Genomic DNA, 49,088 nt, shown 5'->3' with positions numbered 1-49,088 from the left:
ATTTATCTACATAGACTTTACCACATCTGGAGCAGAATCTACTTTTGCAGCTGAAGCTGACGATATGCTCTTGACCACAGTCCAAGCATTTATATTTAGCATAACCATTTTCTGGATTACCACATTTCATTGACTTTTCTACCTGATCAATTACATGGTTTAACATATCAGCAGGCACTCTACCTGGAAGATGTTTAATCTTAAACTCTTCCCAGTGATCATTCAATATTGTTTTAACTTTAATACGTTTTCCTCTTTGTTTTGGGCTCATAATATTTTTATCCTTCTATAAAGTTATCCACATTCCTGCAAAAGCATAATTTCCTATATAATAAAAAAATGCCCGCCAAAAAGACGGACATAAGTTATTCATTATTTAAGTTTTTAATAACTCAATTTTGCAAAAGTCTCCTTCAATATTAAAAGTAACACTTTGACTTCCTTTTTCAAAATTAATTTTTTGTTCATCAACTTTTATCTCAGTAATTTCAGTATTAAAAAACTCAACTTCAAAGCTGTTGTAAAATTCATTATATCCTTTATTTTCAAATTCCAGAGTTACTTTATAATTTTGATCATATACATTTTGAGTAAATTTATATAAATTATACTTACCTTTCTGATATTCAAAGCTTTCTCCATCATCCTGATAATGAAGATAACTACCATCACCAGGATATATTTTAAGTTTAAGTTCATCCATTTCCTTTTCTCCAATATAATTTTGAGCTTCATAGTTTGGAATAATACTGCCCTTTTTAATGTACATCGGCAGAGTATCAAGATTAGATTCTTTTAGAATATAATTATTACCCTGATGTTCTTTTCCAGTCCAGTAATCAATCCATTTACCTTCTGGCAGATAAACTTTTCTATACTTCTGCCCCTGCTGAACTACTGGAGCGACCATGATATTTTCACCAGCTAAAAACTGATCATTTAAATTATAGGTGTTATTGTCACTCTGATTATGGAGAAATAAAGGTCTCATAACAGGTAATCCCGTTTTTTCTCCCTGCCAGAGCAAATCATAAATATATGGAATAAATTTATATCTTAACTTAATATATTTTTTAGAAATTTCTTCAACCTCCTGATCAAAAGCCCATGGCTCCTGATCTCTACTACCAGTACTGCTGTGGTTCCGAAACAGTGGAGTAAAAATACTTGCCTGATACCAGCGAGTCAGTAATTCGGCAGAAGAATCAAAACCGAAACCACCAATATCTGTTCCAGAAAAGCTGAGTCCGCTGAGTCCCATATTCATCAGCATCGGAAGGGCCATCCGCAGATGTTCCCAGAGGCTCTGGTTATCACCTGTCCAGAATGTAGAATATTTTTGAGTTCCTGCATAACTTGCTCTTGTAATTACAAAAGGTCTTTTATCAGTTAAATTATTTAAACCCTCATAAGTTGATTTAGACATTAAATGGCCATAAATATTGTGGGCCTCTTTGTGCTCTATTTTCTTTCCATCATTATCAAAGAGTACATTTTCCGGTAGAGGACCATTAAAACTTGCAGGTTCATTCATATCATTCCAGATACCGTCAATACCAATTTCTAATAATCTTTTGTGATTATCCGCCCACCAATTCCTGCAGTCTGAATTAGTAAAATCAGGGAAAACACATTCACCCGGCCAGACTTCATTTACATATGGAATCCCATCTGGATCTGTTAGATAAAATTCGTTTTCAAGACACTGGTCAAATACCTGATATCCTTTTTCTTTTTTGATACCGGGATCTATTATTGTTACAACCTTAAAACCTTTTTCATGCAGATTTTCAATCATTTCCTGCATGTTATTAAATTTATCTTCATCCCAGGTAAAAACCTTATAATCATCCATATAATCAATATCTAAATGAATTACATCACAGGGTATGTCTTTTTTTCTAAAGTTATCAGCAATTTCTTCAACTCACTCTCGACTGTCATAACTCCAACGACTCTGTTGATTACCAAGTGTCCATTTTTGCGGCAGAGGAGTTCTTCCTGTTAGTTTGGTATAGGACTCTATTACTTTTTTAGCTGAAGGGCCATTAATAAAATAGTAGTTTAAACTACCTCCCTCAGCTGCATAATAAAAGTAGTCATTATTTTCTTTGCCAAAATCAAAATAGGATCTAAAGCTATTATCAAAAAACAAACCATAAGCATAATCATCTTTTAAACCAAGCACAAATGGAATCGATTTGTATAAGACCTCAAAACTTTCTACATGAGGAGAAGGGTCATCAGTATTCCAGAGTTGGTATCTGTAGCCTCTATTGTTTAAATGACCGGTTCTATCTCCCAGAGCATAAAATTTTTCTGCAGCAGTAATTTCTTTTAAAACTTCAACAGGCTTGTCCTTTAATTCTTCCTGCAGTTTATGACCTTCTTCTTCAGCAAGGTTACTGTTATTTCTTCTAATAAAGGGGTCCCTTTCTCCTGAATAGTCTCTAGAAATAGGGTTATGATTTAGATCATAAAAATCTACTTTAAAATTATCTTCTATCTCTATAATGAGTTCTGCTGTAGTTATCAGCAATCTACCCCTTTTATTATTAATTTCAAAGTCAGTATCTGCAGTAGTTAATTCATAATCTTCAACAGCATAAGAATTATAATCCTTATAATCTGAATCAAAAAGATGAATTATTCCTGCTTCAATTATTTCAACAATATAGATTTTAGATTCATATATTAGTTCAATCTGATTATTTTTAAGCCGATAGTCTTTTAATTTCCCCGCCAAATTTATCACTCCTAAATTCATTTTTTAATGTAATTATTCAATATTTTAATAGTTTTTTGCTCTGACAAATCAAGAACTTCTCTCAGCTGAGCCTGCAGAAATTCTAGTATATTTTCAGCAGCAGAAATTATTTCAGCATCAATAATTTGATTAATCATTAAAGCTAAGTCAGGATAATTATATTCAAATCTTCGGAAAGGATCAAGGTTATCTAAATTATCTATTTCATTATTATCGATATTCTTTTCGATTAATAATAATAATTGCTTTAATCCTTTTTCTTTAATAAAGTAGTGAGCACTTATCTTTTCTCCCCTTTTATATCTACCAATCCCAATGAAGAGATCTGTCAATAGATTTCCAAGCAAAACTTTATTCTCTGTTAGTAATTTAGAAGTCCTGGAAGTCTCATTTTTTATTTCTTCAATATAATCGCTAATTCCATTTTTATCAATTAAAAGCCGATAACTATTAATTTTAAGTTTTTTGAGGTCTTCTAATGTAAAAACAGCATATTCAATTAAATGCATATTTTTTAATATTATCTTTCTACTGTTTGCCGCTTCTTTATAAGTGAAAACAGCTTCATACTCTTCTGGAAGCCAGAAAAGTTTGTCTATATATTTATCCTGATTTCCTGCCTTTACTATTATGGAAAAATCATGATCAGACCAGAGATCTGGATCATGATCTTTCTCAGCCATAGAACCTAGTGCCAGTAATCCTATAACATCAGCTTCAGATTTTAGATTCTGAGATAATTCTTTTGTAAATCTATGATAATCTCTTAATTTCATATTAATCACTCATTAGTAATTTGATAAACAAAAAAATCACTATCATTTTTCATTGCAGATACTAAATTATTATCAAAGCTATCTTCTTTGGTAAGTATATATACTTCCTTTAAATCAGCATCATTAAAGTTCACTTTTATTTTATTAGCTGTTTGAGTTAATACTAGCTTATTATTCAAGTCATCTTCAAATGTATATTCTTCTATATTTCCATTTACCCAGAATGCAAGTTTATTATATTCATCTAATTCATTACCTATATATTTACCCAGCTCAAAGTCCTCATTCAAGTTGAGTGGAACAACGGAATTATTTTTTATAAATACCGGAATTTTTTCTAAATCAGCTAAATATTTAAGATATTTATTACCCTGATACTCTTGGCCATTCCAGAAATCAATCCATTTACCTGCTGGTAAATAGATTTCACGCTGTCGGGAATCTTTCTCTATAATCGGAGCAACCAGAAGTGATCTGCCAAATAAGTACTGATCTTCAATATTAATTAAATTTTGATCTTGAGGGTAATCATAAACAAGGGGTCTCATCATTGGCTCATAATTATTTGCTGAATTAGATGCTTCCTGATAAATATATGGTATTAAATTCATTCTCAAATTTGCATAATCTCTATAAATATTTAGGACTTCTTCACTTTCTGTTCTCTCTGCTATATTCCAGGGACTGCGATCCCAGTTATCTGTTTCAAGATAATTTTCAGAATGGAACTGCATTACCGGACAGAAGACTGCCATTTGAGTTGAACGGATAAATAATTCAGCTGTTGGAATTTCGCCAGAAAAGCCTCCAATATCCCAGCCCCAGAAAGGGTTACCAGAGATATTCATTGAGAGCCCGGCAACAATCATATTCTTCAGTGTTTTAAAATCTGAAATTTGATCTCCACCCCAGTAAATGGGATACTTTTGTGCTCCGCTAAAACCAGCTCGACTAAAGGTTATTCTTTCCTCGCCTATAAAGTCATTATAGGCTTTAATATAGCTGATCGGATATTCATTTCTCATTTCCATTCCAGTTTTACCATCAGCAAATTCAATATTCTCATCAAAAACAAATTCTCCGCCATCGGTTTTAAATCCATCTACATTAAGCTCTTCAGTTAAATATTTTCTTTTTTCAAACCACCATTTAACTGCCTCCTGATTATTAAAATCTAAAAGCAGACTCCCTTTAAACCAGCCATCCGGTATTCTATAGGGACTACCATCTTCATTTAAAACACAGTAATTATTTTCTATAACAAATTTTTCATCATTTAAATGCTGTCTGTTATTATTTTCTGGTTTTCTGATAATTGGAATCTGCCATAAAATAAATTTAAGATTATTGTTATGAATATTCTCTACCATAGATTTTGGATCAGGCCATTTACCATCCTTACTAAATTTGAAATCATCATAAGTAAAACTCTCTTTTCCCTCTTTTAAATCATATTCAGCTTCATTGAAAATATAGAATGTTGATTCATCACTCCAGGCTTCTGCCACAATTACAGTTGCGGGAATCTCAAAATCATTCATTAGCTGTATCTGTTTGGAAATAATATCCTGACTGTTCCAGCTATTACCTGACATCCAGGGCCCAAAAACCCATTTAGGTGGTAATTTTGCTTGTCCCACTTTTTTTAAATATTTCTTTAAAATTGATCTGGGTTTGCCGGTGAATATATCAAAATTCAAATTTGTTTTATTATTGTTTAGTTTAGTTTTGATTTGCAAAATTTTGTTTTCCTGATTTAAAGAGAATTTGATATAATTTGGAGTGTTAATATTTAGCCCAAAACCACTTAAAGTAAAGAAAAACGGTACTGGAATATATGTTTTATCCTTTTGATATAAATATTCGTTATAAACACAGATATCCGGTTCTAATCCTTTTTGGTTTAGACTATTGTATCTTTCTCCAAAACCAAAAAAATCTTCTGCCTTATTTTCAAAATTAATATTGAGCTCAAATTTCCCATTAAAGTAATTAGTTAATTCAAAGGCTGGCAAAATATTTTCAGCTGTCTTTAATAAGATATCTTCTTTTTGCCTAATAATTATATTCATTGGTTCTTTACTGACCTGAATTTCTATTCCAGTCTCGTCATCTTTTAAAAAATACTGCCCATTTCTTTTATCAAGTTCAACTCTTTCTTCACCTTCTATTACTATTTCCTCTAAAGATAAAGAAATTCGTAAATTCCCCTGATCAAAATAAAAATAAATTCTGGGGACCATATTTGATGTTTCTGAAAAGATGACTTCTAAAAAATTATTTTTTTGATTATAATTAACTTTTTCAATTGAATCTAATTTATATTTTTTGGCAGTAATAAATTCAAATTTATTAGATTTAATATTAGACTTTTGATTCTTAACACTAATATAATATTCAATTTTATCTTCAGCCGAAAATCTACCCAGCTCAAATTTGTAATATTTTTTATCATTTACGTGATCAATTACTATTTCAGATTTTATATTTTTCTGTTCTTTCCCATTTAACTTCCAGTTTAAAAAAACATCTTTTTCAGTCAGATTATCTGGTTCAATTATTGCTTTAATAATTACAAAATCATCTTCAACAGGTTTTCTTGGTATTCTTTCAAAATCAAAATTCCTATAAGGATCATTAAATCCTTCCGGTATATGTTTAATATTATATTTCTGCATAATTAATCTCTCCTAAATTTCTTGAATTATTAAGAGGTAGTATAAAAGTTTATAAATCTATGTAACCAATATACTACCTCAACTATAATATATCTTTTAAATTATCATTAATTAATTTCTATAGTTGATTCTAATTGTGTCTGAGCTTCATTTAAAGCTTCTGCGGGAGTTTTCAATCCATCTCTAGCTGCCTGTATTTGCTGATTAATAATATCAGACATCTCAGCAAATTGTTCAATCACAGGTGGAGTTACTAAATAATTAAGTGATTCAAATACTGCTTTTCTATTTTCAGGGGGGGTTATTTCTGTATAATCACTCAATATCTCCTGATCTGTAATTGCAGGAAGTTCCCAACCACTTTCAACTCTGATTTCTGCTGCCTCTTTGCTTGCTGATAAAAAACTCATCCATTTAAAAGCCTCAGAAGATTTATCAGTTTTTTTATTCATTACCAGACCATTAGCAAAAAAGTGAGTAGCTTTTTGAGTATTTCCAGGTTCTACTGCAATATCCCATTCAAAATCAATATTTTTGGCAAAATCAGGAAAGGCCCAGATGCCGGTCACAATCATACCTACTCTACCGGATTTAAATAAATCCCAATCCTGCATACCAGAAAGTTGAGCTTCGGTTGGCATAACATTACTCTCCTGAACTCTGTCTATCATATACTCCAGAGTCTTAATATTTTGCGGGGAGTTAATTACAAATTCTTTTTTCTGCTCATCAATAATTGAGCCTCCGTTTTGCTCAACCATCTTATAGAATTCCCAAAAAGTTACCGGCTGATAAATTCCATAAATATGCTGTCCTAAATCCCTGATCTGTTTAGCTGCCGCCAGCGAATCATCCCACTTCCAGTCACTGTCTGGATAATCAACACCAGCCTGATCAAATAATTCTTCATTATAAAACATAACTACATTTGAAAAACTAAATGGCAGACCATATTGGTTATCATTTATTTGAAATGCATTTAGAGCTTTTTCATTTAGTTGAGATTTATCAAATTCATTTTGATCAATCACAGTATCCAGTTCTTTTAATACATTCTTTTTTGCATAAGTAACAAAGTTTTCATAATTTAATTCATAAACATCAGGAGCCATTCCACCGGCAATTTTAGTCTGTAAATTTACAAAGTAATCTTCATAACCTACAGTCATAATATTAATCTTAATTTCCGGATTTTCTTTTTCAAATTCCTCTTTCATCTGATTTAAGTATTCCAGGTTTGATCCACTACCAGAAAAAGTCATAAAGTCGACTTCTGTAGCATCCTGTGCTAACACTCCTGAAGTAAAACCTAGTAAAGAAATAAGTATACTCACCATTAATAATATAGATACTCTTTTTAGCATTCTTTTTCCTCCTTTGATTATTCAGTTGATTTTTAAAAGACCAGTATTAAAATTTTAAAATAGAATAATTTTCTCTTTACTCACCTCCACCAAATTAACCTTTTATTCCACCTACACTTAAACCCTTCTCAAAATATTTCTGCGCAAAAATATATACCAGTAACATCGGAATTATCGAAATTAAACTTCCTGCCATCAAAAGATTGTACTGTTCTCCATACTGACCATTTAATAGGCTCAGACCAACCGGAAGTGTCATTTTACTTCGATCTGTCAGAACAATTAGAGGCCAGAGATATCTATTCCAGGCTTCCATAAATGTAATTACTGTTAGGGTAGCCAGAGTCGGCTTTACAAGTGGTAAAATTATGTCCTTAAAAATTCTAAATTGTGATGATCCTTCCATTACTGCAGCTTCTATATAAGAATCAGGAACTGTCTTTATATTCTGCCGCAGCATAAATGTGGCAAAAGCATTAAATAAGGATGGAAGCATTAAACCAGTAAAAGTATTTAATAAACCAATTTCTCTTATAATTAAAAAATTGGGAATCATCGTTACCTGTTTGGGAATCATGAGAGTTGCCAGATAAAGCGAAAATAAAATTTCTCTTCCCTTAAATTCAAATTTAGCAAAAACATAAGCTGCCATTGCAGATGACAAAACCGTAATTAATGTTGTAGCTACTGCCACAAAAACACTGTTAAAAATGGATCTGGCAAAAGGAAAAATTTCAAAAACTTTTCTATAAGAATTAAAACCAGGATTTTCTGGAATCCACTGTATAGGTATTGTCATTACAGAACCACTACTTTTTAAAGAAGTACTGATCATCCAGAAAAAAGGTAAAAGCATGAAAATTGCTATTAAAGTTGCTGAAAAATAAAAGAATATACTGCCTTTTAATTTATTATGACTCATAATGGACCCACCTTTTTTGCAGTTTCATCTGAACAAGTGTTACAACAAAAACAATAATAAATAATAACCATGAAAAAGCTGAAGCATAACCCATCTTATAATATTGAAAAGCATATTTATAAATTCTTTCGACCATTACCTGAGTTGCTCCATTTGGACCACCCTGAGTCATAATCATTACCTGGGGAAAAAGCTGAAAAGAATTAATCAGAGAAATAATAATGACAAATAATAAAGTAGGAGATATCAGTGGTAAAGTTATGTTTTTAAATCTCTGCCAGCTATTTGCTCCATCAATTTTTGCTGCTTCATAGTAAGTTGGAGAAATCCCTCTTAAACCAGAAAATAAAATCAGACCAAAAAAGCCAACATCTTTCCAGATACTAGCAAGTACTATCCCTGGCATGGCCCAGCTTTGGTCATATAACCAGCCTGGTCCCTGGAGACCTATAAAATTTAAAATATTATTTAGAACTCCAAACTGCGGATTTAAAACAATTTTCCAGATTAGTGAACCGGCTACCCAGGAAGTTATAACCGGTATATAATAAAGAGTCCTATAGATCTTAATACCTTTAAAATTATTATTTAATAAAAGAGCAAGTGAAAGCGAAGAAATTAAAATTAGTGGGATATAAAGGATAATATAATAAAGGGTATTATTTAAGACTCGCCAAAACTCTTCACTTTTTAAGATGTTAACAAAATTATCTAATCCTATCAGTTTAGGTGGACCACTTATGATATCCCATTCTGAAAAACTTAGCGATAAAGAACCCAACATTGGCAATATTCCGAATACTATTAATCCCAGAACACTGGGAAGCAAAAATATAAATATGCTCAGATATTTATTCTTCTTCTTATAAAAGATCATTTAGACTACTCCTTCTACTAATTATTTTGCTCTAAAAAATCTTCCTGCTGAAAAATTATTTCTTCGACAGTTTTTTCATCACTAACTAAAACATCAAGAAAACCATTCCGTAATCCTCCTAAAATAGCTTCTGTAGTATCCAATGATGTTGCAATTCCAATCACTGTTTCGATATCTTTAAGCTCAGCTAAAGATATACTTAAAACCCGCTCGTCAATAGATTTACTACAGATATTTCCATTAATATCATAAAATCTAAAACAGCTTTGACCAACTGCACCTTTTTCTTCTAATAAATCCAAATCATTTTCTGTTAAGTTATCTACCTGAACCAGAGATCTGTGTTTCCATAAAGCATCAAGTCCCATTAGAGCTATATCAACGTTTCTGCCCTTTTCTAAAATTGCCCCAATTTCTTTATCTTTCTTTAAATTATCCACTAAATTTGAGTTGCTGACAAAACCAGGAGCATGCATTAAATGCGATTGTCCATCTAAAATATTAGAGAGTTCATTTGCAAGACTAAAAGATTGTAAAGTTGTTGAGGTTTGACCAAGTCCTCCTATTAATTGAACAACTTCAATACCTGTAGTTTCTGCCAGATTTAATGATTTCATAGACTTAATCATCTCATAAACTGAAATTCCCCAGGAAACCCCTATTTTTTGATTGCTCTTAATTATACTGTTTAAATAATTTGCTGCCGCCTGACCAACCACCTGTCTGATCATATCTGGAATATAGCTGGTTGTTGGAACAACAATTGCATCTTTTAAACCAAAATATTTTTTTAAAGATTCTTCCAGGTGTTCACAGGAGTCAACTGTGTCTAAAATAGTAATTTTAACTATCCCCTCATTTTTTGCTTCAGTTAACATTCGTGAAATTTGTGATCTTGAGACATCTACTATTTTTGCAATTTCCTTTTGATTCATATTCTTTTCATAGTACAAATGTGCAACCTTTTTTAAAGTTCTCATTCTTTCTCTGTTAATTTTAATCACCTCTGTTCATTTTTTTAACATATGTGATAGTTTTTGTTTGATTTATTTTACTATATTTAAATTATAATACTAAAATATGGGATATGTCAAGAATAAATTATATTATTTTATGATTGTTTTTGCACATATGTGAATTTAAATAAAAATAATAAGTGTTTAAGTGATTTTTTTGCTAAATAATATTATATAAAAAATAACCTGCCCCAGATACTGGAAACAGGCTAATAATAAGAAATATAATTATTTGTTTTTGTGAAATAACGCACTTTAACCAGGTTCAAAACGGTCGTTTTGAACCTGGTACCATAAAATATTATTTTTCCATCGAATCATCAAAGGCCAGTTCTGAGGGCTTAAAATCTATATCCCGGACAAAGTTAAGTGCTTCCCGAGCACCATAAATTCTATCCATTCCACTATCTTCCCATTCTACAGATAGGGGTCCAGTATAATTCATCAGATTTAATTCTCTAATTATTTCATCAAAATCTATATCTCCATGTCCAAGAGAACGAAAATCCCATCCTCTTCTGCGGTCACCAAAGGGGAGATGCGAGCCTAAAATTCCCTCCCGTCCATTTAAAGTCACTGCTGCATCTTTCATATGCACATGATAAATTCTCTCACTAAAATCTCTCAAAAACAAATGAGGAGTCAGTCCCTGCCAGATTAAGTGACTTGGATCAAAATTAATTCCGAATTCAGGCCGCCAGTCAAATTTATCTAAAAGTTTTTGAGCTGTATAAAAATCAAATGCAATTTCTGTCGGATGCACCTCCAGAGCAAATTTAACCCCATTTTCTTTAAATACATCTAAAATTGGATTCCACAGCTCAACTATCCGATCAAATCCTTCTTCGATCATTGATTCTGTGGTCTGAGGGAAAGAATAAAAAAACTTCCAGATAGGAGAACCTGTAAAACCTGTAACTAGATTAACACCAAGATTACCTGCTGCTACTGCTGTAAGCTGCATTTCTTCTATTGCCCATTTTTGTATTTCATCCGGTTTGCCTGCATATTTTTCCGGAGCAAAATTATCAAGACGAGGATCATAACGATCTCCAACACACTGACCGGCAAGATGGTTGCCAATAGCCCAGACTCCCAAATTATATTTATCCAAAATTGCTAACTTCTTTTCTACATAAGAACTTTCTCTGGCTGCTTTTTGGACATCCAGATGATCTCCCCAGCAGGCGATTTCCAGGCCATCATAACCAATCTCACTTACAGTCTGTGCCAGATTTTCAAATTTCATGTCTGCCCACTGCCCGGTAAATAAAGTTACTTTTCTTCCCATATTCAACACTCCATTTCAAAAGTATTTTAAAGTTATTTATAAAATAGATTTTAATTAATAATTAAAACCATATCATAGCCAAATAATTAATTTACTCAATTTCTATCCATTTTTCCTCCCGGCTGCTTTTTAAAATTGCCTCGGTAATTTTAACTTCCTGCTGACCATCAGCAAAAGTGGCAAAATCATAATCAGCTGGATCACCATTTTCCCGGATACAGTCATAAAAATCCTTAATCGAGTTTTTTAAACCTTCTGACCAACCTTCAATATGACCTCCTGGATAATAACAGCGCTCAGCAGCTTTTCCAGCCAGGAGGGAAGGATCGCGAACTAAATCCTGATTGGCCTGCTCCCGATGCCCAATAAATAAATGATTGGCCTTTTCCTGAGACCAGTTTATACTCTTTTTACTACCACTAATTTCGATAAAAAGATCATTTTTATGACCGGCATTAACCTGAGAAACTATAAAACTGCCTGCTGTACCATCTTCAAGTTCAAAAAGTATCGAAGCATAATCTTCTGTTTCCACCTGATATTCTTCATATTCCGCCGACTCTGCATCAGCTTTAGCAAAACTTTTCACCTCAGAAAGCGGCTTTTTACGTTCAGAATACACAATTTTTGTATTAGCAATTAAACGACTAATTTTTTTACCAGTCAGATACTGCAGCAGATCACAAAAATGAGATCCAATGTCCGCTACAACTCTAGATTTACCTCCTTTTTCAGGATCAACACGCCAGCTATAATCGGTTTTAAAAAGCATCCAATCCTGCAAATAATGACCTTGAACATGAAGAATTTTTCCCAGCTCTTTCTGCACCTGATTCTGCATTTCTTTAACCAGTGGATAATGCCGATAGTTATAATTTACTCCTGTATACAGTTCTTTTTTTTCGATAATTTCCAGCAATTCTCTTCCCTCTTTTGTATTCATCACCAGTGGTTTTTCTGCAAAAACATGGACTCCTGCTTCCAGAAAATCTCGATTGATAGGAAAATGCAGATAATTAGGGGTACAGTTATGAACTATATCTAAATCCTCCTCTTCCAGCATTTTAAGATAATCAGCATAATAACCAGGAACATTTAATTCTGCCGCTGCTTTTTTAGAAGATTCTAAAGAACTAGCCACAACTGCCTTAACCTCAACATTCCCGATTCTTCTTAATGCTTCAACATGGGCTCGACCAACAAAACCTGTTCCAATAATTCCCACTTTTAATTTAGCCATTTTCTCACTTCCCCAGTTTAAATTATTTGCCTTCTCAATAGTATTCTATATTCCGCAAAATATAAATAAATTTAATCAAACTGATTTCTGCTTTTTCTGCATTAAAACAGCTCCAATTAAAATTAATCCTTTAAATGCCTCTCGCAGAAAAGGAGGAACACCAAGTAAATTAAGCAGATTATTCATTACAGCAATAATTAAAACCCCAAGAATTGTTCCAATTACTGTTCCGCGGCCTCCACTCATGCTGGTTCCACCAACAACAGCTGCCGCAATTGCTTCCATCTCGTAACCACTACCAGCATTCGCATAATCCATTGATCCAATCCGGGAAACCTGAATAATAGCTGCAAAAGATACTAATAATCCGGTAATTGCATAAACTCTCCTCTTTACTTTTTTAACATTAACCCCTGATAAGTTAGCGGAACGCTCGTTGGAACCAACCGCAATAATTTGACGTCCAAATGTTGTCCGTTTAGAGACAAAATATAAAACTCCTGCAATCAGCAGCCAGTAAATTACCGGCATCACTCTAAAGCTGCCAATCTGAAAATTAGAAATCCCCAGAAACTGCATTGGTACCCTTGGGTTATAGCCCTGCATAAAGTGCTGGGTTACACTGCGGTAGAATTTCATTGTTGCCAGAGTCACCACAAAAGGTGGAATACCCCCCCGGGTAATTAAAAGCCCATTCAAATTACCTAAAAAATAACCAATTGCCAGTGATAAAATTACTGCAATAAAAATAGCTGGTATTCCTTCAATTCCCAGATTAATTAGAATTCCATTGGGACCTCTATCAATTAACATCATCAAAGAAGCACCAACAGCTACCAGAGTTGATCCCACAGAAAGATCAATTCCGGCTGACATAATTACAAAAGACATTCCCAAAGCAATAAGACCAACTCCAGCATTATTTCTTAAAATATTTATCCAGTTATTGATCCAGGTAAGAAACCAACTGCCTAAAGAGTCATAATCGAACCCCAGACTCCAGGTCTGTAAAATTATCATCACAACAAGGGCAATACCGGTGCTAAATATCGGTTTATTTGTCCAATTATCTAAAAACCAATCTTTAAATCCTTTTTCTCTATCTTTATCCTGCATCTTAGGATCCCTCCTGCCTAGAATTAGTCTGAGCACCAGTTGCCAGCCGCATAATCTCATGTTCTGTCATCGAATCTCCCTTAAGTTCCCCCTGGATTATTCCATGATACATCACCAGACTGCGGTCACAGATTCGAATAATTTCTTTGGCCTCACTGGATAAAATAATTACTGCAATATCTTCAGCTGCAAGTTCTAAAATAATATCGTAAATATCTTCTTTAGCTCCTACATCAACTCCCTGAGTGGGATTATCCAGGATAAAGAGCTCCGGACTTGCAATTAACCATTTTGCAAGTACAATTTTTTGTTGATTCCCACCCGAAAGACTATTTATCGGATCATTTTTTTGATCCATTTTAATCTGTAGATCTTTCACCTGCTGTTCAAATTCTTTTTCCTGCCTTTCCAGATCAATAACTCCCCAGTTATCAAATATGGGCCAGGTAACAATTGAAGCATTCTCAAAAATATTCATATCTTTTATTATGCCATTTTCTTTACGATCACGGGGCAGATATCCTATTCCCTTCTGCAGAGCATCAGTAGTATTTCTGACTCTAATTTTCTCACCTTTTAAATAAATCTCTCCTGATTCAATCTGGCCGCTGCCAAAAATAGCTTCGAAAAGTTCACGGCGTCCATCTCCCAAAAGTCCTGTAACACCCAGAATCTCTCCTTTATGAGCGGAAAATGAAATATCCTTAAAATTATTTTCAAAAGTTAAATTTTCTACTCTCAGAACTTCCTCACCAAATTCTGTTTCTCGCTGCAGTGACTCTGTTCTTACTTCATGACCAACCATCGAATAAGCCAGCTGATCTACAGTAACTTCTTCCACTAAACCTTCTGCAACTGTTTCTCCATTTCTAAGAACAGTATAACGATCACAAAATTCCATAACTTCACTCAATTTGTGAGAAATAAAAACTATTCCAACATCATGTTTTTTTAAAGTTTCCATCATTGAAAATACCCGCTCTATTTCCTGGTCTGTGAGCGAAGTTGTCGGCTCATCCATTATGATAATTGATGCATCCATCATAATTGCCCTTGAAATTTCAACTATCTGTTTATAGGATGTATCAAGATCTCTAACCATTGTTTTCGGATCAAGCTTAATCTGCATTTTTTCAAACACTTCTCTCGTCTTACTCTCCATTTTTTCTAAATCTAAAAAACCCCGCTTATTTTTCAACTCCCGACCAATAAACATATTCTCATAAATGGGAAGATCATTGATCAAATTTAATTCCTGATGAATAAATGCTATCCCGGAATTCAATGACTCAGCTGGCGAATTAAATTCTACTTTTTCTCCGTCAATTAAAATTTCTCCCTGATCAGCAGGCAGTACCCCTCCTAAAATATTCATTAGAGTTGATTTTCCGGCTCCGTTTTCTCCTATCAATGCACAGACTTCTCCTCCCTGAACAGAAAAATCAACATCTTTTAGGGCTTGAATTGCTCCAAATGCTCTGGAAATATTTTTCATTTCTATCTTCATTAAATCACATCCCATCAATTCAAATCAGAGGCTATGAAATCCCTGCTTTCCTGGTACAATAATTCAGGTAAATTTCTTAACCTCTGATTATCTGGTATATTTGATATCTCAATTATAATTGTTTATGAAATTCAAAATGCTGACTGAACCATTTGTTTAATATTAATAAGGAGAATCTGGATCCAGGAACTTTTCATAATTTGTACGGTCAACTATGGTAGTAGGAATTATTTTTTCCTGAGGCACATCTTTGCCCTTTAAGATATCTAATGCCATATCAACAGCATCTTTTACCATTGCTGGCGAATAAAGTGCGGACTCCAGCCAGATATTTTGATATTCCGGCATCATTTCAAAGTACTCCTGCATTCCTCCACCACCAGTAACTACTTTGATATCTTCCCGACCTGCTTCTTCAATTGCTTTAACTACCCCAATAGAGGTTTCATCATCCATTGAATAAACAGCATCAATCTGATCATGTCTGATTAAAATATCTGACATGTCACTTAGACCTGCCTCACGGGTAAACTTAGTTGCATAAGTATGCAGATCAAAATCAGCTCCTATTTCTTCTAGAGTATCTAAAAATCCTGCTTTGCGGAGCTCAGATACTGAACCAGCTGTTGGAACTTCTAAAATCACTACTGTTCCCTCTTTACCAATCTTATCTGTAATATAGTGTGCACCTTCAACTCCCATATCATAGTTATCTCCAGCTACTCTATAAACACCATCAACATCAATTTTAATATCAAAGTTTACTACTTCAATTCCATCTTCAATTGCCATTCTAATTGGGACTTCCATACCTGTCCACTGTGGGAAGGCAACTATTGCTTCTGCTCCCCAGGTTTTTAAATCATCAAGCTGCGAAGTCATTTCAGCAGCATTACTGCTGGTCTGAATTCGATATTCAATCTGATCAGAAAGTTCCTCACAGCGTGCCTCAGCATGATAGGCAACTGCTGCTACCCAACCATGAGTAACTGCCGGGGCCAGAACACCAATCTTATACTTATCCTGAGCACTTACACTGCCAGCAAAAACAAGAGTCACTAAGAGAGAAAAAGTAACCAGAAACACTAAAGCTTTTTTCATAATAAATTTCCTCCTTTTTTTATTGAAAATCTCTATAAGACTCAGCAGCTAAAACTGCTGTTAAAACCCCTGTCCAAATTAATCGATTCTCTGTTCAAAATATTATTGTAAACCAGCAATCTCTTCTAAAATTTCAACTGTTGTAATTAATTCTTTCTTTGTCATTCGATCCGTTGTTACTCCTTTCTCCGCACAATCAATAAAATGAGAAAGTTCATGATAAAACATTGCGGTCGGTGGTAAATTAATACCTGTTTCAATTTTAGGTTCTGATTCTATATCAAATTCTACTGGATCTCCCTCAGGTGGATAAAAAATAAGACCCTCTTCTTTGACTAAGAGACCCTGTTCAAAATAGACACGCCAGCAGGCAGTAAAAGGATAGTTTGCATTAAACCAGGCTGCCTCAGCTCCAACATTTAAATCTCCAAAATTATAATTAAAACGATAGTGCTCTTTAAACTCACTTTCTTTTCTGCCGGCAGCATTAAAACTGTAGCTTTCAGGCCTACCAAACAAGCTGATAATTAAATCAAGATCATGAATGTGCAAATCAAATGGCAAAAGTCCGCTCTTTTCTTTATCAAACATCCATCCCCCCTGAACCCAGTTGGGTGCTGCTGTTAAACGAGTAAAATAAGCATCCAGCACCTTACCGTATTTTTCACTTCTTACTGCTTCTTTTAAAATCTCAACTTCCCTGGTAAAATGAAGCACCTGACCAACAAATACCTGAGCATCCATCTCTGAAGCCAGCGCAAATATTCTTTCCGCATCCTCTTCATGTAGAGCAACTGGTTTTTCAATTATTATATTTTTGCCAGCATTCAAAGCTTTAAGAGCATGCTCAACATGCAAAAATGTAGGGGTGCAGATATCCACAATATCAACTTCTTCAGCCACCAGTAATTCTTCTACTGTCGGATAAATTTTCACTCCCCAGTTAGCTGCTTTCTGCCGATCATCCTCTGAAGGACCAACAACTGCTTTCACCTCAGCTTCGTTAATTTGAGCATAGTTATTAAAATGCACTGTACCCATCCCTCCAACACCAACAATAGCAATTTTTTGCATTTGCCCCCCCTTTCTCATATTTTCTATCAAATATATTATCCAGAAACACCTTAAAACTTTTGGTCAATCAAAGTTAAATATCAAAACCGGCTATTTTAAGAAACTGATAGGATTCTCTTACTGCTTCATTTACCTCAGCCAGATCTGTCGGCCCTTCTTCAGTAAATTCTATTTCTATACTGAAAGGAGAATTATTATTATTTTCTTTTAAAATTTTAAATAAAGACTCAAAATCAATTTTACCCTTACCTAAAGCAGGAAAATTCCATTCTTTTTGAGAGCCCGCTTTATCTTTTAAATGCAGATGTCCGACTTTTTCTACTGCAGACTTTAAATCGGTTTCTAAATCAAGGTTTTCTTCTCCATAAAAAATAGCATTGGCTGTATCATAATTAATTACAACTCGCTCAGAATCAACCAGCTCAACAATTTTTTTTAAATGCTTACCTGTTCCATGTTTACCATGGTTTTCAAGTCCTAAAATCAGCTTATATTCTTCCAGATAAGGAATTAAATCTTTAATGTTTTCGGCTGTTTTCTGATCAGAAAGTTCTGCTTTATCTTCCAGGTGAGCTTCCCCAATCGAAGAAATAATATATTTGCAGCCAAAAAAATGAGCAAGACGAATATTAGCAATAAAATCATCGACCCGATTATTATCCATCAAATTTGTGTGACCGCTTAAAGAAATCGGAGTTAATCCAGCCTCAATCAGCTGATCTTCGATCTCATATAATTTCTTTAAAGACATAGTCGGAAAAACATGCTCTGTCCAGCCTTTGGTAGCAGTAAGTTCAATGTATTTAAAACCTGCTGCTTTGATCCCTGTAATTGCCTGTTTGAGAGAAAATCCGTGGTAGGTATTTGAGTTAACAGCAATTATTCTTTTCAAATTATCTCCTCCCTCTTTAAATTCCTTCTTTTAATTCTTTTTCTCTTTCTCCAAAGTACTCTTTAGTTTGTTTAACCAAAAATAATGCTTTTCCATATTTTCACCCCAACAACTCTTGGAACAAGAATCAGATTAATCCCCTCCAACTTTTTCCAGAAATTCAACCTCATACTTCTAAGATGAGATAATATAATAAAAAAATTACCAACTCTAATTGCTATCCAGATAGACCATCTCTGTAACATTATCATGTGAATAAATTTCATTTACTGCCATCGCTGCAGCTCCAATTATCCCAACCTCTTCATTCTTTTTAGATAATTCAATTTCTAAATCCTGAACTGCAAGCGAGGTAGAATGTCTAAATACCTCCTCTTTTATTGCTGAAATTAAATAATTTCCAATATTAGCAACTCCACCTCCAATAATTATCAAAGAAGGATTATAAAAATTTACCAGTCGGGAGGTCACCTGACCAATTTTTTGGCCACTATTTTTTACAATTTCAATTGCAGAACTATCATTTTTTTTAATTGCTTCTCCGACATCCTTTGCTGTAATATCTCCTTTTTTATTTAAAACTGAGAGCAGAAAATCGCTTTCTCTTTTTTTTGCTGCTTCTTTAGCCTTTTTAGCAATTGCTGGACCTGCCGCTACAATTTCAAGACAGCCTCTATTACCACAGGGACATAATTCTTCCTCCCCATTTATTGAAATATGTCCAATATCACCAGCACATCCTTTAGAACCTCTGTATAATTTATCTTCACAAATAATACCTGCTCCAATACCAGTTCCGATCTTAATAAAAATAAAATTAGAAAAATTTTGAGCAACACCTGCATGCTTTTCCCCAACAGCCATAACATTTACATCATTATCAATAAAAGAAGGACAATTATATTTATCCTGCAATATTTCTTTTAACGGCACATGATGCCACCCAGGCATAATTGGAGGCGATACTGGCAGACCTTTGGAAAATTCAACAGGTCCGGGAACTCCCATACCAATACCAAAAATTTTATTTCTAGAAACATTGTTATTCACTATCAATTCTTCGATAAAATTATCTATTTCAACCATAATTTTTTTAGGACCACTGTTCACCAGAACACTTTTTCCTTTTAAATCAATAATTTCGGCATCTAAATTACAAAGCCCCACATTTAAACTGGTTGCTCCCAGATCAATAGCAATAATATAGCCATTATTTTTTGCAAATTTAAGTAATTTACGATTCCTTCCCACACTACCCACAGATTTGTTTTTACTTTTAGATTCTTTGATTAAACCCATTTCCAACAATTTTTTTGTATGAACACTTACTGTTGATTTAGACAGACCTGTTTTTTTAACAATATCTGTTCTCGATATTGGACCAATATTCTTGATTATTCTAAAAATAGCTGCACCTGCAGCAGGACCAGACCAGCCAAAAATTTTTTTACTATCATTATCTAACATAATTATTCCCTCTTTTTTAACAAGTTATTTTATAATATTTTTTATTTTCTGAATTTTTGTTTTAAAAATAATATTTTGACTTTAATTAAATTATAATTTATATTTGTTCGAATGTCAAACAAATTAATTTTATTTCTGATTAAATCTAAGTTTTTAAAGGGAAATTTGATCTAATGGTTAAATATTAAAATATGAGTCTTTTCAACTTAAAAAGGAGTGATCTGATGAAGCATTCTATGATTATGGCAATTTTGATTGACAAAAGAACTGATGCTGCTCCAACTGTCCAGAAAATATTAACTGAACACGGCTGTATAATTAAAACCCGCCTGGGGATGCACGAAAGTAGAGACTGTGCTGATGAGGGTATGATAATTTTAGATCTTACTGCAAGCAATACTGAAGTAGAGGCATTAGAAGAAGAATTAAAGTCTGTTGAAGGTGTAAATGTTAAGAGTATGGTACTTGATTTTGAATAGATAAATAACATAAGTATTAATGCTCGGCTGCTCTCTTAATAAGTAATTTAATTTTGATTTAAAAGAGCAGCCTTTAGTTTTGATTTTTATTAATTGATTCTTCAATTAATTAAAAAAGATTGGCTCTAATAATAAAATGCTCTCTTTAGATGAAGTAATAAATCACTATTCTTCACCATCAGAGAGCATCTTCCAAGGAATAAATATATTAATGTTTAACATCAATATCTAATTATTTAACTGTATTAATTAAATGGATTAAAATCAGTATAGTTCTCTACATTTATCCACTCTGTTTTAACTGCCCAATCTACTTTACCCAGATCAGATATTAATTTTCTTTCTGCAAAAGCCTGATCAATCAAATCATCAATACCTGGCAGTACTGTCTGATATTCTCCCTCATCATTGGTAAATTCTTCTACTAATTCCTGAGGAACGGCTTTAATTTTTTTAGCAGATTCATAGGCTCCATTGATTGCCACAGTAAAACTTCTAGTATTTTCAGGAGTACAGTATAACTCTTCAATTAATCCAAGTTTTTTATCGGCTGCAATTCTAAATACTTCTTTGTGAGGATCCAGACCTTCATTATCAAATTCAATTGTTTCCCCATTATTTAATTCAATCTTTGTTTCCTCATTCATCTTCCAGCTGATTTTACCCTCAGTTCCTACAATCTCCATTACAGGATCTCTTTTTTCTTCCGGTACATGAGTCACATAAAAATAAATCTTTGTCCCTTTAGTAGTCTCCGCTTCCAGACAGGAATTATCATCTGATTCAATATAGCTGTGAGCTCTGTAAAGTTCTGCTCTAACTCTTTTCAATTCAGCTGAACTCTGCATATCCGAACCAGCAAGAAAAATCATATTATTTAAATAGTGAGCAAAGGCATTATGTATTGGCCCATCCAGAACAAGTTTCCCCATTTCTATACTTGTTCCAGCCCAGTTATTACGATCATAATATGACTTAAAGCGCGACCAAAATCCTTTAGCAGCTATTTCTTTAATTTCACCTAACTTGCCTTCTAAAATAAACTGCTTAATTTTTCTGATTGTATTGGAATGAATAAACTGAAAACCAATAGAGGTAAACCTACCTGTTTCTTTTTCAGTTCTCATTATTGCATCCATTTCCTGAACAGTTGGGGCAGGAGGCTTTTCTAATAAAATATCATAACCGGCCTTCATTCCCTTAATTGCCATTTCTGCATGAGTTGGAATAGAAACTGGAAGTCCAATTAAATCTACGCTATTTTTTGATTCCTTAAGTAAACTTTCATATGAACTATAGATTGCTATTCCTCTATGTCTCAGTTCCCTCACTTTTTCAGCATTTTTAACCTGATCCTTAACAACTACAGCAGTAAGTTTAATTTTTCCCTCAGCTTCCAGTTCTTCAATATTACGAAGATAACTGCCGGCAAAATTACGGACACCTACAACCGCAAATCCTACTTCTTGCATTTAAAATCCCCTCCAATTTTTTAATAAGAGATTATAATAAAATTAACTTTACTAACTCTCAGGTTGATTATATCATTTTATAAAATATTATTTAATATTTTTTAAAAAATCATTTTTCATTTTTCTGGAGTATTGAATTATAGAAATCTCAGATTCTTCAATTTCCGGGTGCCACATTTTTTCCCATTCTAAAGAAAGATAACCTTTATAATTAATATCTTGTAAACAGTTTAATAACTTATTTACCTTCAGTTCACCGGCACCCAGCAATACATAATAATCTTCACCGTCAGCTAATTTAATCCAGTCTTTTAAATGAACATGATAAATATAATCTTTAAGATAGCTGACCGTTTCAGCTATCTTTTCTCCAGCTCTCACTGAATGAGCAGCATCCCATAAAACACCACAGCTTTTTAGACCTGCTCCTTCAAAAATTTTAATTAAGTCTTTACCAAGACAGAGATCATCATGACTTTCCAGCAGAACTTTAACACCTTTTTCTGCTGCATAATCGTCAATTTCTAAAAAAGATTCTCTAATCCAGCCAATTACTTTTTGCAGGCTAAAAGTGTTATCAGGAGCCGGACCAAATGTTCTAATATATTCAGCCCCAACATCAGCTGCGAGATCGATCATCTTTTTTAACTGTCTTATATTATTCTGGCGCAGTTCATCATCCTGATAACCAAACCTGGTATAGGCAGTAATACAGGGAATCTCTAAATTATTTTTTCGAAATAAATTTTTTATTCTTTTGCGCTCCTGCTGATTAAAATCTGTACTTAAATGGGGTTCTCTGGCTCTTAATTCAACTCCATCATAATTATTAGCAGCTGCAAAGTTAACTACTTTTTCTATTTCCCAGTCTGTACAGGCTAAAGTACTAAAAGAAAGTTTCATTATCTATTAATAGAACAAACTTTAAGCTCTATTAAATCTTCACCTCCTGAGTTATTCTATTTCAGAATAAAATCTCTGCATCTCGTAAAAAGCCATTTTTTTATGGTTCTTATCAGCAGAAAGCAATCCTTTACGGTTATAACCCTTCTGATATTTATTAGTTCTTCTGGGACAGCGGAAATCAAATAAAATCCAGGGACTTAAACCTTTAATATATTCAATATTTCCCAGAACCTCAGTCTGCTTTTGATAAACCTGAAGCTGATAATCTTCTGTAAAAAGATCATCTTTTGTTCCCCGTTCTCCACTTAAAGCACCTGCCCCAAATTCGGTTATCACTACCGGTTTATCCGGCTTAGAATTTTCCATACAGTCAATTAATTTTGAAATATCTGGGATATACCAGCCGTAATATTCGTTCTGACCTATTATATCAAGATAATCTGTTAATCTATCGGAAATTCTGTTATTCTTTTCATCAACCAGGCAGGCTGCAGATACCAGTCTTGTTGGATCGATCTCTTTTGCTTTTTTAGCGAGTCCGCTCATAAAATTAAGTCGAGCGTCAGTATCTTCATTTTCGTTTCCAACTGACCAGATTATAACACTGGCTCTGTTAATATCCCTTTTAATTAATTCTAAAAGCTGATTTTCTGCATCATTATAGGTTCTTTGATTTTTAAAATCAATTGCCCAGTAAACGGGAATCTCTTCCCAGAGCATAACTCCCATCTCATCAGCAATCTGAGCTACCTTATAGCTGTGAGGATAATGGGCCAGCCTAATATAATTGCAGTTCATCTCTTTTGCCAGTTTAATATTTTCAATTACTTCCGCTTCAGTTACTGCCTTTCCATTGGCAACACTTTCTTCGTGAGCAGCTATCCCCTTAAGGAATATTTTTTCTCCATTTAAATAAATATCTCTACCCTCAACTTTTATCTGTCTGAAGCCAATTTTTTCTTCAATTTGATCACCAGCATAAGTTAAAATAACCTGATATAATTTAGGATTATCAGGACTCCAGAGTTCTGGCTCAGCAGCAAAACTGAGTTCTGCCATTCCATTTTCCAGTTTTGTTTTTACTTCAAGATCTAATTCTGGAATTTTAAGTATTGCTTCTCCATTAAGCTCTTTTCCGGCCACTTCTAAGTTAAGATCCATTTTCTGATAGGAAGCTTCTGCAAGTGCCAGAGAAAAGTCCTTAATATATGTTTCAGGTAATCTTAAAAGTTCTACATCTCTATAAATTCCACCATAATTAAACCAATCAGTATTTTTTGTAGGTACTGCCTCTCTACGTCTTGTATTGTCAGCAACAATCTGCAGGCTGTTTTCTTTTGCAAGATTTTCTGTAATATCAAGCATAAAAGGAGTAGAGCCACCCTGATGGTGTCCAACAAATTTTTGATTTAAAAAGATATAGCTGTCATAATTTGCTGCTCCCAGTTTCAGAAAGACTTTATCTTCTCCATAGTTTGAGTATTTAAATGATTTATGGTAGACCGCAGGTCCTTCATAATAAAGATATTTATCAGACTCTGTATTCCAGCAGGCAGGAACATTAATTTCTTCCCACTGCTCAAAATCATGATCCAGAGGCAATTCAAGACCTGTTTCATCTTCTTTTTTGTTTGAATACCAGTCTGCTCTTAAAAATGTATCATATTGATCAATCTGAAAATTCCAGCGGCCATTGAGTGATTCTTTTTCTCTGCTCACATCATAAACCATTGAATTATGATCAATTAAAGGCTCAAAATATTTTTCTTTATAATCTTCATCATGAAGTGCTCCAATATGATTTTCTCCCTTATTTTCTGCCATTTATTTCATCTTCCTTTCTTATATTTTAGTTAAACAATTTTAAATCAAACCAAAATAACTCTGCTCTGATTATATAATCTATTAAGTTTTTTTAAAAAAGCAGGACATCTTAAAACTATTTATAGATCAGGAAAAATCTCGAATTTAAATTTCTCTTCCTTAATCCTCTTTTTTAGTTCAAAATCAAGTAAATATAATTTTTTTCTTTCCCCACTGTGAGCTGTAAATTCCTCAGAATTCAGTTTAAAATTAAATAGTTCTGCCTCAAATTTAATAAAGACTGAATTATTCGCTCCCTGCAGTTTAATTAAGTCATCTGCAGTCTGTTCTGGTTCAAAAAAACTGACAAATCTTTCAGTTAAGCTTTCAGCCTGACTAAATTTAAAACTATCTTCTACAAAGAACTGTCCTTTTTTTCTATTAATTTTAAACTGCCGCTGATAATAATTTAGACTTTCTAAACTGTAGGCATTATCCAGTCGGAAAGAAAATTTTAGCCGATCATCTGCTGCTATAAAGTCATTCTCTGTAATAAAAGCAGCTTCCCCAGCAAACTGCACTTCCCCGCCAATCAAAGCTGTTGAATGTCCCCGAGAACTATTAACCAGATAATCATAGCGGTGGCTGCCAAAATAATCTCTACTGTATTCACCACTTCCTGGATCTACCAGAAAACTCTCGCCAGCAAAATGATAAATAAATGATCCCAGATCATTGTGATTGTGGGGCTCATTATTATTGCCTGCTTTAGCTGCTATAGCAAGTTTTTTACCCTTAAATTTATTTTTATAAATTAACCATTCAGCATCTGCTTCATAGCTGTAGCTATCACTCTGATCAAGCTTATCTAAGCCTTGATCACCTTCATTTTCTTCAGCAAAAAACTCCGGCTGCAGCCAGAACAAATCTCTAATTATATGGGGCCAGCGGTAACAGCTGTCACTGTGAAAATCAGCCCTGTACTCCAGCTCCGGAAGTTTTAATTCCGAAAAGTTTTCTTTTAACTTTGAACTCAGTCCGGCTCTAAAATTAAAAGTAAGTGGGGTATCAGAAAAAGAAATCACCTGATCACCACTCAGATAAAATTTCTGCTGAAAAAAAGCAATTTTTTTTACTTTTGCATCAGAGAGTAAATCAATTTGATTATCTGTTCTTTTTTTCAATAACTCGGCAAAATATGTATAAAATGAAAAACCGTAATTCCAGTAGGAAGGCCCTTCCTGAGAAATTCCATCTCCTGCAAAAGAAGAAAGATAAACTTCCAGACTTTTAATAACTCTATCCAAAATCCGGCTCAATTCTGCAGTATCTTCCAGCAGATAAATAGCTGTACTGCCAATAGAAGCAGCACAAACTGCTGACCAGTTCATTTTTAGACTTTCCCAGTGATATGAATTTTTCAAATCACTGAAAGGGAGTAATATTCTCTTTCTTATTTCACTTTTTATTCTGCTGATAATTAACGAATCCAGTTCAGTTTCCAGCAAATGGCCAATTTCAGCCAGAGCAAAAGCAGTTTCTGCAGCAAAAAGGTCAATAACCTCTCTGGAATCTTCAATAAAATTATCAGCAGACTGCCATTTTTTTAAAGATAAGAGTTTAGATTCAGACTCCTGATCAGGATTATAACTATCCCAGTCCAAATGTGCAGGCAGAGCCCAGGTGAATTCAGCACATACTTCCCAGATAACCTCTTCCAGTGCATCTAGATATTTTCCTTTCTCATCTTCTGTGCTTAACAAAGCCATTACTGCCAGAGAGACAAGTGCTTCTCTCCTTTGAAAGTATTTATTTTCATATTCTTTACGGGAACCATTTTCAAAATAAATCTTAAAATCTCTAAAAGTAAGTTCTGCCAGACTTTTTTCAATAAATTTCTCAGCACTTTTTTCAATCTGAATTAGTTCTTTCTGCATCAGTTTAGACATTTTTAATTGATTAATCTTTGATTTTATGTCTGCAGAAAAAAGATTATTCCGGCTGCTGTTTGACTCTAAAGCTTTTTCCAGATCATAAAAATTCATCATTCCACCCCATTAACCTTAAAATATAATGATTTTAAAAACTAAACAGCTAAATATTTTAAAGTGCATGATCTGCAGCTATATTTTTTCCACTCCAGATTTTTTTAGCTGACCAGGCTTCGGACGGAGCTGACCAAAACTCTGAATTCTCAGCAAGACCCAGGGCTAAAAACACTTCACTGGCCAGATAAAGGCTGCCTGTATTAATGTAATGTTCCCCCAGATCAGGTTGATTACCGTAAAGTCCTATATTTAACCAGCCATTTTGATCAAATACATTATCGGCTTCCATTACCTTTTTGATTACAGCAGTTAAAGCAGATCTCACCTGAGCCGGATTTAAAGATTCAGGCAGCTTTTCATTTAATGAAAGCTGTGATAACAGCTGAAAAACTCCAAACCTGTAGGTAATTGAACGTCCAATTGGTGGATAGCTTCCATCAGCAGCAATCATTTTTTCTAATATTTCTCCATAACGCTGAGCTCTGCTTAAAACCTCTGCTTCCATCTCCGCAATTTCTGGATCCTTATCTTTCATAACCTTAATAATATCGAGCATCATCGGTTGAATCACAAAACTATTATAATAATCAAAGTGAAATTCAGGGCCATCACCATAAACTCCATCTCCAAGATACCAGCCCATATGTTCTCTTATAGCATAATCAATTCTGACTGAATCATAATCTTTTCCCATAAAAGCAAGAGCTGCCTCGACCATTGCCGAAAAGAGAAGCCAGTTACAGTAATATGGTTTGATCTGCCTGCTGCTTTTTAAAGCTTCAACCAGTTTTGTTTTAGTCTGAGAGTCAAGCTTCTGCCAGAGTTCTTCAGGTGCCCTGATAACTGCCTGAGCTAAAAAAGCAGTATCCACTAAGGGCTGCCTGATCTGATCAGCAAAAACCATATAATCTGCTGAATCAGGATCAACTGCATTTTTAATTGATTTTCTGGCTAACTTAGTATATTTAGTCAGTCTTTTCTTCTCCTCTGGAGACAAATCTACTTCCTTAGAATTAAGCTCAAGCCAGGGAGCAATTCCGCTCAAAGTTCGCCCAAAAGCTTCCAGATAGCTAAATTTAACCCGCTCATCTTCTCCAGCAACCGGCATCTTAAGCTTTAATTTTTCCTGACTTAAATTTTCTAAAACCGGATCAATAATCTCAAACATTGTTTCTAACCAAAATTTTCTTTCTGTCATAACAAAACTCCTCAATTAAAATATTACTCTTGTAAAAATTTTGTTTATTATTATGAGCTAATTAAACTTAACTTTTAATACCAGACATTGCAATTCCTTCTACAAAATACTTCTGTAAGAAAAGGAACATAATAATTACTGGAACCACAGCCACTACTGAAGCCGCCATTATCAGAGCATAATCAGAGGAATACTGAGTCATAAACTTCATTATCCCCAGCTGAATAGTTTTATTGCTGTCAGACGAAAGATAAATTAGCGGACCCAGATAATCATTCCAGACAAATACAAACTGGAAAATAGCCAGGGTTGCCAGGGCTGGTTTAGCCAGAGGTAGTACAATCTGAGTAAAAATACCAAAGTCATTTAAACCATCAATTCTGGCTGCTTCGCTTAACTCATTGGGGATACTCATAAAGAACTGCCTCAGTAAAAACACTCCAAAAGGAGTAAATGCCTGAATCAGAACCAGAGCCCAGAGTGAATCACTAAGACCAATATTTCTGATGATCATAAACTGCGGGATCATAATAACCTGAAACGGAACCGCAATTGTACCTATATATAATAAGAATAGTAAATTTCGCTCCGGAAATTCGATTTTAGAAAAAGCATATGCTGCCAGACTACTGGTAAAAAGACTTAGACCAGTAACCACTAAAGTTAAAAAGATAGTGTTTTTATAATAAGTTAAAAAGTCAATCTGTTTCCAGATTTCAATATAATTCTGCCACTGAGGATTATCTGGAATCCATTGAATTGGATATTCAAACACCTGAATATTAGTTTTGATAGATGCTGAAAGCATCCAGACAAACGGAAAGACCATTACTGCAGCACCAAGTAATAATAATATATAAACTGTTATTTTTTTAGTTGTTGACATAATAACTCCTTCACCTCCAAATTATCAAGTATAATTAACCCATTTTTCTTCTTTTTTAAACTGGAAAATAGTTATCGCTAAAACAATAAAGAATAAAACAAAGGCAATCGCAGAAGCATAGCCAAATCTATTATAGACAAATGCCTGATTGTAAATATAATAAACTAAAACATTACTGGAACGACCCGGCCCCCCACTCGTCATAACCATAACCTGAGTAAAGACCTTAAATGATCCGATTAAAAGCATAATACTGACAAAAAATGTAGTAGGTGTTAACATCGGCAGGGTAACATATCTAAATTTCTGCCAGGAGTTTGCTCCATCAATTGTAGCCGCTTCATAAAGATGAGATGGTATTCCCTGCAGACCTGCTAGATAAATAACCATATAGTATCCTATCTGTTTCCAGACACTCATAATAATAATTGCGATCATCGACCAGTCAGTTGAAGCAGTCCAGCCTGGTGGATTATTAACTCCCATATTTCTTAAAAAGTTGTTGATAGGACCCATAGATGGACTATAAAGCATGTTCCAGACTATAGCCACTGCCACCATCGAAGTAATATAGGGAATAAAATACATTGTTCTTAAAAATTTAACACCTTTTATAATTTTATTTAATAAAATTGCCAGTCCCAGGGAAATAATCATAGTTGAAGGTACTGAGACAAGAGTAAAGAAAAATGTATTTTTAAGCGCAATCAAAAAGGTCTGATCTGTAAACATATAAGTGAAATTTTTGAGACCAACAAATCTCATTGGATTTGAAAAATCCCAGCGCACAAAACAAAGAAAAAAAGCAATTGCTACAGGTATCAAAGTGAAAATAAAAAAACCGATAAAATTAGGTAGCAGAAAAAAATAAGCAGTTTTTCTATTTTTACTTACCATTGCTCCAGAATCACTGCTTTTAAAAATATTATTAAAGAAATTTTTGATTGATTTCATAATTTCCGGTTTCCCGGTCACCTCCTGTTGCTATTTAATAAACTGGACGAGCTAATAATTAACTCGTCCAGTTGACTTACTATTTATCAGTTTACCAGTTTAATTCCATATCTATTCTTCTTTCAATATTATCAATACCCTCATCTATTGAGACTTCATCTAACATAATTAATTCATGTTCTTCCTGAATGATGGAACTAATTACACCAGCATTAGGTGCAGGAGGAAATTCTAAGAGTAATTTTTTAGCTTCAAGTGCTGCAGCAGAATTTTCTGGGAATCCATCTGCAGAGGTATATACATCAAGAACATCTTTAGTTTTTACTGCAGGTAGTACACCGTGTTTAGCAAAAATCTTGGCACCTTCTTCACTTCCTGCAAACTTAATGAACTTCCAGGCCTCCTCTTTTTTATCACTATTAGAATTGATAGCCATTGGAGTTACGATAGAAATTGCTGTATCAGGTTCTTCCATATCAGCCCAGTGAGGAGACTTGGCAATTCCCCAGTTAACATCATGTCTTCCCGCTTTTTTATCAGAAATAAGTGCTCCAATATTCCAGGTTCCTATATAAACCATTCCAACTTTTCCAGACTCAAATTGGGTTCTGTAATGAGCACTAGATGTTGTTGCTTCACCATAAGGCATTACAGATTCATCTTCATACTGCATTTTTAAGTAAAGTTCATAACCAGGTTTTAAGAAATCATAATCTTCTCCATTTGCAAGAGTAGTTGCCCCTTCTTCTTTTAGTACTCCTAAGTTTGTTGCTAAAGACATCCATGGTTGAATAAAAGCACCATATGTTTTATCACTACCTGAACCACTGGTTACAGCAGCAGCCTTTTCTCTAAATTCTGGCCAGGTCATATCGTTTGTTGGGTATTCGACACCGGCTGCATCAAAGATATCTTTATTATAGAATAAAATCCAGTTATCAGTTCTGAATGGAATAGCATAGTACTCACCATCAATTTTAATTTCTTCCATCAGACCACTGTAAATTGAAGTATCCAGATTATCTCTTTCAATATAATCATTTAGAGGTTCCAGGTGATTCATACTGATAAAATTAGAGTATCCAGGCATATCTTTAACAGCAAAAACATCAAGATCTTCTCCACCTGAAAGCATTACTGTAAGCTTATCACCATAATCCTGAGATGTAACATCTACAACCTCAACATCAATATCCGGATTTTTCTCTTCAAAAGTATTAATTAACTCATGGTACTCCGGAGACATCTCATAATCCCATAAAACCACTCGAATGGTTGTCTGAGCGGCTACAGATAAAGTTGCCAGCAATAAAATTGAAACTAAAAAAATTGAACTAAAAACAAAAGTCTTTTTCATTAATTTTTCTCCCCCTTAATATTTTTTATTCTAAATTTATTATATATTTTTAAAGCTCGGGGATAAATGCAGTATCTTAATAATTAATATACAAATCTAATTAATTTTAAGATATTAAATTTTCTAAAAATAAAAAGTTGACTTTTTTGTACTTTTTTTAGATTTCATACAAAAATTTAATATTTATTTGCTTTTTCTATATTCAGTGGGACTTATACCAGTAACTTTTTTGAAAACACGGCTAAAATAATATGGATTATTATAACCTGTTTGATCTGCTATCTGATAAATTTTTAATCCCTTATTTCTCAACAATTTTTTTGCTTCAGAAATTCTTAGTTGATTTAAATATTCAGTAAAACTAATCCCGCTCTTTTCTTTAAATAGATGGCTCAAATAACCTGAACTAACATTTATTTCTTTAGCTGTATGTTCCAGGCTGATTTCCTGATTAAAATTGTGCTTAAGATATTTTTTTGCCTTTAAGATAAGATGATTATCCTTCTTTTTATCTATATACTGCTTAAGATTTTCGGTTAGAATCTGAAGCCAGCTGATTAAATCCCTATTATTGGTTATCGAATCTATATTCTGATATAAATTATTACTTTCAAAGAACTGGCCTATTATTTCTTGCTCCAGATTTTTTTCTAAAGAAGCTGCAATTTTAAAATAAAGGTTAAATGCATTATTTCTACTTAAATAATTCTGCTTAATTTTAGCAATTATTTTTTTCAGCAACATTACAGCCTTTTCTATTTCTCTATACTCCAGACTTTCATCAAATTCTATCACAAAATTTTTAATATACTCTGAAGTTTGCAGATTAGTCTTTTGGGGCAAGTTTTGATAATAAATTGCATTCCCTTCTACACATCTAAAGCTGTAATTTAAACATTCCGAGCATTCAACAAAAGCCTCACTTAATTGAAGATAATTATTTTTTAAGCTGCTGGCAGCAGTGGTAACTGAAAGAGAAAAGTAATTTTTAATCATTTTGTGCAGACGTAAATTCAACCTAGAGATTTTCTCTTTTTCAGTTTCCAAATCATTCTCTAAATTTAAAAAAACTACAATCTCACCCCAGTTATTCATAAAAACTGTTGAATTATAAAAATCACCAACAATTTCTTCAACTATATTAATAATTGAGTCTTCATAAAGATTTATATCTCCCTGACTAAATTTTTTTAATACATCCTTATCCTTTATTTTAATTGTCAAACATAATATTTTTTCTTCTTTTAGATTAATTTTTAAATTTTCAAAAAGTTTTTTAATTTGATTTTGATCTGAAATTATTCCTGCCAGTATTTTATGTAATGTTTTTTTCTTTACTTCTTCTAATTTGCTTTTATTTTTTTTATTACTCTCCAAATCAGATTTGTTTTCTTTTGCCTTCTCAACAGCACTATTCAGAGCATTCACAAGTTCTTTTTCCTCTAATTCAAGCTTAAGCAGATAATCAACTGCTCCCAGTTTCATAGCTTTTTTAACCAGTTCAAAATCATCAAAACTACTTAACACAATAAATTCCGTATTTAAATTTAGGTCTTTAACTTCTTTGATTAAAGTTATTCCATCCTTAATCGGCATCTTAATATCGACAATTACTATTTCTGGCTGCTTTTCTTTAATCAATTTTAAGCCTTCTTTTCCATTAGAAGCTTCAGCAATAATTTGATATCCATATTCATCCCAGTTAATTAAAGATTTAAGTCCAACTCTAACTAATACTTCATCATCAATCAACATTACCTTAATCATCCTGGCTTCCTCCCGGGTATCTTTTCTAATTCTATAAATTTAATAAAATATTTTGTTATCTTTATTAAAAATTTATTGGTAATATAGCAATTACTTCTGTAAACTCTTCCTCTTTACTATTAATTTTTAATCCAAATTCATTTCCATAATTCATTTTTATTCTCTCTTGAACATTTTGAATACCAATACCATTTAAACCATGTTTATGTTCCACTTCTTCATTCTTATTCAAAATTTTAGCAATCTCTTCCTTGCTCATACCAATTCCATTATCAAAAACAGTAATCTTCATTCTGGGCTTATCTTCAAGATTAAATATTTTTTCAGCTCTAATTTTTATTAAATCTGCCTCTTCTTTAGGTTCTATTCCGTGAAAAATAGCATTCTCAACTAAGGGCTGTAAAATAAACTTGATAATTTTAGCCTTTAATAAGTCAGAATCCTTAATTTCTTTTTTGAATTTTATTTTACCACTGTAGCGGATGTCCTGGATATAAATATAATCATCAAGAATATCCAACTCTTCCTGCAGAGTAATCTCCTTATTTGTATCTGCAGAAAGATTGCGCAGCAGTCTTCCTAAGGCAACTACCATTTTTTTTATGCCCTCTGCACCATGTACAGCAGCCATCCACTTAATAGAATTAAGCGTATTATATAAAAAATGAGGGTTTATTTGATTCTGTAGTGCTTTTAATTCAAATTTTCTTTTTTCCTCTTCTTCCTCCACCATTTTATCCATTAAAATTTTTATACTTTCTGTCATAGTATTAATCTTTGAACCCAGAATTCCTAATTCATCCTGGCCTTCAATATGTTTATTTTTATCAAATACTCCCAGAGAAATTTGATTTACCTGTCGGATAATTTTTTTGAGAGGTTCGGTTAAATTTGAAGAAAGATAAACTGTTAAAATAGAAGTTAATATCAAACTAATCAGAAAAATAATTAGCGAAGTATGCAGTAAAACTTTATTTTGTTCTGCCAGAACATTCATTGGCAGAACTTCAACTACAGACCAATCATTCTGATCCAATTTATGATGAATATAAAGGGTATCAATTCCTTCATTTTCAATTTTAAAATAACCATATTTCTGGTTTAGAATGTTTTTAACCTCTGTTTGAGATTGATGACTCTCTATAATTTCATTTTTATGCTCTGAAGCTAGAATATTATTATGATGATCAATAGTATAATATTTTTTTACCTCATAATTATTACTGCTGTTATAAATATCAGTAATTAAGCTTTCTTTAAAAGCAACAAAAACCCAGCCAATTTTTTTATATAAAGTAGTATCGAAAATAGGTCGGATAACAGGTATTACATTATCATAATTACTAATTAGGGCAGGATTTTCAATCAAACCCGGCCAGTAAACAGAATTATCAGCTTTAGTACCTTTTTCAAACCAGCTCTGTGATTTAATATCTTCAATTTCAATCATTGATCCATCCGTAGCTAGTTTAAAAGATTTTCCGTTATCTCCAACAATAATTAAAGAAGCAACATAATTTTCCAGGGGTGAATTATTAAGATGAAGGTTTATTTGTTTATAAATTTCGAGATCTTCTTTGGAAGTTTTTAAATAATTATTACTCAACAAATCATTAAAATTGGAATTTAAATAAAACCAGTCGGTAAACTGATTAGCCATTGTAATTCTTTCTTCCACATTATTCTTTATATAATTAAGATCAGTGACAGCTGTTTCAAGAATGTTTTCTTCATAAAGATTGCTGGTATTGTAATAATAAAAAAATGTTATAAGCATTGAGGGAATAATTGTAACAAAAATAAAATATAAAATTATGCGATTTTTTAGTTTTTTGATTTTCATTTTGGATTCTCCAGACTTAACTTTGGTTTAATTAAAAAAATAATTTTTTATAGGCTACTTAAATATAATTCTATAATCTGGTTAAGAATCCTCTTATATATAATAGATTAAACAAATTAATGGATAACCTTTAGTTCTCCTTCTAATAAACCACCAGGAATTTTTATAATTAACAGACCAGGTTTCAAATTCTGATATTCAATAGTCTTTCCATTCCAGGTGACTCTATACGAATTACCTGAATTAAGGGAAACAATAATACTTACTCCGTCATTATTATCAAATATTCTAAGTCGGGCTGTCAGTGAGCTGTTCTTGTCATTAAATTCCTGGCTGATAACCCAAACATTAAAACCTGTAGTTAATTTCCCAGGGGTAAAATAAGCCGCAAACCAGCTTAATACAGGTGTCGAAAGTCCACCAAAATGATGCCAGCCCGCTCCTCGTTCTGACTGCAGGAGAAAATGTTCAAAACAAGAATATGATTTATCTACCTCTTTCTTCCAGAGTTCTAGACCTGTAACTGCAATTTTATAGGCCAAATCAGCTCTATTTAAATCCAGCATTGTTTTCCAGATAAACCATTGATGAGGCATCCAGACTGAACCGTTCCAGTAGCCATCATTTTTATAATAAGGAGCGCTCTTATCTACTGTAGAGATTCCAATTTCTGTCCACATTCTTTCTCTAGAAAACAATTTATTAATTAACTTTTTTTCCTGCTCTTGATTACAAATTCCTGCTACAAGTGGATAAACTCCATCCAGTCCCATATTATAATTTTTACCTGATTTATCTTTTAAAATCTTCTTAGCTTTTCCATCTTGATCATGAATAACATAGGAAAAATAACCAGATTCTTCATCCCAGGAATGTTTTTGAAGAGACTTAGTAAAGATATCTATATCTTGATTAAATTCTTCTATATCTGCTTTCAGACCAAGCTCATAGGCAGCCATTTTTAATATTTTAGCAGTTCGTATTGCCTGGGCGGTATTTATTACAGGAGCCACTCTATCTTCCAGGTTCTGTTCATGGACATAGACCTGAGCTGGATAATCATCCCAGCCACCAGAATTATAGAAATAGTCCCATGTTTTTAAAAGATTTGATTTTAATTTCCTGGTGGTTGAACTGCCCCATCTACCAGCTAAAAACTGGTGATACTGTTTTAAACGTGGATAAAAATACTGTAAAAATTTTTTTGAACGTAATCTATTCCATAATTCTAAGAATAAATAAAACTGAACTGGCACTGGACTCCCATGATGAATAAAAGCTGAATGTTGATCGCCCGGATCAGTCAAATAGGTATTGAGACATTCGACAGCCTTCTCTGCATCGAGTTCGGTCAAACCCAGACCAATAAAACCAGAATCCCAGGTATATAATGAATCCCACCAGCGCCCTGGAGGATAATGTTTAATATATCCCTTTCTAATATATGTGGGATAGACTATATTTGTCAGAGTTGTTGCAGCCATTTTCTGCTGACTAAACTTATATTTTTCACCTTCAGCTTTATGATCAAAATTAAATATTTTTTTCTGAGCTTTATTGTATATTTGATCCATATTTTTTTTATCTGATTTAAAGTTTTTTAAATACTTTTCAACCTCCTGGCGGCTCCCATTACAAACCATACCATATATAATTTGATTCGAATTAGCTTCTATAGTGATAGGGCGCAGAAAGACATTTGTATAGTGTGATTTTGTCTTTTCACTTTCATCGTCTACTAATTTTTTTGAAACATGGTCATGAACTGTTTCCTTCATAAAAGTATCTAAATTATTAGTCTCAAATTCTCTTATTTCAAAATCTTCATAAGACCACTTAAGTCCATAATATTGATTAATGTTTTCGTATTTTATCAAAAGAGAATTGTTTGTTACTTTTTCTATATTTTCAGGAACTACATTATTTTTTTGGGGGATAAAATTAATGCTGTTTCTATCTTCAAGAGTAGTTATTAAGAAACCGTCTATCTTTATTTCAGCACCGCCAGTAGATATTAATTTGATTTTATGTTCACCCTTAGTAAGATTCTTAAGCTGAATATTTTTAATCTCTACATTATTAGCAGGTGAAAACTCTATTTCCTTTTCTATTATACCTTCTAAATTTAAAGTAAGAATCTGCTCTGATTCATTTTTATATCTGATAATCAAAACAGCATCTTCTATATCTTTTTCTAATTTAAAATTATAATTTGCTCTGTCGCCCAAATCCTTACCAAAATTACGCCCCAATCCTGTACCATCAACAAATTCAGCATCTTGAACCTCTCCCCTTAATAAACCATCAGGCATTAAATTATCTTGAGGTTCCGGACTCGAATATTTTAGTTCATTATAATCTAAAGCATTTATCCAAACAAAATCAACTTCAGCATCTAATTTATATGATTCTCTGTCAGGATAATTAATATATCCCATCAAGTGTAATACGATGTTCTGAATTGAGTCTGTTTGATTAACACAATTACATCTAATCAATCTTGATTGACTATCAATTTCTGAATAAGAAATATCACAATAAAGCTGATCCTTCCATTCCAGTTGATGACGATTAGAATAATATCTTAAATCAGAGGCGGCTTCCCAAGGATGATAATCAGATTCCCATCTTACATTAGGAATCTTAACTTTTCTTCTATAATAACCGGGAAAAACACTGAGGTCGAATCGAATCCCTTTTTTGGGGTCAGCTATATGTGAAATACCAAGGTATTTTTTTGTATAGGGTCCCCAGTCTGACAGCTGAAGATCATAACTGTTTTCTAACTTATCAAAATTCATAATTATCACATCCTCATGATTTTTTACAATAATTATTATAAATTCTTTAACTACTTAATTGAAAGCCCTGTTCTTCTAAATTTAAAAAGAACAGGGCTTTCCCAAGGAAGAAACAATTTATTTAGTAAAATTAAATTAATTATTTGATAGATAACACTTTTTCTGATTAATTGCTGATTGGTTTATATATTGGATTAACTCTAATGTTTTTAAACCTTCTGTAGCATTTACAGTTTCAGTATAATAGCCTGCAATTATGTCCTGATAAAAAGTTTTAATCAATTTATAGTGACTGTTTCCCCAGTATGATTTATATTTTCCTCCACTGGTTGTATTAATAATGGATTTACTTTCTTTATTATCAGTAATTAATAACTGATCGTCAAAAAGTCTTAAGCTTCCTTTTCCACAATCAATTACAATTTCCACCGGACTATTTTGACTAAAAGTATTAGTTGCATAAAAAATTCCAACTGCACCGTTTTCAAAATATAAAGTTGCTTCTGCTGTATCTTCCACCTCTATTATTTCATTTAAAACTCTAGTATCAACATTACCTTTAATAGCTTTTACAGGGCCAACAAACCACTGCATTAAATCAAGAGTGTGGATTGCCTGATTGATTAAAACTCCTCCGCCTTCAGTTTTATAATACCCCTTCCAATCATCTTTAAGATAATACTCCTGATCACGATGCCAGGTCACAAAACCTTTAATACCTTTTATTTTACCAAGTCTGCCACTTTCAAGTATGTTTTTAGCCTGCTGATTATTATTATTAAAACGATTCTGAAAGCAGACTCCCAGTTTTGTCTGACTTTTACTAAGAGTTTCAATAATTTTATTACCTTCTTTATAATTTAAAGCCAGAGGTTTTTCAACCAAAACATTGACCCCTGCTTCTAAAAATTTTACAGCCATTGGGCTGTGTAAAAAATGGGGAGTACAGATATGAACCACATCAATCTTTTTATCTAAAAGCTCTTCATACTCAATTATATAATCACAATTATATCCTTCCGCTGCATTACGAGCTCTTTTTTCTCTAATATCAACAACATATTTTAATTCTGCATTTTCTAGCTCTTGCAGAGCATCTGCATGAACTTTATATATATTTCCACAACCAATAATTGCTGATTTTAATTTTTTCATTTAGAGTCACCTTCTAAAAATTAAGTTTGTACTCAAACATCAAATTAATATTATACTTTTAAAATGTTCCCTCAACATTCATTGTTTTTACTTCTGTACTTTCTTTAACAAAAGTAGATCTTTCAATTTTTTCATCTAGTTTTCTTTTAAATAAAACCTCATCTATAGGCAGCTCAACCCAGTCATCTGTCCAGGAAGAAAGATGCATTGCATTGGAGATTGTTAATCCTTTAATCCCTTCTTCTCCAGGAGCGATTAATTCTGTTCCATTTATAATTGCATCTATCCAGTTATTTAAAATACCCACATGTTCAGGATCTTCACCCGGAGCAGGTACTTCACATTCCCAGCACTCTGGTCTGCCAAACCCGCCTCTAAACTCTGCATTAAATTCTCTTTCCGGAGTTCTTAATCTTCTAAAGATAATCTCATCATTTTCTACAATTATCTTACCCTTATTCCCTGTAATCTCAAGACGGTTTGTTTCCGGAGCTATCCCTGTTGAAGTAACAAAGACCCCGGTAGCTCCATTCTCATATTCTAAATAAGCTGTAACATCATCTTCTACTTCAATATGGTGATACTTACCGTTTTCAGCAAAAGCTCTTATTTTTTTCGGCATCCCAAAGATCCACTGCCATAAGTCAAGCTGATGGGGATCTTGATTTAATAAAACTCCTCCACCTTCACCTTCCCAGGTTGCTCTCCAGCCGCCATTGTCATAATAGCTTTGAGAACGGTACCAGTCAATTATCCAGTTTATTCTTTTTATTTCACCCAGCTCATCAGAGTCAACAAGGTCTTTAAGTTTTTGATAAATGGCTCTTGTCCTTTGATTATACATAATACCAAAAACTTTATCTGTCTTTTGAGCAGCTTCGTTCATCTCTCTTACTGCTTTTGTATAAACTCCAGCCGGCTTTTCAATTAGAACATGGAGATCCTTTTCAAAAGCTTTTATAGCTAAAGGAGGATGATCATAATGGGGGGTAGCAATAAAGACTGCCTCAATATCTGCCCTTCGATAAAATTCTTCTTGATCAGAAAAACATTCAACTTCTGCTCCCAGATTAGTTTCAGCCCATTGAAGTCTGGCAGGTTCAATATCACAGACAGCTGTCAGCCTGGCGTTTTTCACCCTGCCCTCTAATATAGATTTAGCATGACTGCTGCCCATATTTCCAATTCCGATAATTCCAAGCTTAATTTCTTCCATCTGCTCTCTATTCCTCCTTCAGTTCACGCCTGATTTCTTCCATTAACTGCATAAATCTTTTTCCATATTCTAAATAAGTATTATATTTTGCATTTGCTTCATTATCATTACGATCTTCATGGTAAACAGCTCCCATATGAGGTTCAATAGAGAAACCACCATCATAACCGCCTTTAAGCAGATCTCTGACAATCTTTTTTACTTCACCATTTCCCTCACCAGGATAGCAATAATTCATTTCCGGAAAAATACCTTCAGTTTTTTTAACAAAAGCTCCATCTTTTATATGCACATAGGCAATTTTATCTTTTAAATGCTGATAAGCTCCCCAGGTTGTCTGTTTTTCATAAGGGGGCTCACCCATCCTATTGTCTGCCATCAGAGGATTGCCTGTGTCAAAAACAATTTTAAAATTGGGAGAATTAATTTCTGCAAGTAATTTATCCATTTTCTCATAAGACTGGGAAAAATAGTTCATACAATTTTCATGTACATAGATAATTCCTGCCTTTTCACACATTTTGACCATCTTTTTTAAATGTTCAATTATTTTTGCTTCCAGCTCAGGGTTATCTGGAGAGAGATCCTTTGGAATACCATAGCTCATTCCTCTAATCATTTTAGTACCCAGTTTCTGCATTCTGGGGATAGCTCTTTTAAGTTCCTCCATACTCTTTTTAAAAGATTCTTCATCTCTGGGATCTTTACCCCAGTTGGCAACAGCACTGCCAAAACAGTTGACTTTAATCCCGGCGGCATTTAATTTCTGATATACCTCTTCAAATTTTTCGTCACTGATATCGGTGAGATTTGTACCATCAATACTGCGAGATTCTATATAATCCCAGCCCAGTTCTTTGGTAACTTCTATCTGTTTTTCCATAGAATCTGCTGCTTCATCAGTAAAACCAGTATAATACATTTTTATTCCTCCCAATTTAATGTAAATAACTTTAAATATTTTTCAATTTATTCGAAAATTAAATCTATAATCAATTATACAATAATAATCGATTTTTCGCTTTGAGATTACTGCTTTTATTATTGCAAATCTTTAGGTATCTGTTGCTAACATATTTTATTTCTTTCTTTGTATTAAACTTTTATATAAAGGGAGATATTCTTCCTGATCTCTAATTACACAACCGGAATTTTCTCTAGCAGCTTTTAATTCTGCGCATTTACTGCAAGTTATACAAACTTTTTGAGAACTCAGTTCATTCTTCTCAATTATATCCTGAGCAAAATCTGGATATGCAAATGCCATCCTACCAAATCCAGCCATAGTTATCCAACCATTTTTGATCATGGCCGAAATAATATCTGGAGCTAACTGTCTGAACCAGCTAAAGCCTGTACCTATTACTGTACCCGAAAAATTTTCCTGAGTAAATTTATTTAACTTCATTAATCTAATTACTCCTGTTAAAGGCTCTTCAGGTGATTTATAATTACCTTTATCAAAGGGCCTATTAATATGTGGTTTTAAATAGGGTGTACTTGCTGTTACATTAATAATTTCTACCCCAAGCTGATCCAAATCTTTTAAAAGTCTTTTAGATTCATTTAATTTTGCTTTTCCCCTATCATCTGTAGACCAGCCATCTGGATAGGGAATAGCATCATAAATATTCAGTCTGACCGCCAGATCAATCTCAACATTTTTCTTGACAAGTTTTATTACATCTTTGAGAAATCTTGTTCTATTATGATAACTGCCACCAAATTTACCCTCTCTTTTATGGGCAGCCAAAATTTCTGACAGTAGATAACGATGACAGCTTTTTATATCTACAGCATCAAAACCAGCTTCTTTTGCCAGACGGGCTGCTTTTAAATAATCATATTTTAACTTTTCTAATTCAGAATCACTCATTTTATGGAAATCGTTTTCAGAAAAGGTAATAGGATCAAGACATTCATCTCTAAATATAATATTGTTTTTTTCACCAAAACGACCTGAATGACTTAACTGAATCACCAGATAAGGATTATTATTTTTTTTTGATGCCTCTTCCTTGATTAATTTATTTAAATTCTTAAAAGCAGTTAGAGTTTTATCATTTAAAAATAGTTGTTTATCATTTGCTCTCCCATTATCATTTACTGCAACTGCCTCCATCCAGATCAGACCAGCTCCACCTCTGGCAAATCTCAAATATCTTCTTTTGGTAAGTTTAGAAGGTGTTCCATCCATTTCAGCATCTGCTCCTTCCATTGGATGAACTGCCAGTCGATTATCTATTTCTCTATTATTAATTAGCAATTTTTCTCTTATTGGATCATAATTTTTTTCTAAATTAATCTCCAGATTACTGGATTCCAATAATTTCTCCAAACTTTCTACTGAACTGAAATCTAATTTTCTTCTCATTGGCATCTCCTCTACTTTTTATTAAATGTTAAAGTAACCTCTTCGATTACTTCTAAATTCATCAACATAGAATTAATTTTTTTTATTTCTTTCTGTCTGGTACTGAACTGGCAGTCAATAATAAAATCACTGGACTCAGAGTCTCTGTAGGTTTTGATAGATTTAATTTTAAAATTATTTTTTTCCATACTCTCATAAAGCACATTGTACACTTCAAGATGTTTATCGTTGGTTCTACAGATTAACTGCTGATCTGTTCTTTTATTGTCACTCTGTTTAATATCGGATAGAAAATATAGGGCGATAAAAACTACCAGAGTGGTTATAATTCCCTGAAAGTAAAATCCTCCACCAATAGCAAGACCAATTGCTGCAGTTGCCCAGAGACTGGCAGCAGTAGTTAAGCCTCTGACATTAGAACCTCTCACCAGAATAGTTCCTGCACCAAGAAAACCTACACCACTTACCACCTGAGCAGCTATTCTTCCTGGATCAGCATCAGCGGCCGGAAAGCTCTGGTAAAGCAAAATTGAAACTATCATAATGGTTGTAGAACCAATACCTACTAAAATATGGGTTCTAAACCCTGCTGGCCTCCCCTGTTTTTCCCGGTCCCAACCAATCAGCCCTGCCATTATAAGACTTAAAATTATTTTTAATATTGTATCAAGCATTTGAACTCCTTATAGTTTCTTAATTTTAAAAGACTTTTTCAGATTGGTAAAAGCTGTATAAAAAATAGTAAAATGATGTTCACTCATTGCTTCAGTCCCGCGCATATCTTCAGTATAAAGGTGCTCAGCAAAAGATGAATCAAGCAGTATAGTATCAGTACCCTGAGTAATTTTAATTTCTCCCTCTTTTGCAGCCAAACTGCTGCCGGCTTTACCCTTCATTAAAAATGAGTCTCCTTCTATTATTGAGTCTGCTGGCAAAATAAACTCTACTTTCAATGGAACCTGATCACAGCCATCTGTATCAATTGTAACTTCAATACCAGCTTCAATTTCTTTAAAATTGAGATTAATATATAAATCAACCTCTCTGCCGATTTTTCGCTGATCATAATTCATTTCACCCCATTCAATTTCCTGTTCTTCCTCAAATGGTAGATAATAAGTACCATGGGCGTGAAATCTCATCTGATAGCTGTCATTGTTTTTCTCTATTTTGCTGGTTTTACACTCTCTCTGCCACTGTTTGTCAACTTTATTTAAGTTAAATTGACCAATTTCAAAAAATGAAGCACTCAATTTTAAAGCAAGAGGTAAAGAATAAGCTTTAAATTCTAAAAACTGAGTACTATTTTCTGTTAAAGTAAAGCTCATATCATCTCTTCTCACTCTTAAAACTCCAGACTGCTGATAAAACTTTTCATAATCTTCTTCTATTTCCTGAGTTGGAACAGAAAAATTTTTTAATTCTGGATTAAACATAAATAAATAGAGAGACTGAGCAAAGGACTGGACATCTGTATTTCTATTATGTCTTTCGATAATTGTCTCAGCCATATAGGAAAATTCTTTGTCATTCAATCGAGCAGCCATATATAAATATAAGTGATAATAATTATCCGGATAGTATTTTTCTCCTTTATCCTGGCGGGTGGAATTACCTGTATAGATAGTTCCATCGGGTTCAATGAATTTCAACATCATTTTTAGATTTCTCTCAACATGGTCCAATAACTCCCAGTTTTTTGTTTCCTCTGCTAGAATTATTAAGGCATTATCATTTACTACATTATAAATACCGGTCGAACGCTCAGTAAATTCCCCATCCTGGTTACAATCAATCCCTTCACCCAGATATTTTTCTGCATTTAATTTAAATTCGTCTATATCCAGAATATTATAGGCCATCATTAAGGCTGAAGCAATGACCCAGCGGTGGTTAGGAGTATGAAAACCTCCTGCAGCCATTCCATAGGCAGCTTTATTAATAATATTTTCCAGTTGATTTTTTATTTCTTTAGCACTATCTTCCCCAAAATTAGTAATTAATTTATGTGATATACAGAGTCTCTGAACCATAAATGCGGTATCTGGACTTGAATAAAAATTCACTGTTAACAAGTCAAAAGTTCCATCTTCCCGCTGAACATTCCCTATATAATCTACAAGCATTTCTATAGATTTAAATAACCCATTATCCTGATAGTAAACAGAATCTTGATTATAATAAGCAGAAAGCATTGCCTTTAGTCCATATATTGAAAACTTTGGGGCCACCAGTCTGCTTTCTAAAGCCTGCAGGCCTCCAAAACCCTTTTTTCCTTTATCTAAAACCTGCATTTTTAATAAATCAGCCACAAGCGAATCAGCACTAGCCAGTACTTTTTGATAATGATTGATCAAAATAAACACCTCATTTATGTATTTTAATTACTCATCTTCTTTACTATCTATTTTAAGTCTCTGCATCCAATAATTTATTCTTTCTGGAATAAGTTTATATAATTTTTTCCAGCTCATTAGTTCTACATCAGTTTTTAAGTCAATAAGTTGATTAAAGTTTAAAGTTGGATTAAAGGCAGATCTTTTCAAATAATCTCTAGCCAGTTCCTCACAGTCTCTATACTTGTTTAATAAACTATCTCCATAAACTCCACCTATTGTCGCTGCCTGACCCGCTCTCTGATTACACTCAGCAGTAACAAATTCCTGCTGCTGCCTGTACCAGTCAGCTGAAGGGGCAAAAGCATGTTTTCCGGGTTGAGAATAACAAAGTAATCCCTCACCACTTTTATAAATTCTAGGGAAGTTAAATTCTTTTTCAGCCGGGCAGTATTTATTTTTCCTATTTTTATTTTTTAAGGCTTTAATCAAGGCTTCTAATTCAGGTGGAGAAGGCCAGAGATTAATATATAGCCCATGGGCACTCCCTTCAAAAGAAATAACTTCTCCTTTCTGATTAACATGGACCCAGAGGTGTTCCAGATCATAGTGATGACCAATATCCCAGTCCCAGTAAATTGCATATTCAATTGTCATTCCATTTTTAGGTGGAGTTAGTTTGCGGCTGAAGGAGGGAGAATCAATTTCTTCCCCCCGGACCACAGTATAACCGACATATAAAGGTAAAAAAGGTTCATTCTCATCAAAAAATATTCTGGGCGCATACCTCCTGGCAATTTCAGGCTCTTTATTATTTTTCATGATTAGACACTTTCTTCAATTTTAGTCAATAAAGGAATAATTTCATCTAAAGTACCAATTTCATAGTCGGGAAATTCAAGTTCTACTTCAGGCTTTTCTTTATACCCATCCTCATCATTCCAGTTAGTCCAAACAGTTATCAGTCCAACCCTGTTTGCTCCCAAAATATCTCTTTCTAAATTATTACCAACCATAATCACCCTATTATAATCTTTTTCAGCTATCTCAAGATCATTTAAAGCTTTTTTAAACATTCTTGGATCTGGTTTTAAACAGCCAACCTCATCTGAAATTGCAAAAGCATCAAAAACATCAAAAAGACCGTGTGCTTTTAAAACATTATTATAAGTTCCCACATAAGTATCTGCTACAAGAGCCAGAGTATATCCCATATCTTTAATTTTCTTTACTGCCTTTTTAGCCCCAGGGATCAGATCTGCTCTTAAAGTAACTCCTTCTGCATCCTTAACTTCTGTTGCTTCTTCCATAATTACATCACCTAAATCTAAAAAAATAGCTTTAATTTTACTCAATTTTTTTCACCTCAATTTATTTTTTGAAAGTAAGTCTAAATGTTTTAATTTCATATGGTTTGATTTCAAAAGTAAAAGAACTATCTTCTTTTATATTAACCTGACTTTCAGAATTTAATTCTTTTTCCATCAGATTAACTTCTTTTACCTCTTTTAATTCTTTAAAAATAGATATCTTATTGACTGATCTCTGACCATAACTGTCAAAAACTCTTAAAATATATCCCTGATTATTTTCTGCTTTTTTGAAAGCTGCAAGAACTAAATTATCCCCTTCAATATTCAACAGGGAAGAATAATTCTGCAGCTGATCATTAATTTTATGAGTAATTGATCTGACTTTTAAAGGAGCATTAAGATTTGTTGCCTCTTCTATTGTCTTCCCTTCCCTAAAATCTCCCTGATGCAAATAGAGTGAATAAGTAAATTCATGTTCTCCCAAATCTGCTTTTGGATCTGGATAAAGTCCTCCCTTTAGTAAAGTAATTCTCATCACATTATTTTTAATATCATAACCATACTTACAGTCATTTAAAAGACTAACACCATAGTTATATTCTGAAAGATCAGCCCATTTATGTGTATAAACTTCAAACTGTGCCTGTTCCCAACTTGTATTATTGGTGGTCGATCTTTCTATATTTCCAAAAGCTATCTCATAATTTGCTTTTGCATTTTTTAAATCAACTGGAAAAGAAGCCTTTAACAATTTTTGCCTTTCCTGCCAGTTGATTTTTGTCTTAAAATCAATCCGACTGCTCTTCTCACTCAGGATTATTTCCTGTTCTATAATTGTATTATTATATTTTTTTCTGATTAAAATTGAATTATAGACCGGACCCTGTTCCTTATAATATATTTCCTGTACATTATTGATAATTACCTTATCAGATTCTTTAATATTGATATCCCAGGCATCATAATAACAGGGTTTCTCTTTAAATAATTCAAATATATTTGCTTCTTCAGCTTCAATTATTTCTCGTTCAACTCTCTTATCATAAATACTGCATAGGTTACCATTTTGATTAATAACTAAACGAAGATGCTCATTTTCCAGACTGAATTTACTAGTATCATTTATTTTCGCTTCTCCTCTTTCAATATTACTTAATTTATATTTCTTATATCCCATTGCTGGAATCAAATCTCTAAAATAATATTTATTATCACATTTCTGAAGCTCAATAATCTCACCATCTTCTGTAATCAGAGAATTTATATCCTTATCATCTTCTTCAATCTGTTCTGGACTCAGACTGATCAAATTATCTCTGGAATAGCTAAAAGGGTTAAAAACAAAAAGTTCTGATTCATCATTACTATCACTGGTATGACTGCTTAAATAATCATAAGAATCATTAATTAATTTTTCTGCAATTTCTTCAGCTTCCTGATAATAATTATAAGCATCTACAACTGCTTCTCTAACACAGGAGCCAGGCAGTATATCATGGAATTGATTTGTCAATAATTTTTTCCAACCCTTCTCCAGCTCTGATAAATCAATTTCTGCTCCAGTTATATCTGCCAGTGAGGAGACTATTTCAGCCTCTCTATATAAATATTCAAGCCGTCTATTATACCTTTTAATTAAAGCCTGGGAAGTATAAGTTCCGCGGTGGCGTTCAAAATATATCTCTCCATTCCAGAGAGGTAGATCATCTGTAATCGAATCTAAAGTGGCAATATCATCTGCAATTTTTCCAGATTCAACTTCAGGTAAAACTGGATTAGCTTTAATTGCCTTTAAATTTTCAAGCATTTCTGAAGTTGCACCGCCACCTCCATCCCCATAACCATAGATAAAATAGGACTTATCCATAATTTTGTTTTCTTTTAACTTGTGCCAGCTTTGATAAATCTTTTCTGCTTCAATTTCAGCAGTTGAACTCTGAGTAGCAAAATAAGATAAAACCTGACTCCCATCTATCCCCTGCCAGCGAAATGCATTATAAGGAAATTCATTAGTAGTGTTCTGTCTTATTTTTGCTGAAGCAAAGTAGTCAATACCTGATTTTTTTAATATCTGGGGTAAAGAAGCTGTAAAACCAAAAGTATCTGGCAACCAGCATATTTCTGGTACCCGGCCAAATTCCTCCTGATAAAATTTCTGACCGTATAAAAGCTGACGAACTAAAGATTCACCAGAGGGTAGATTTGCATCAGGTTCAACCCACATTCCCCCAATCAGCTCCCATCGACCTTCAGCTGCTTTTGCTTTAATTTTTTCAAAAAGATCAGGATAATAATTTTTAACAAAACTATATAATAAAGGCTGACTCTGAAGATAAAAAACATCCTCATATTGATCCATTAATTCAATCGCTGTTGAAAATGTTCTTTTACACTTTCTAATAGTTTCTTTAATTGGCCATTTAAAAGCCACATCCAGATGAGAATTCGCAGTAAAAAAAACTTTACCTGGATAAGCTTTCTTAATTTTACTTAATTTATTTTTTAAGGTCTTTGCTGCTTTTTTTATCATCTTAATATATTCTTTTCTATTATCTTCATGCAGATTAATTATATCAATTGATTTTTCTACAGCCTCTGCTAATAAATATTGATACTGTTCTTCTTCAATAAATTTATATGTTCTAATTGTATTTTTTAGTAAGTAATAATAATCCTTTATAATTTCATTTATCTTAACAAGTCTGGCTTTTTTAAAATAGTGTCGGTAATATTTTTCTCCTGTTTTACGCTGATGACGATTATAATTGCATTGTTTCTGAAAAGTCAAGTAAATTTTAAAAATACTTTTGTAGTCCGAGGTGTTTTATGCAGCAGTTGATTTTCTCTTTCGATTGAGTCGTTTTCTTCTATCAATAGCTGACTGATGTTTTTTCTTTCTTTCATCTATAATTTCATCAGCTTTACCGTTATATTTTTGATCTGGTGTTACATAATCTACACCCTGGTGCAGTCTTTCAGAATTGTAATAGTCAATGAAATCTTCTATATCTTCTCTGGCTTCATAAAAGCTCTGATAGGTTTCTTTTCTATAGACATTCTCATACTTAATTGTCTTATGGAAAACTTCAATT

At 33.2% G+C, this 49,088-nt stretch carries 37 protein-coding genes and 1 pseudogene; 1 reads left to right on the top strand and 37 read right to left on the bottom strand.

Annotated elements, in window-relative coordinates; translation table 11 throughout:
• From BW929_RS11745 to BW929_RS11670, 16 genes and pseudogenes are all read right to left on the bottom strand, one after another.
• The coding region (locus tag BW929_RS11745) for a transposase zinc-binding domain-containing protein (RefSeq protein WP_200805244.1) at window positions 1-271 on the bottom strand (271 nt) is incomplete at its 3' end.
• Window positions 272-376: 105 nt separating this feature from the next.
• A pseudogene (locus tag BW929_RS15680) lies at window positions 377-2,767 on the bottom strand (TIM-barrel domain-containing protein).
• On the bottom strand, window positions 2,764-3,543 hold the full coding sequence (locus BW929_RS11735) for a hypothetical protein (RefSeq protein ID WP_076545683.1): 780 nt from the start codon (window positions 3,541-3,543) through the stop codon (window positions 2,764-2,766). Before BW929_RS11735 ends, BW929_RS15680 begins: the two are co-directional and overlap by 4 nt.
• Before the next feature lie 5 nt (window positions 3,544-3,548).
• Complete coding sequence (locus BW929_RS11730) at window positions 3,549-6,221, bottom strand: glycoside hydrolase family 31 protein (protein ID WP_076545682.1); 2,673 nt, start codon at window positions 6,219-6,221, stop codon at window positions 3,549-3,551.
• A gap of 107 nt (window positions 6,222-6,328) precedes the next feature.
• Entirely contained in the window at window positions 6,329-7,585 is a 1,257-nt protein-coding gene (locus BW929_RS11725; protein WP_076545681.1) for an ABC transporter substrate-binding protein, read from the bottom strand.
• Window positions 7,586-7,679: 94 nt separating this feature from the next.
• A complete protein-coding gene (locus tag BW929_RS11720) occupies window positions 7,680-8,507 on the bottom strand; it encodes a carbohydrate ABC transporter permease (RefSeq protein ID WP_076545680.1) in 828 nt (275 codons plus the stop codon).
• On the bottom strand, window positions 8,497-9,384 hold the full coding sequence (locus BW929_RS11715) for a carbohydrate ABC transporter permease (protein ID WP_076545679.1): 888 nt from the start codon (window positions 9,382-9,384) through the stop codon (window positions 8,497-8,499). Before BW929_RS11715 ends, BW929_RS11720 begins: the two co-directional genes overlap by 11 nt.
• 17 nt (window positions 9,385-9,401) lie before the next feature.
• Complete coding sequence (locus BW929_RS11710; protein WP_159437163.1) at window positions 9,402-10,337, bottom strand: sugar-binding transcriptional regulator; 936 nt, start codon at window positions 10,335-10,337, stop codon at window positions 9,402-9,404.
• Window positions 10,338-10,701: 364 nt separating this feature from the next.
• A complete protein-coding gene (locus BW929_RS11705; RefSeq protein WP_076545677.1) occupies window positions 10,702-11,691 on the bottom strand; it encodes a sugar phosphate isomerase/epimerase family protein in 990 nt (329 codons plus the stop codon).
• Window positions 11,692-11,782: 91 nt separating this feature from the next.
• A complete protein-coding gene (locus tag BW929_RS11700) occupies window positions 11,783-12,931 on the bottom strand; it encodes a Gfo/Idh/MocA family protein (RefSeq protein WP_076545676.1) in 1,149 nt (382 codons plus the stop codon).
• A gap of 75 nt (window positions 12,932-13,006) precedes the next feature.
• Window positions 13,007-14,047 carry an ABC transporter permease gene (locus tag BW929_RS11695; RefSeq protein ID WP_076545675.1) on the bottom strand — a complete coding sequence of 347 codons (1,041 nt, stop codon included), beginning with the start codon at window positions 14,045-14,047 and terminating at the stop codon, window positions 13,007-13,009.
• 1 nt (window position 14,048) lies between these two features.
• Complete coding sequence (locus BW929_RS11690; RefSeq protein WP_076545674.1) at window positions 14,049-15,554, bottom strand: sugar ABC transporter ATP-binding protein; 1,506 nt, start codon at window positions 15,552-15,554, stop codon at window positions 14,049-14,051.
• A gap of 162 nt (window positions 15,555-15,716) precedes the next feature.
• Window positions 15,717-16,655 carry an ABC transporter substrate-binding protein gene (locus BW929_RS11685; RefSeq protein WP_076545673.1) on the bottom strand — a complete coding sequence of 313 codons (939 nt, stop codon included), beginning with the start codon at window positions 16,653-16,655 and terminating at the stop codon, window positions 15,717-15,719.
• Between the two features lie 102 nt (window positions 16,656-16,757).
• Window positions 16,758-17,729, bottom strand: a complete 972-nt coding sequence (locus tag BW929_RS11680) for a Gfo/Idh/MocA family protein (RefSeq protein WP_076545672.1) — start codon at window positions 17,727-17,729, stop codon at window positions 16,758-16,760.
• Window positions 17,730-17,802: 73 nt separating this feature from the next.
• Entirely contained in the window at window positions 17,803-18,621 is an 819-nt protein-coding gene (locus tag BW929_RS11675) for a sugar phosphate isomerase/epimerase family protein (RefSeq protein WP_076545671.1), read from the bottom strand.
• Window positions 18,622-18,831: 210 nt separating this feature from the next.
• A complete protein-coding gene (locus BW929_RS11670; RefSeq protein ID WP_076545670.1) occupies window positions 18,832-20,088 on the bottom strand; it encodes an ROK family transcriptional regulator in 1,257 nt (418 codons plus the stop codon).
• Between the two features lie 224 nt (window positions 20,089-20,312).
• On the opposite strand from BW929_RS11670, the gene BW929_RS11665 reads away from it, so the two are divergent.
• Entirely contained in the window at window positions 20,313-20,567 is a 255-nt protein-coding gene (locus BW929_RS11665) for a CPF_0552 family protein (protein WP_076545669.1), read from the top strand.
• A gap of 245 nt (window positions 20,568-20,812) precedes the next feature.
• Here the strand turns inward: BW929_RS11665 and BW929_RS11660 are convergent, their stop codons facing one another.
• The 21 genes from BW929_RS11660 to BW929_RS11560 all read right to left on the bottom strand — a co-directional run.
• A complete protein-coding gene (locus BW929_RS11660; RefSeq protein WP_076545668.1) occupies window positions 20,813-22,039 on the bottom strand; it encodes a Gfo/Idh/MocA family protein in 1,227 nt (408 codons plus the stop codon).
• Between the two features lie 87 nt (window positions 22,040-22,126).
• Window positions 22,127-22,942: a sugar phosphate isomerase/epimerase family protein gene (locus BW929_RS11655; protein ID WP_076545667.1), complete on the bottom strand. Its 816-nt coding sequence runs from the start codon at window positions 22,940-22,942 to the stop codon at window positions 22,127-22,129.
• Window positions 22,943-22,993: 51 nt separating this feature from the next.
• Window positions 22,994-24,769 carry a glycoside hydrolase family 2 protein gene (locus tag BW929_RS11650; protein ID WP_076545666.1) on the bottom strand — a complete coding sequence of 592 codons (1,776 nt, stop codon included), beginning with the start codon at window positions 24,767-24,769 and terminating at the stop codon, window positions 22,994-22,996.
• A 119-nt stretch (window positions 24,770-24,888) separates the two neighbouring features.
• On the bottom strand, window positions 24,889-26,793 hold the full coding sequence (locus tag BW929_RS11645; protein ID WP_076545665.1) for a heparinase II/III domain-containing protein: 1,905 nt from the start codon (window positions 26,791-26,793) through the stop codon (window positions 24,889-24,891).
• A gap of 58 nt (window positions 26,794-26,851) precedes the next feature.
• A complete protein-coding gene (locus BW929_RS11640) occupies window positions 26,852-27,994 on the bottom strand; it encodes a DUF2264 domain-containing protein (protein WP_076545664.1) in 1,143 nt (380 codons plus the stop codon).
• 67 nt (window positions 27,995-28,061) lie between these two features.
• Window positions 28,062-28,880: a carbohydrate ABC transporter permease gene (locus tag BW929_RS11635; RefSeq protein WP_076545663.1), complete on the bottom strand. Its 819-nt coding sequence runs from the start codon at window positions 28,878-28,880 to the stop codon at window positions 28,062-28,064.
• 24 nt (window positions 28,881-28,904) lie between these two features.
• Window positions 28,905-29,834: a carbohydrate ABC transporter permease gene (locus BW929_RS11630; protein WP_076545662.1), complete on the bottom strand. Its 930-nt coding sequence runs from the start codon at window positions 29,832-29,834 to the stop codon at window positions 28,905-28,907.
• Between the two features lie 91 nt (window positions 29,835-29,925).
• The gene (locus tag BW929_RS11625) at window positions 29,926-31,191 is read right to left on the bottom strand and encodes an ABC transporter substrate-binding protein (protein WP_076545661.1); all 1,266 of its coding nucleotides are present in this window, start codon (window positions 31,189-31,191) and stop codon (window positions 29,926-29,928) included.
• 183 nt (window positions 31,192-31,374) lie between these two features.
• Window positions 31,375-32,958 (bottom strand): response regulator transcription factor, encoded by a 1,584-nt coding sequence (locus BW929_RS11620; RefSeq protein ID WP_076545660.1) that lies wholly within the window; start codon window positions 32,956-32,958, stop codon window positions 31,375-31,377.
• Between the two features lie 64 nt (window positions 32,959-33,022).
• Window positions 33,023-34,801: a sensor histidine kinase gene (locus tag BW929_RS11615; protein WP_076545659.1), complete on the bottom strand. Its 1,779-nt coding sequence runs from the start codon at window positions 34,799-34,801 to the stop codon at window positions 33,023-33,025.
• Between the two features lie 116 nt (window positions 34,802-34,917).
• Window positions 34,918-37,602: an MGH1-like glycoside hydrolase domain-containing protein gene (locus BW929_RS11610; RefSeq protein ID WP_076545658.1), complete on the bottom strand. Its 2,685-nt coding sequence runs from the start codon at window positions 37,600-37,602 to the stop codon at window positions 34,918-34,920.
• A gap of 135 nt (window positions 37,603-37,737) precedes the next feature.
• Complete coding sequence (locus BW929_RS11605) at window positions 37,738-38,757, bottom strand: Gfo/Idh/MocA family protein (protein ID WP_076545657.1); 1,020 nt, start codon at window positions 38,755-38,757, stop codon at window positions 37,738-37,740.
• 58 nt (window positions 38,758-38,815) lie between these two features.
• Window positions 38,816-39,973: a Gfo/Idh/MocA family protein gene (locus BW929_RS11600; RefSeq protein WP_076545656.1), complete on the bottom strand. Its 1,158-nt coding sequence runs from the start codon at window positions 39,971-39,973 to the stop codon at window positions 38,816-38,818.
• A 7-nt stretch (window positions 39,974-39,980) separates the two neighbouring features.
• Window positions 39,981-40,895 (bottom strand): sugar phosphate isomerase/epimerase family protein, encoded by a 915-nt coding sequence (locus BW929_RS11595; RefSeq protein WP_076545655.1) that lies wholly within the window; start codon window positions 40,893-40,895, stop codon window positions 39,981-39,983.
• Window positions 40,896-41,051: 156 nt separating this feature from the next.
• Window positions 41,052-42,347: an oxidoreductase gene (locus BW929_RS11590; protein WP_076545654.1), complete on the bottom strand. Its 1,296-nt coding sequence runs from the start codon at window positions 42,345-42,347 to the stop codon at window positions 41,052-41,054.
• Between the two features lie 11 nt (window positions 42,348-42,358).
• On the bottom strand, window positions 42,359-43,021 hold the full coding sequence (locus tag BW929_RS11585; RefSeq protein ID WP_076545653.1) for an MgtC/SapB family protein: 663 nt from the start codon (window positions 43,019-43,021) through the stop codon (window positions 42,359-42,361).
• 9 nt (window positions 43,022-43,030) lie between these two features.
• Window positions 43,031-44,704: a hypothetical protein gene (locus BW929_RS11580; RefSeq protein ID WP_076545652.1), complete on the bottom strand. Its 1,674-nt coding sequence runs from the start codon at window positions 44,702-44,704 to the stop codon at window positions 43,031-43,033.
• Between the two features lie 27 nt (window positions 44,705-44,731).
• Window positions 44,732-45,505 (bottom strand): hypothetical protein, encoded by a 774-nt coding sequence (locus BW929_RS11575; protein ID WP_076545651.1) that lies wholly within the window; start codon window positions 45,503-45,505, stop codon window positions 44,732-44,734.
• Between the two features lie 2 nt (window positions 45,506-45,507).
• On the bottom strand, window positions 45,508-46,038 hold the full coding sequence (locus BW929_RS11570) for an HAD family hydrolase (protein WP_084566197.1): 531 nt from the start codon (window positions 46,036-46,038) through the stop codon (window positions 45,508-45,510).
• Window positions 46,039-46,054: 16 nt separating this feature from the next.
• Entirely contained in the window at window positions 46,055-48,784 is a 2,730-nt protein-coding gene (locus BW929_RS11565) for an alpha-mannosidase (protein WP_076545650.1), read from the bottom strand.
• Window positions 48,785-48,820: 36 nt separating this feature from the next.
• On the bottom strand, window positions 48,821-49,088 hold a 268-nt coding region (locus BW929_RS11560), incomplete at its 5' end, for an integrase core domain-containing protein (RefSeq protein ID WP_143414041.1).

Origin of the sequence: Halanaerobium kushneri, from assembly GCF_900156285.1 — a bacterium.
Lineage (GTDB): Bacteria > Bacillota > Halanaerobiia > Halanaerobiales > Halanaerobiaceae > Halanaerobium > Halanaerobium kushneri.
The sequence above is the reverse complement of the archived record's forward strand: the minus strand, read 5'-3'. Positions and strand labels throughout refer to the sequence as shown.

Excerpts from the sequence above, each read along its gene's own strand:
- BW929_RS11590 (WP_076545654.1), bottom strand. The coding sequence starts at position 42,347 with ATGAGAAGAAAATTAGATTTCAGTTCAGTAGAAAGTTTGGAGAAATTA.
- BW929_RS11670 (WP_076545670.1), bottom strand. The coding sequence starts at position 20,088 with ATGTTAGATAATGATAGTAAAAAAATTTTTGGCTGGTCTGGTCCTGCT.
- BW929_RS11725 (WP_076545681.1), bottom strand. The coding sequence starts at position 7,585 with ATGCTAAAAAGAGTATCTATATTATTAATGGTGAGTATACTTATTTCT.
- BW929_RS11630 (WP_076545662.1), bottom strand. The coding sequence starts at position 29,834 with ATGAAATCAATCAAAAATTTCTTTAATAATATTTTTAAAAGCAGTGAT.
- BW929_RS11605 (WP_076545657.1), bottom strand. The coding sequence starts at position 38,757 with ATGAAAAAATTAAAATCAGCAATTATTGGTTGTGGAAATATATATAAA.
- BW929_RS11640 (WP_076545664.1), bottom strand. The coding sequence starts at position 27,994 with ATGACAGAAAGAAAATTTTGGTTAGAAACAATGTTTGAGATTATTGAT.
- BW929_RS11655 (WP_076545667.1), bottom strand. The coding sequence starts at position 22,942 with ATGAAACTTTCTTTTAGTACTTTAGCCTGTACAGACTGGGAAATAGAA.
- BW929_RS11665 (WP_076545669.1), top strand. The coding sequence starts at position 20,313 with ATGAAGCATTCTATGATTATGGCAATTTTGATTGACAAAAGAACTGAT.
- BW929_RS11610 (WP_076545658.1), bottom strand. The coding sequence starts at position 37,602 with ATGAATTTTGATAAGTTAGAAAACAGTTATGATCTTCAGCTGTCAGAC.
- BW929_RS11705 (WP_076545677.1), bottom strand. The coding sequence starts at position 11,691 with ATGGGAAGAAAAGTAACTTTATTTACCGGGCAGTGGGCAGACATGAAA.
- BW929_RS11600 (WP_076545656.1), bottom strand. The coding sequence starts at position 39,973 with ATGGAAGAAATTAAGCTTGGAATTATCGGAATTGGAAATATGGGCAGC.
- BW929_RS11680 (WP_076545672.1), bottom strand. The coding sequence starts at position 17,729 with ATGCAAAAAATTGCTATTGTTGGTGTTGGAGGGATGGGTACAGTGCAT.
- BW929_RS11715 (WP_076545679.1), bottom strand. The coding sequence starts at position 9,384 with ATGATCTTTTATAAGAAGAAGAATAAATATCTGAGCATATTTATATTT.
- BW929_RS11660 (WP_076545668.1), bottom strand. The coding sequence starts at position 22,039 with ATGCAAGAAGTAGGATTTGCGGTTGTAGGTGTCCGTAATTTTGCCGGC.
- BW929_RS11720 (WP_076545680.1), bottom strand. The coding sequence starts at position 8,507 with ATGAGTCATAATAAATTAAAAGGCAGTATATTCTTTTATTTTTCAGCA.
- BW929_RS11685 (WP_076545673.1), bottom strand. The coding sequence starts at position 16,655 with ATGAAAAAAGCTTTAGTGTTTCTGGTTACTTTTTCTCTCTTAGTGACT.
- BW929_RS11585 (WP_076545653.1), bottom strand. The coding sequence starts at position 43,021 with ATGCTTGATACAATATTAAAAATAATTTTAAGTCTTATAATGGCAGGG.
- BW929_RS11635 (WP_076545663.1), bottom strand. The coding sequence starts at position 28,880 with ATGTCAACAACTAAAAAAATAACAGTTTATATATTATTATTACTTGGT.
- BW929_RS11620 (WP_076545660.1), bottom strand. The coding sequence starts at position 32,958 with ATGATTAAGGTAATGTTGATTGATGATGAAGTATTAGTTAGAGTTGGA.
- BW929_RS11625 (WP_076545661.1), bottom strand. The coding sequence starts at position 31,191 with ATGAAAAAGACTTTTGTTTTTAGTTCAATTTTTTTAGTTTCAATTTTA.
- BW929_RS11690 (WP_076545674.1), bottom strand. The coding sequence starts at position 15,554 with ATGAAGATAGAAATGAAAAATATTTCCAGAGCATTTGGAGCAATTCAA.
- BW929_RS11645 (WP_076545665.1), bottom strand. The coding sequence starts at position 26,793 with ATGAATTTTTATGATCTGGAAAAAGCTTTAGAGTCAAACAGCAGCCGG.
- BW929_RS11735 (WP_076545683.1), bottom strand. The coding sequence starts at position 3,543 with ATGAAATTAAGAGATTATCATAGATTTACAAAAGAATTATCTCAGAAT.
- BW929_RS11595 (WP_076545655.1), bottom strand. The coding sequence starts at position 40,895 with ATGTATTATACTGGTTTTACTGATGAAGCAGCAGATTCTATGGAAAAA.
- BW929_RS11650 (WP_076545666.1), bottom strand. The coding sequence starts at position 24,769 with ATGGCAGAAAATAAGGGAGAAAATCATATTGGAGCACTTCATGATGAA.
- BW929_RS11700 (WP_076545676.1), bottom strand. The coding sequence starts at position 12,931 with ATGGCTAAATTAAAAGTGGGAATTATTGGAACAGGTTTTGTTGGTCGA.
- BW929_RS11730 (WP_076545682.1), bottom strand. The coding sequence starts at position 6,221 with ATGCAGAAATATAATATTAAACATATACCGGAAGGATTTAATGATCCT.
- BW929_RS11615 (WP_076545659.1), bottom strand. The coding sequence starts at position 34,801 with ATGAAAATCAAAAAACTAAAAAATCGCATAATTTTATATTTTATTTTT.
- BW929_RS11695 (WP_076545675.1), bottom strand. The coding sequence starts at position 14,047 with ATGCAGGATAAAGATAGAGAAAAAGGATTTAAAGATTGGTTTTTAGAT.
- BW929_RS11575 (WP_076545651.1), bottom strand. The coding sequence starts at position 45,505 with ATGAAAAATAATAAAGAGCCTGAAATTGCCAGGAGGTATGCGCCCAGA.